General features: G+C 64.3%; 55 protein-coding genes (1 of these 55 only partly in view). 19 read left to right on the top strand and 36 right to left on the bottom strand.

Annotated elements, in window-relative coordinates:
* Nucleotides 1–391: 391 nt before the first annotated feature.
* The 8 genes from A3E1_RS0112250 to A3E1_RS0112285 all read right to left on the bottom strand — a co-directional run bounded on the left by A3E1_RS0112250 (nucleotide 392) and on the right by A3E1_RS0112285 (nucleotide 6942).
* Complete coding sequence (locus A3E1_RS0112250) at nucleotides 392–841, bottom strand: group II truncated hemoglobin (RefSeq protein ID WP_020521058.1); 450 nt, start codon at nucleotides 839–841, stop codon at nucleotides 392–394.
* 65 nt (nucleotides 842–906) lie between these two features.
* Nucleotides 907–1926, bottom strand: a complete 1020-nt coding sequence (locus A3E1_RS0112255) for a fibronectin type III domain-containing protein (RefSeq protein ID WP_083929472.1) — start codon at nucleotides 1924–1926, stop codon at nucleotides 907–909.
* 32 nt (nucleotides 1927–1958) lie between these two features.
* Nucleotides 1959–3098, bottom strand: coding sequence for a toll/interleukin-1 receptor domain-containing protein (locus A3E1_RS0112260; RefSeq protein WP_020521060.1), 1140 nt, complete (start codon nucleotides 3096–3098; stop codon nucleotides 1959–1961).
* Between the two features lie 63 nt (nucleotides 3099–3161).
* Entirely contained in the window at nucleotides 3162–3932 is a 771-nt protein-coding gene (locus A3E1_RS0112265) for an ABC transporter ATP-binding protein (RefSeq protein WP_020521061.1), read from the bottom strand.
* Nucleotides 3933–3938: 6 nt separating this feature from the next.
* Nucleotides 3939–4919: an ABC transporter substrate-binding protein gene (locus A3E1_RS0112270; protein ID WP_083929473.1), complete on the bottom strand. Its 981-nt coding sequence runs from the start codon at nucleotides 4917–4919 to the stop codon at nucleotides 3939–3941.
* A gap of 11 nt (nucleotides 4920–4930) precedes the next feature.
* Entirely contained in the window at nucleotides 4931–5710 is a 780-nt protein-coding gene (locus A3E1_RS0112275) for an ABC transporter permease (protein ID WP_020521063.1), read from the bottom strand.
* Between the two features lie 103 nt (nucleotides 5711–5813).
* Nucleotides 5814–6605 carry a cupin domain-containing protein gene (locus A3E1_RS0112280; RefSeq protein ID WP_020521064.1) on the bottom strand — a complete coding sequence of 264 codons (792 nt, stop codon included), beginning with the start codon at nucleotides 6603–6605 and terminating at the stop codon, nucleotides 5814–5816.
* Nucleotides 6598–6942 carry a cupin domain-containing protein gene (locus A3E1_RS0112285; RefSeq protein ID WP_020521065.1) on the bottom strand — a complete coding sequence of 115 codons (345 nt, stop codon included), beginning with the start codon at nucleotides 6940–6942 and terminating at the stop codon, nucleotides 6598–6600. The genes A3E1_RS0112280 and A3E1_RS0112285 overlap by 8 nt, the downstream gene beginning before the upstream one ends.
* Before the next feature lie 79 nt (nucleotides 6943–7021).
* On the opposite strand from A3E1_RS0112285, the gene A3E1_RS0112290 reads away from it, so the two are divergent.
* Complete coding sequence (locus A3E1_RS0112290) at nucleotides 7022–8035, top strand: LacI family DNA-binding transcriptional regulator (protein WP_020521066.1); 1014 nt, start codon at nucleotides 7022–7024, stop codon at nucleotides 8033–8035.
* Here the strand turns inward: A3E1_RS0112290 and A3E1_RS0112295 are convergent.
* A complete protein-coding gene (locus A3E1_RS0112295) occupies nucleotides 8032–11448 on the bottom strand; it encodes a ThuA domain-containing protein (protein WP_020521067.1) in 3417 nt (1138 codons plus the stop codon). The genes A3E1_RS0112290 and A3E1_RS0112295 overlap by 4 nt on opposite strands.
* Nucleotides 11449–11597: 149 nt before the next feature.
* Between A3E1_RS0112295 and A3E1_RS0112300 the strand changes: the two genes are divergently transcribed.
* The 3 genes from A3E1_RS0112300 to A3E1_RS0112310 all read left to right on the top strand — a co-directional run bounded on the left by A3E1_RS0112300 (nucleotide 11598) and on the right by A3E1_RS0112310 (nucleotide 17594).
* The gene (locus A3E1_RS0112300; protein WP_020521068.1) at nucleotides 11598–12782 is read left to right on the top strand and encodes a hypothetical protein; all 1185 of its coding nucleotides are present in this window, start codon (nucleotides 11598–11600) and stop codon (nucleotides 12780–12782) included.
* Nucleotides 12783–13655: 873 nt separating this feature from the next.
* On the top strand, nucleotides 13656–15497 hold the full coding sequence (locus tag A3E1_RS0112305; protein WP_020521069.1) for a GTP-binding protein: 1842 nt from the start codon (nucleotides 13656–13658) through the stop codon (nucleotides 15495–15497).
* A gap of 93 nt (nucleotides 15498–15590) precedes the next feature.
* Nucleotides 15591–17594: an FAD-dependent oxidoreductase gene (locus A3E1_RS0112310; protein WP_020521070.1), complete on the top strand. Its 2004-nt coding sequence runs from the start codon at nucleotides 15591–15593 to the stop codon at nucleotides 17592–17594.
* Here the strand turns inward: A3E1_RS0112310 and A3E1_RS0112315 are convergent.
* Together A3E1_RS0112315 and A3E1_RS40000 are read right to left on the bottom strand one after the other, a co-directional pair.
* Nucleotides 17591–18631: a coiled-coil domain-containing protein gene (locus A3E1_RS0112315; RefSeq protein ID WP_051104994.1), complete on the bottom strand. Its 1041-nt coding sequence runs from the start codon at nucleotides 18629–18631 to the stop codon at nucleotides 17591–17593. The genes A3E1_RS0112310 and A3E1_RS0112315 overlap by 4 nt on opposite strands.
* Before the next feature lie 89 nt (nucleotides 18632–18720).
* The gene (locus tag A3E1_RS40000; RefSeq protein WP_020521072.1) at nucleotides 18721–19323 is read right to left on the bottom strand and encodes a SanA/YdcF family protein; all 603 of its coding nucleotides are present in this window, start codon (nucleotides 19321–19323) and stop codon (nucleotides 18721–18723) included.
* 75 nt (nucleotides 19324–19398) lie between these two features.
* Here A3E1_RS40000 and A3E1_RS0112325 point away from each other — a divergent pair, with 75 nt between their 5' ends.
* Nucleotides 19399–20112, top strand: a complete 714-nt coding sequence (locus A3E1_RS0112325; RefSeq protein ID WP_020521073.1) for a Clp protease N-terminal domain-containing protein — start codon at nucleotides 19399–19401, stop codon at nucleotides 20110–20112.
* On the opposite strand, the gene A3E1_RS0112330 is transcribed toward A3E1_RS0112325, so the two are convergent.
* Nucleotides 20066–20824, bottom strand: coding sequence for a DUF3097 family protein (locus A3E1_RS0112330; protein WP_020521074.1), 759 nt, complete (start codon nucleotides 20822–20824; stop codon nucleotides 20066–20068). The genes A3E1_RS0112325 and A3E1_RS0112330 overlap by 47 nt on opposite strands.
* Before the next feature lie 49 nt (nucleotides 20825–20873).
* On the opposite strand from A3E1_RS0112330, the gene A3E1_RS0112335 reads away from it, so the two are divergent.
* Complete coding sequence (locus tag A3E1_RS0112335; RefSeq protein ID WP_020521075.1) at nucleotides 20874–21656, top strand: hypothetical protein; 783 nt, start codon at nucleotides 20874–20876, stop codon at nucleotides 21654–21656.
* A 3-nt stretch (nucleotides 21657–21659) separates the two neighbouring features.
* Here the strand turns inward: A3E1_RS0112335 and A3E1_RS0112340 are convergent, their stop codons facing one another.
* From A3E1_RS0112340 to A3E1_RS40005, 7 genes are all read right to left on the bottom strand, one after another.
* The gene (locus tag A3E1_RS0112340; protein ID WP_020521076.1) at nucleotides 21660–22433 is read right to left on the bottom strand and encodes an HAD-IIA family hydrolase; all 774 of its coding nucleotides are present in this window, start codon (nucleotides 22431–22433) and stop codon (nucleotides 21660–21662) included.
* A complete protein-coding gene (locus A3E1_RS0112345) occupies nucleotides 22430–23464 on the bottom strand; it encodes a ferrochelatase (protein ID WP_020521077.1) in 1035 nt (344 codons plus the stop codon). Before A3E1_RS0112345 ends, A3E1_RS0112340 begins: the two co-directional genes overlap by 4 nt.
* 10 nt (nucleotides 23465–23474) lie before the next feature.
* A complete protein-coding gene (gene fabI, locus A3E1_RS0112350; RefSeq protein WP_020521078.1) occupies nucleotides 23475–24239 on the bottom strand; it encodes an enoyl-ACP reductase FabI in 765 nt (254 codons plus the stop codon).
* A 25-nt stretch (nucleotides 24240–24264) separates the two neighbouring features.
* The gene (fabG, locus tag A3E1_RS0112355; protein ID WP_020521079.1) at nucleotides 24265–24978 is read right to left on the bottom strand and encodes a 3-oxoacyl-ACP reductase FabG; all 714 of its coding nucleotides are present in this window, start codon (nucleotides 24976–24978) and stop codon (nucleotides 24265–24267) included.
* A 584-nt stretch (nucleotides 24979–25562) separates the two neighbouring features.
* On the bottom strand, nucleotides 25563–26498 hold the full coding sequence (locus tag A3E1_RS0112365) for a VWA domain-containing protein (RefSeq protein WP_026208353.1): 936 nt from the start codon (nucleotides 26496–26498) through the stop codon (nucleotides 25563–25565).
* Nucleotides 26495–27346 carry a DUF58 domain-containing protein gene (locus tag A3E1_RS0112370; protein ID WP_020521081.1) on the bottom strand — a complete coding sequence of 284 codons (852 nt, stop codon included), beginning with the start codon at nucleotides 27344–27346 and terminating at the stop codon, nucleotides 26495–26497. The genes A3E1_RS0112365 and A3E1_RS0112370 overlap by 4 nt, the downstream gene beginning before the upstream one ends.
* Nucleotides 27343–28347: an AAA family ATPase gene (locus tag A3E1_RS40005; protein WP_040390797.1), complete on the bottom strand. Its 1005-nt coding sequence runs from the start codon at nucleotides 28345–28347 to the stop codon at nucleotides 27343–27345. Before A3E1_RS40005 ends, A3E1_RS0112370 begins: the two co-directional genes overlap by 4 nt.
* A 272-nt stretch (nucleotides 28348–28619) precedes the next feature.
* Between A3E1_RS40005 and A3E1_RS0112380 the strand changes: the two genes are divergently transcribed.
* The 5 genes from A3E1_RS0112380 (at nucleotide 28620) to A3E1_RS0112400 (ending at nucleotide 32293) form a co-directional block, all read left to right on the top strand.
* On the top strand, nucleotides 28620–28805 hold the full coding sequence (locus A3E1_RS0112380; RefSeq protein WP_020521083.1) for a hypothetical protein: 186 nt from the start codon (nucleotides 28620–28622) through the stop codon (nucleotides 28803–28805).
* A gap of 18 nt (nucleotides 28806–28823) precedes the next feature.
* Entirely contained in the window at nucleotides 28824–29327 is a 504-nt protein-coding gene (locus tag A3E1_RS0112385; protein WP_020521084.1) for a PH domain-containing protein, read from the top strand.
* Entirely contained in the window at nucleotides 29324–30919 is a 1596-nt protein-coding gene (locus A3E1_RS0112390; protein ID WP_020521085.1) for a PH domain-containing protein, read from the top strand. Before A3E1_RS0112385 ends, A3E1_RS0112390 begins: the two co-directional genes overlap by 4 nt.
* Nucleotides 30920–31127: 208 nt before the next feature.
* Complete coding sequence (locus A3E1_RS0112395; protein ID WP_020521086.1) at nucleotides 31128–31508, top strand: thioesterase family protein; 381 nt, start codon at nucleotides 31128–31130, stop codon at nucleotides 31506–31508.
* Nucleotides 31505–32293, top strand: a complete 789-nt coding sequence (locus A3E1_RS0112400) for an MBL fold metallo-hydrolase (protein WP_020521087.1) — start codon at nucleotides 31505–31507, stop codon at nucleotides 32291–32293. Before A3E1_RS0112395 ends, A3E1_RS0112400 begins: the two co-directional genes overlap by 4 nt.
* On the opposite strand, the gene asnB is transcribed toward A3E1_RS0112400, so the two are convergent.
* Nucleotides 32250–34193 carry an asparagine synthase (glutamine-hydrolyzing) gene (gene asnB, locus A3E1_RS0112405; protein ID WP_020521088.1) on the bottom strand — a complete coding sequence of 648 codons (1944 nt, stop codon included), beginning with the start codon at nucleotides 34191–34193 and terminating at the stop codon, nucleotides 32250–32252. The genes A3E1_RS0112400 and asnB overlap by 44 nt on opposite strands.
* Before the next feature lie 60 nt (nucleotides 34194–34253).
* Between asnB and A3E1_RS0112410 the strand changes: the two genes are divergently transcribed.
* Complete coding sequence (locus tag A3E1_RS0112410) at nucleotides 34254–35714, top strand: aminopeptidase P family protein (RefSeq protein WP_020521089.1); 1461 nt, start codon at nucleotides 34254–34256, stop codon at nucleotides 35712–35714.
* A 116-nt stretch (nucleotides 35715–35830) separates the two neighbouring features.
* Here A3E1_RS0112410 and A3E1_RS40010 read toward each other — a convergent pair whose 3' ends face one another.
* From A3E1_RS40010 to A3E1_RS46045, 4 genes are all read right to left on the bottom strand, one after another.
* Nucleotides 35831–36697 (bottom strand): LLM class F420-dependent oxidoreductase, encoded by an 867-nt coding sequence (locus A3E1_RS40010; RefSeq protein WP_040390811.1) that lies wholly within the window; start codon nucleotides 36695–36697, stop codon nucleotides 35831–35833.
* Between the two features lie 415 nt (nucleotides 36698–37112).
* Nucleotides 37113–37469: a hypothetical protein gene (locus A3E1_RS46040; protein WP_157631481.1), complete on the bottom strand. Its 357-nt coding sequence runs from the start codon at nucleotides 37467–37469 to the stop codon at nucleotides 37113–37115.
* Nucleotides 37470–37566: 97 nt separating this feature from the next.
* Nucleotides 37567–38526: a pirin family protein gene (locus A3E1_RS0112420; protein WP_020521091.1), complete on the bottom strand. Its 960-nt coding sequence runs from the start codon at nucleotides 38524–38526 to the stop codon at nucleotides 37567–37569.
* A 22-nt stretch (nucleotides 38527–38548) separates the two neighbouring features.
* A complete protein-coding gene (locus tag A3E1_RS46045) occupies nucleotides 38549–38899 on the bottom strand; it encodes a VOC family protein (protein WP_020521092.1) in 351 nt (116 codons plus the stop codon).
* An 85-nt stretch (nucleotides 38900–38984) separates the two neighbouring features.
* Between A3E1_RS46045 and acnA the strand changes: the two genes are divergently transcribed.
* Entirely contained in the window at nucleotides 38985–41693 is a 2709-nt protein-coding gene (acnA, locus tag A3E1_RS0112430; RefSeq protein ID WP_020521093.1) for an aconitate hydratase AcnA, read from the top strand.
* A gap of 48 nt (nucleotides 41694–41741) precedes the next feature.
* On the opposite strand, the gene A3E1_RS0112435 is transcribed toward acnA, so the two are convergent.
* The 4 genes from A3E1_RS0112435 to A3E1_RS0112450 all read right to left on the bottom strand — a co-directional run bounded on the left by A3E1_RS0112435 (nucleotide 41742) and on the right by A3E1_RS0112450 (nucleotide 45197).
* Nucleotides 41742–42173, bottom strand: a complete 432-nt coding sequence (locus A3E1_RS0112435; protein ID WP_020521094.1) for a hypothetical protein — start codon at nucleotides 42171–42173, stop codon at nucleotides 41742–41744.
* A gap of 4 nt (nucleotides 42174–42177) precedes the next feature.
* Complete coding sequence (locus tag A3E1_RS0112440) at nucleotides 42178–43080, bottom strand: serine protein kinase RIO (protein ID WP_020521095.1); 903 nt, start codon at nucleotides 43078–43080, stop codon at nucleotides 42178–42180.
* Between the two features lie 134 nt (nucleotides 43081–43214).
* Complete coding sequence (locus A3E1_RS0112445; RefSeq protein WP_020521096.1) at nucleotides 43215–43880, bottom strand: HAD family hydrolase; 666 nt, start codon at nucleotides 43878–43880, stop codon at nucleotides 43215–43217.
* A gap of 63 nt (nucleotides 43881–43943) precedes the next feature.
* Complete coding sequence (locus tag A3E1_RS0112450) at nucleotides 43944–45197, bottom strand: DUF2637 domain-containing protein (RefSeq protein ID WP_020521097.1); 1254 nt, start codon at nucleotides 45195–45197, stop codon at nucleotides 43944–43946.
* A 218-nt stretch (nucleotides 45198–45415) separates the two neighbouring features.
* Between A3E1_RS0112450 and A3E1_RS0112455 the strand changes: the two genes are divergently transcribed.
* From A3E1_RS0112455 to A3E1_RS0112475, 4 genes are all read left to right on the top strand, one after another.
* The gene (locus A3E1_RS0112455) at nucleotides 45416–45988 is read left to right on the top strand and encodes a TetR/AcrR family transcriptional regulator (protein WP_020521098.1); all 573 of its coding nucleotides are present in this window, start codon (nucleotides 45416–45418) and stop codon (nucleotides 45986–45988) included.
* Between the two features lie 135 nt (nucleotides 45989–46123).
* Nucleotides 46124–47020 carry a TIGR04222 domain-containing membrane protein gene (locus A3E1_RS0112465; RefSeq protein ID WP_020521100.1) on the top strand — a complete coding sequence of 299 codons (897 nt, stop codon included), beginning with the start codon at nucleotides 46124–46126 and terminating at the stop codon, nucleotides 47018–47020.
* On the top strand, nucleotides 47017–47832 hold the full coding sequence (locus A3E1_RS0112470) for a DUF692 domain-containing protein (RefSeq protein ID WP_020521101.1): 816 nt from the start codon (nucleotides 47017–47019) through the stop codon (nucleotides 47830–47832). The genes A3E1_RS0112465 and A3E1_RS0112470 overlap by 4 nt, the downstream gene beginning before the upstream one ends.
* Nucleotides 47829–48269, top strand: coding sequence for a hypothetical protein (locus tag A3E1_RS0112475; RefSeq protein WP_020521102.1), 441 nt, complete (start codon nucleotides 47829–47831; stop codon nucleotides 48267–48269). Before A3E1_RS0112470 ends, A3E1_RS0112475 begins: the two co-directional genes overlap by 4 nt.
* Here the strand turns inward: A3E1_RS0112475 and A3E1_RS47070 are convergent.
* Genes A3E1_RS47070 through A3E1_RS0112500 form a run of 5 tightly spaced genes read right to left on the bottom strand, consistent with a single transcriptional unit; the run spans nucleotide 48258 to nucleotide 52042 of the window.
* Entirely contained in the window at nucleotides 48258–48422 is a 165-nt protein-coding gene (locus tag A3E1_RS47070; protein ID WP_020521103.1) for a hypothetical protein, read from the bottom strand. The two genes, A3E1_RS0112475 and A3E1_RS47070, sit on opposite strands and share 12 nt — an antisense overlap.
* 29 nt (nucleotides 48423–48451) lie before the next feature.
* Entirely contained in the window at nucleotides 48452–50530 is a 2079-nt protein-coding gene (locus A3E1_RS0112485) for a SpoIIE family protein phosphatase (RefSeq protein ID WP_020521104.1), read from the bottom strand.
* On the bottom strand, nucleotides 50517–51230 hold the full coding sequence (locus A3E1_RS0112490) for a metallophosphoesterase family protein (RefSeq protein WP_020521105.1): 714 nt from the start codon (nucleotides 51228–51230) through the stop codon (nucleotides 50517–50519). Before A3E1_RS0112490 ends, A3E1_RS0112485 begins: the two co-directional genes overlap by 14 nt.
* Nucleotides 51227–51475, bottom strand: coding sequence for a BON domain-containing protein (locus A3E1_RS0112495; protein WP_020521106.1), 249 nt, complete (start codon nucleotides 51473–51475; stop codon nucleotides 51227–51229). Before A3E1_RS0112495 ends, A3E1_RS0112490 begins: the two co-directional genes overlap by 4 nt.
* Nucleotides 51476–52042 (bottom strand): nucleotidyltransferase, encoded by a 567-nt coding sequence (locus A3E1_RS0112500; protein WP_020521107.1) that lies wholly within the window; start codon nucleotides 52040–52042, stop codon nucleotides 51476–51478. It abuts the gene before it with no gap.
* A gap of 62 nt (nucleotides 52043–52104) precedes the next feature.
* On the opposite strand from A3E1_RS0112500, the gene A3E1_RS0112505 reads away from it, so the two are divergent.
* Entirely contained in the window at nucleotides 52105–52431 is a 327-nt protein-coding gene (locus A3E1_RS0112505; protein ID WP_020521108.1) for a hypothetical protein, read from the top strand.
* A 9-nt stretch (nucleotides 52432–52440) separates the two neighbouring features.
* Nucleotides 52441–53196, top strand: a complete 756-nt coding sequence (locus A3E1_RS0112510; protein WP_020521109.1) for an SDR family oxidoreductase — start codon at nucleotides 52441–52443, stop codon at nucleotides 53194–53196.
* 3 nt (nucleotides 53197–53199) lie between these two features.
* Here A3E1_RS0112510 and A3E1_RS0112515 read toward each other — a convergent pair whose 3' ends face one another.
* From A3E1_RS0112515 to A3E1_RS0112525, 3 genes are all read right to left on the bottom strand, one after another.
* A complete protein-coding gene (locus tag A3E1_RS0112515; RefSeq protein ID WP_020521110.1) occupies nucleotides 53200–53697 on the bottom strand; it encodes a hypothetical protein in 498 nt (165 codons plus the stop codon).
* 111 nt (nucleotides 53698–53808) lie between these two features.
* A complete protein-coding gene (locus A3E1_RS40015) occupies nucleotides 53809–55680 on the bottom strand; it encodes an ABC transporter ATP-binding protein (protein WP_245571162.1) in 1872 nt (623 codons plus the stop codon).
* Between the two features lie 84 nt (nucleotides 55681–55764).
* Nucleotides 55765–56367, bottom strand: the 3' portion of a protein-coding gene (locus A3E1_RS0112525) for an enoyl-CoA hydratase/isomerase family protein (RefSeq protein ID WP_020521112.1). Its footprint extends 147 nt past the window's final position; only the last 603 of its 750 coding nucleotides appear in the window; its start codon lies beyond the right edge, outside the window — the gene reads right to left on this strand; its stop codon occupies nucleotides 55765–55767.

Consider the following 56367-nt stretch of genomic DNA (forward strand, 5'->3'; position numbering starts at 1 on the left):
CCTGCGACGCCGGGATCATCCCGTCCATCCTGGACACCAACAGCGTCCCACTCGACCTCGGCCGCGAACGCCGCCTCATCACCGGCCCACTACGCCGCGCCCTCACCCTGCGCGACAAAGGATGCGCCTTCCCCGGCTGCGACCGCCCACCCAAATGGTGCCACGCACACCACATCAACCACTGGATCGACGGCGGNNNNACNANCCTAAACAACAGCGTCCTCATCTGCGGCTTCCACCACCGACTCCTACACCACAACGAATGGCACGTCACCATCACCAACAACGGCCACCCCGAATTCACCCCACCGGCATGGCCCGACCCCAGCCAAACCCCACAACGCAACCTCTACCACCGAAGAACGTGATCATTGCCTCGCGCGCACCACGGTTATGCGGTCTGGAGTCCGTCCCACGACCAGTGTGGAATAGCTAGCCTGTCTGGAACGTCATCTTCGGAATCGGGATAACGCCCCATGGTTTCCGTTGTGGCCCAAGCGAAGTAGTCGTAGAGCACCTGCCGCAGCGGTTCCTGCGTTAGCCCGACATCCTCCAATGCCTGCTCAAAGCAGTTGATCGCCCTCTGATCCATGTCGTCGTCCTGCCCGTTGCCGCTGTGCATCCGGACGACCGAGGTCTCATCTCCGTACTTGGCTGTGTATTCAGCGGGTCCACCGAGCGCCTCTGCCAGATATGCCGCGAGCCGTTCAGTGTGCTCCGGATCAAACCCTTGGCTGAACGCGTGACTGACCACCGGATCGTCCATCACTCGTTCATGCCATGCCTCCGCCAGGCGAGTCAAACCGTCCTTGCCGCCCGCCGCTTCATACACGCTCTTCATTGCCTCAGCATGCCAGATGCCCGGCTGGGCTGTGAGTTCAGCCCAGCCGGGCGCGCGGCAGACTACTAGACGCAGCTAGTTGTCCAGCTGTTGACGATGGTGAACGAATTGCTTGGGGCGCTTGCGTTGCCTGCGGGGTCTACGGCCACGAGAGTGACGACGTTGACACCGGGGACTTCGGTGTAGGCGATGGCGTTGAAGCCGCCGGTGAACACCTCGTTGATGACTCCGTTGACGCGCACTTCGTACTCGATGGAGTTTTGCGGGGTGTTGCTGTCGGTCGATGGGGTCCACCACAGCCAGATTTCTTCGGGGCAAGCCCCGGTGCCGCCGTCGTGCAGGCGGGTGATCACGGGCGTGGTGGGGCCGGCTGTGTCGGAGGACGCGTCGGTGGTGACGGTGACCGTGTTGCTGAGGGCGGATATGTTGCCGCCGCCGTCTATGGCACGGACCGCGATGGTGTAGGTCGTAGCTGGATCGAGCTGGCGAACCCACACCTTGTGCGGTGACGTTATCGGGAGTCCCTGCGGTCGGGTGTCGTCCACGTTGGGGTTCACGACGCCGTTGACAAGGACCTCGTAACGCAAGGGGCCGAAGTCATCGGTGGAGTTGACCCAGGTGATGAGCACCTTTGAGGCGGTGACACCGTCTACGGGAAAGCCGTGGAGGCTGTCCGTTAAGGCGAGGTTGGCGGGCGCGCCTGGGGCCACGACGTCGGGTTGTGTCGTGACGTTGAGGATGTTGCTGGGCAACGACCAGTTCATGCCGTCCCACGCCTGAACGCGGAAGGCGTACGTGGTGCCCGGGTGCAGGTTGTTGTAGGTGGCGGTGGTGCCCGGGTGATTCACGTAGATCACTGACAGTCCGGGTGCCCAGACGCCATAGAACACGACCTGACGGTTGTCTGTGGACGTGTTCCACGCGAGGCTCACGCTTGTCTGCGTCACGTTGGTGGTGCGCAGATTACCAGGGATGGTCGGTGGCTGCGTGTCACGCGGCGGTACCGGCGGTTTCGCCACTGCCTGGCTAGCCGAAACCAGTACTAATAGGGTCGCCGCAGCAACGACTTTGACGGAGAGAGGCATGTTCTACGGCACGCACATCGAGCACTGTCGGTTCACGACGGCAGCGCGTTAACTTCATGTTCGATTCGGTCTAGCTCGGCTAGCGCTTCTGACGCGTCGGGCAGTGCGACGTGAGTGTTGATGAGCACGTCCACGAGAGCCGAGACGAAGACGCCCGCGAGACGGTCTCCGTGTCTGGCATTGAGACTGTCCAAAGTGGCCAGGATCTGAGCAAGGATCCGGGCACGCCTGGGCCATCCGGTGGAGGGCGGCAGCCGATACTCCTCGGCTAAGGCCGCGGCTTTCGTGACGAAGGAACGAGGAAACAAAGGCATTGCCTTCGTGATCTCGCGGTTTACGGCACTGCCCAGGCCGTGTGCGACCTGTTCTGCGGCCTCCTCCGACGGCGAGGGTAGATAGAGCGAAAGCCAACGGGACGCCAGTGGCCGCAGGTAATTCGTTTCCCATTGCCGCACATCGTCGTCATATGCCATCAGCACACCGGCTCGTGTGCCGGTTACCAGGTTCAGGTCGCCGGCAACCCATTGGTGCAGCATCTCCGGAGCCTCGCGGAGATAGGCGGTGATTTCCTGGCGCGCCTCGTCCTCGGCCAGGCTCAACTGCGCTTGCCATGCGAGCTGCGGTTCAGCGGGGCGAGCAAGGCTGGACGCCCGCAAGCGCGAGACGATCTCACGCAAACGTGCCGCGCCGGCTGTGCCAGCGGCTAGGGCCTCCAGGGCTTCGACGTTGCCCAGGTCGCGGGCGGCTTCCTCAATCCGGGCCATGAGGCGGCGCAGCTCAGATCCGGGGCTGGCAGGTGTGGCCAGGCGCAGGCGCAGGCTTGTCACGAACTTGGCCGAGGGTAGGCCGCCGCCGGTCACGTCTTCATAGTCCAGGTCGTGCACGATGATCGGCCGCCGGCAGGGAGCAAGCAGCAGCGGGAGGATCGGCTTGGCGAGTTCGTCGGCGAAACTGATTTCGCGCCGAACCCATTTCGATCCGGCAGAGGCTGGCGTGAGCACAGGCACGAACGCGGAGCACTGTGAAATCTGAGTTTCCAGGACTTCGGCGAAGCGATCGCCGGTGGCGATGGCATCGTCAACCCATACGACCAAGTCATGGCCGCGCAGGAACAGCACCAGCTCTCTGACGTAGTCCGCGTCCTGGCGGCTGTAGCTGATGAAGACGCTCACGCCAGCACTCTACTTTGGACGAAATATCCGCCGCCGGCCAAAGAGCCAGCGGCGGAACACCACCTAATGACTCGCGTTTGAGCCCAGCAAAGATCGAATCTCACTGGCCAGCTGATCAAAGTGTGGGTCGGACATGATCTGCGCGTAGTGCCGTTCCTTGGGCAGATTCACGTCGAAGGTGCGGATGATGCGGCCTGGGCGCGGGCTCATCACCTCTACCCGCGTGCCGAGGAAGACGGCCTCGGCGATCGAGTGGGTAACGAGCATGATCGTGGTGCCGGTTTCGCGCCAGATGCGGTTGAGTTCTTCGTTCAGGCCTTCACGCGTTAGGGCGTCGAGGGCACCGAACGGTTCGTCCATCAGCAACACCCGTGGCGAGTGCAGCAGCGCACGGCACAACGCCACGCGTTGCTGCATGCCACCGGAAAGCTCGTGGGGCAAAGCGTCTTCGAAGCCGGTGAGTCCCGTGAGCTCGATCAGATCACGGGCGCGGCGTGTGGCCGCGGCACGATCCATCTTGCGGATTTCGGCTTGCAGCATGATGTTTTTCAGCACGCCGCGCCATTCGAGCAGCGCGGCGCGCTGAAAGACGAACCCGATTTCCTTCTGCGGGCCAGAAACCGCTTGGCCCATCAGGGAAACCGTGCCGCTGGTCGGTTTGACCAGGCCCGCGACGATCTTCAGTAGCGTGGACTTGCCACAGCCAGACGGGCCAACGATCGTGACGAGTTCACCGGGCTCAACGGAAATGGTGACATCAGTGACCGCCACGACCGCCGACCGCTTGGACTGAAACCGGACGACCAGGTCATTGACCTCAACGGCAGTGCTCATGCTTGGTTACCCTTTACCCGCGTAGCTGCTGTCCCAGTATTTCGCTGGCGCACCAGCGTCTTTCAGCTCGGCGTACTGCGACATCAAACCGATGGTTTCCGTCCACTTGGCTTCGGTGTTCACGCCAGGGCTGCCTTGCAATAGTGGTACGGCGAGCGTGAGTTGCTTGACGAGCACGTTCTTCGGCGGCTCTTGCTCGGCCAAGGCGACCATCGCGTCAGCGGCGGCGTCGATGTTCTTGGACGCCTCTGCCCACGACTTCTGTGTGGCCCGGACGAATGCCTTCACCATCTCGGGGTCCTTCGCCAGCGTGGCGTCGTTGACCACGAGACCGGTGCCGAGCATGTTCATGCCGTGGTCGGCGAAAAGCAGGTAACTGACCTTCTTGCCGGTCGTGTTCTCGATCGTTGGTGCCTGGTCGTGGAAGAAGCCCATGATGGCGTCCACTTTGCCTTCGGTGAGCGCGGCGATCTTTCCGGCCGCGTCCACGTTCACGACCCGGACGTCGCTTGGCTGCATGCCATTGGCTTTCAGCCAGGCGGGGAATGTCGCGTACATAGCGTCTCCCGGAGTACCCCCAACGGTTTTGCCTTTGAGGTCTTCGGGTTTGGTGATGCCTTTGTCGGCAAGGAACTCGATAGAAGCCGGGCCCTTCTGCAGGAACACGCCCAGGCTCTTGACCTTCATGCCTGACGCGATGCCTTTGAGCAGAGGCGGCGTGTCGGCCCAGCCGAAGTCGGTTTGGCTCTGTGCCACAGCTTGGATCGTCTTGCCCGACCCACCGCCGGGCTGAATCTTCAGGTCGATTCCCTCGTCTGAGAAGAAACCCTTCTGCAGCCCGTAGTAAAACGGGGCATGCTCACCATAGGGCACCCAGTTGAGGGTCAGCGTAACGCTCTTCTTTTCGCCTGGCGCGGTTGGTTCGGCGGTGTCACCGCAAGCGGCGAGCGACCCCAATACCAAGGCGAGAGCTAGTATCCGTCGCACATTCACTCCATTTAGGACGTCGTGAGAGGAACCCCGGAACGCCTGCTGGCATGCCAGGGAATGAGCAGTGCCTCGGCCACCTCCACGAGGATGAACAAGACGATGCCAATCGCCGACATAAGAAATAGGTCCGCGAAAAGCATTGGTGCATCGAGGTTTCCGTTGGCGACCAGAAGGACGTAACCGAGTCCTTCGGTGGCGCCGACGAATTCACCCACGACCGCGCCGACTACGGCGAGGGTGACCGCGACCTTGAGCCCAGCCATCAGATGTGGCAAGGCATTCGGGAAGCGAATTTTGCGGAAGGTTTGCCAGGGGCTGGCTCCCATCGTTGACGACAGGTCCAGCAGCTCCGGATCGGTTGACCGCAGCCCCGCGACACCTGAGATGACGACGGGGAAGAAAGCGATCAGCACGGCCAGAATGATTTTTGGCGTGAGCCCGAATCCGAACCACACGATCAGCAGCGGTGCGATCGCTATCTTCGGAATCACCTGAGCGAAAAGCACAATCGGGTAAAGCGCCTTCTCCATCGTGCGGGAGTAGGCGATGAGCACCGCTGTGCCGAGCCCGATGAGCCCCGCGAGGACGAAACCGACGACGGTTTCCCACAGCGTGACCAGACTATTGCGCATCAGGAAATCCCATTGCCCGGTCATGGTTTCCCAGACCTGGGAAGGCGTGGGGACGAGATAGTTGGGCACGTATTCCTGGGCGGCGACGAACCACCACCCCGCGAACACGATGGCCAGCACCAGGACGGGCCGCCACCAAGCCTCAAGTTTCTTCATTGGACAATCACCGCGTTGATCCTCCAGAACGTACTGAACGTGAGATCGACCGAGGCAAGCGCTTTCCCGGCACAGTAGGGCGTGCTGACTGCCATGACAAGACCTAATTGGAAACAGACAGGAAACGATCTATCAAGTACGTGTTCAGAAGGCCACACATGCCGCGGCGATTCGTCTCCGTAGGCTCTAGCAGCTCAAACACGTCAGCTTCGGAAAGATGTGGTGCCCGGCCAGCAGCAAGGTCGTCTATGTGGCTTCCCGTCGCCCGAGCAGCCCGAAGCGCGCCCTGCTGCCAACGATCACGCCACACGTCGATCTGTGGGGCGACCAGTTTCACCGCGGCCGCGTGGAACTGGCGCAGCGGTGCGAAGTCACCGTCCACTGCGGAATCACGCAAGCGCTCGAAACCCTGCACGGCTAATTCCCGGCGCACCAACGCTGGCGCGAGATAGTCATCGAGCGGGCACGCTCCCACAGCAGAACCCGTGCCTGGCAACTGATCGCGCTCGGCCTGCCCCTCCGGGCCCGGCCAGCGCCCAAGCGTGGCCGGAGGCAGGGCAGCTGCCTTGGCGTAAGCTTCGGTTGTGGCCAAGTGCTCCGGTGGGAAGGTCAGCACAGCGTCACCGGCTTCGGGTAGGCCGCTGTTTTGCATGAGCACGACCAGTTTCAGCTCGCCCTCGTTGACGAGGCGGTGGATCGTGCCCGGTGGGAACCACACCACTGCTCCGGTTTGGAGCGGCGTTTCCTGGTACCCCCTGAGAGTTAGGGTTTGCACCATGCCAGAGCCGGAGATGACCACATAGGCCTCGGTGCACGCCAGATGCATATGCGGCGAACCACTTGCGGGATAGACGGTCAGGTGTGACAGGCCAACGCCGCCCGGAAGATCACTCATCGAAATACTCGTCTGCGTCGTTAGCTGCCGGAACACAAATGATCAGCGCCTCCAGCTCGCCGATCGCGCGGTGGCGGCAACCCGGCTTGATGAGGAACGCCGACTTGGGTTTAGCGGGGTGCCGCACACCATCGAGCTCGATTTCACCCTCACCGGCGAGGATGACATAGATCTCGGTCGTAACTTTGTGATAGTGCGTCACCGCTTTGTCCACATGCAGCAGATGCACACTGGCTACGCCGCCGGATTCTTCGACGAAGGCGCGCCTGGTCACCCCGCATGAGCATCGCTTGGGCTCGATCTGTTCGAGCTGGGTGACGGCAGAGAGGCCGGTCATTTTCGGTGCCCTCCAAGATGGACGGAAAGGGCTTTCCCTTAGATACTCAGACGCTAGCAGCGATGAAGGGGAGGGCACCATGGCAACGCTTGCCGATGTCGCTAAGAAGGCGCGGGTGTCCCCAGCGACCGCGTCGCGCATCATCAGTGGCAGCAATAAGCGTGTGACCGATCAGCTGCGGGCACGCGTGCTCGCGGCGGTCGAGGAGCTGCAATATGTGCCTAACGCCAACGCACAATCGCTGGCGCGCATGCAGCGCAGCGCGATCGGCGTGATCGTGCATGACGTGTCTGACCCCTACTTCGCCGAAATAACCCGTGGACTGCAACGGATCGCGACCGAGAACGGGCGTTTGGTCATCATCTGCAACAGTTATCGCGACCCTGAGCGGGAGCTTGAATATGTCGAGCTGCTCCGGGCACACCAAGCTGCGGCCATCATCCTGGCCGGATCGGGTTATCACGACAACCAGTTCGCCAAGTCGCTGAGCCAGAAACTGGACGTTTACGAGCGCTCCGGCGGCCGGGTGACCGTGATCGGCCGCCATCAGCACGCCACCGACGCCGTCATGCCCGCCAACGAATCCGGCGGCTACCTGGCCGCGTCAGAGCTGTTTCGCCTGGGGCACAAGCACGTCGGTGTGATCGCCGGACCGAAGGCGCTGACGACCACCACAGACCGGCTAGCGGGCCTTCGCCGCGCGGCGAAGGACTCTGGGCGCCGTCTGATGAGGACGGTCTACGCCGAGTTCGACCGCGACAGCGGCGCCGAGGCTGCTGCTGAGTTGATGGACAGTTATCCCAACCTCACCGCCATCGCGGCGCTCAATGACTCGATGGCCATCGGTGCCATGGCATTGCTGCGCCAGCGCGGGATCAGCGTCCCGCAACGAGTCAGTGTCATCGGCTTTGATGACATGCCCATCGCCCGCGACGTCACACCCGCACTGACAACGATTCGTTTGCCCCTGTCCGACATCGGGGCGACGGCCATGAAGCTCGCCCTGGAGAGCGGTCAGCGTGACCGTCCACCGCGGATCGTCGAAATCAGTTGTGAGGTGGTGCGGCGCGAAAGCACCGCACCACCCGCTTAAGTGACCGTCACGGTAACGTTCACCGATTGGGTAGCTCCTGCGCTATCGGTGACCGTCAACCGTGCTGTGTAGGTTCCCTTGCGGGGATAGGAATGCGACGTCGTCAGACTGTGCACGACAGCGGTGTTATCACCGAAGTTCCATTCCTGGTCCACGATCGTGCGCCCCGGTGGCGCGGTGACCGTGCCGGTGAAGTTCACCGTCAACGGCGCCACTCCGGTGACCGGAGTTCCCGAAGCGCTAAGCACCGCACCACTTTCCGCCTTGACCCCACGCCCGTTGAAGCGCAGCCAGTCAAGAGACAAGATATCGGGGGTACCAGTATGGCCTGCCTTGACGAAAACGAGATACAGGGTGAAGGTTCCGCCCGGGTTCGTGAGACTCACCGTCGGTGAGATGACGTTGTCCCATCCGCCCGTCACCGGGATTGTCGCCTTGCCCAGCAACGTGCCCGTCGGTGATCCGGCCCTGAACTCGATGTCGCCGCCCGTTCCGCCGGACGTGACGCCAACGGTCACGGTTGGAATGTTGGACAGGTTGACCGGGCCGTAGTTTATCCAGTCTCCGTTGTCCACTTCGCCAATGCGCTTGCCCGCCTGGGCGGTGGGCCGCGTGAGCACCGTGATCCCGCTGGAACCGTCATAGTGTTCGGCTTCTTTGCTCTTGGTCTGCAGTTCGATCTGCACAGAACCAATCAGCGGGGGTACGCCTCCCGTCGCGCCCGCGTCCGTATATTGCGCACTGATCAGGGTGTAGAGGTTCTGCCCCGGCCCGTGTCCGTCTCCGGCGTTGGCGTCGGTGAGCAAAGTCCCGCTGCAGCCGGTGTAGTTGTCCATCGGATGCGCGTGACTGTCGTGGCCGAGCAACGTCTGCACGACCACCCGTGAGCAATCGATCGTGGTGTCTTCAGGATCCGTGACCGTGACCGTGTAAGGAATCTGGTCACCGAAATCGAAGAATCCACCGTTCGGGATGTTGAGCGTCACCGCCGGCCGGGTGTTGCCGACCGTGATATCCCGCGTGGTGACGGCACTGCCGACGCTGTTCGACACGTTGAGCCGGGCCGTGAATCGCCCGCGGGTGGAATAGGTGTAGGACGGGTTCGCCGCGGTCGAGTCAACGGTTCCGTTGCCGTCGAAGTCCCACGCATAGCTAACACCCGGAGTCGTGCCAGCGCTGGAGAAATTGACCGTCAGCGGAGACGGCCCGTTATCGCGGCTGACCGTCATCGCGGCCACGGGTGGCACGCCGTTGGCGACGTAATCGATGCGATAGATGCCCGCCCCATCGTTGGTGCCGCCGCGTCCACTGCCCGTCCCGGCGCCAAAGTCGATGGCATAGAGCGAACCGTCCGGGCCGAACTCGGCTTCGATGGGCTGAATCCACGACATGCCCGCGAGAATGCCGTTGATGGACTGCAGTGAGCCGACAGTCGTCGCACCGAAGCGCGGATCGTTGAACGTCTGCGCCGTCTTGTGAATCGACAGCGTCTTCCACCACTTGCGGGTCAGTTCGTAGACGATCCACTTGCCTTCATAGTATTCAGGGAACTTCGACAGACGGGTGTTAGCCGGGTCGTAGTCGTAGACCGGGCCACTCATTGGCCCTCCCCCGCCGGTGCCCAGCTCGGGGAACTGAGTTGAAGCCGAATAGGCATACCAGACAAGAGCCGAGCGTGCTGCCGGCAGAGTCGTGAGACCGGTGTTGTTGGGCGAGTTGTTCACCGGTGCCGCGCAGTTGAACTTCGGGCCCGACGTCGAGGTCGCGAAGTTGTAGTCATTGAACGCGATGTTGTTGCCAATGCAATAGGGCCAGCCATAGTTGCCCGCGCTGGTGATGCGGTTGAACTCGACCGTGCCTTCCGGGCCACGGTTCGGGTTGGCTGCCGTGGCATCAGGGCCGTAGTCAGCAACTAGAAGCGCGTTGGTGATGGGGTCGACACTGATGCGGAACGGATTGCGCATGCCCATGGCGTAGATTTCGGGGCGGGTCTTCGCCGTGCCAGGAGCGAAAAGGTTTCCCGAAGGGACGCTATAGGTGCCATCGGTGTTCGGGCGGATCCGCAACACCTTGCCGCGCAGGTCGTTGGTGTTGCCAGCCGTCATCTGAGCGTCAAAGGCCCTGCGCCCGGCCCGCTCGTCGATCGGCGTGAAACCGCTGGACTCAAAGGGATCGGTGTTGTCACCAATCGCCGCGTAGAGATTGCCGGCCTTGTCCATGGTGAGCGATCCGCCCATGTGCGAATTCGCCCTGGCTTCGCCACGCAACGTCGGGATGGCCAGCAGCCGCTTCTCAGAACTCAGCGCGATAGTCGAACCCGACACGGTGAAACGTGACAGGTTCAGTTGATTTAACGTCTTGTCCGACCAAAGCAGATAGAGCCAGTTATTGGTCGCGAAGTTGTTGTCGAGCGTCAAGCCGAGCAACCCGTCGGACTGACTCGTTTGCTCTGGGGTGTAAGCGAAATCGATGAGTGTCGTGACCGCGAGTGTCGTCTGGTTGATGACTTTGACCGCTCCCGTGCGCTGAATGTAGAACACGCGGCGGTCCGGAGCGACGGCCAGTTCGAACGGGTCAGCCAAGTCCTGCGACACGAGTGGCACCCGCTGGAAGTTGCCTGTTTTCGTTGCGCTGCAATCACCCGCGACGGCTCCTGCCGCCCACTCGATACCGTAACGCAGGTGCTCCAGGAAGAACGGCTCGCTGAACGACGAACTGCTGTGCCCACCCGCGGTGAACCAGGAGCGGCCGCCGTCATACTTCTGGCACCACGAGTACGCGTGGTCAACGCCCTCGTCCAAGCCGTTGATGCCATCGCGCACTTTGATCTGCGCGAGTGTGTGCACGCGCCCGGTCGGGTTGGTTTTCCAGTTGTACCATTCTTCACTGCGCTCCCACAGCTCAGGAAGGTTGCGGGTGGACGGGTGCGCCCGGTCGAGCACCTTGATGCGGCCCGGGAACACGCCGCCCGTCGAGGAGAAGTCGGGGTGGAAGTCGAAAATCGTGCCAACCAGGCCGTCGTACCAGGCCCAGTCCCGTTCGCTGGCCGACGCCGCGTGCAGGCCCGCCCAGCCTCCCCCGCCGCGGATGAAGTTCTGCAGCGCGACCCGTTGCGAGGCGTTGAGCAGATCGCCGCTCGTGGGCAGAGAGTTGGTGTTGTTGAAGACCAGCACGTCGAAACGCGCCAGGTTGGCGTCAGTGAACGCGCCAGCGTCCACAGTGGCCTCGACCTCGAAGTTGTTCGCGGCACCCATTTGCTGGATCGCCGCGATGCCGGCCGGGATCGAGTCGTGATAGAAGTTGGTGACCTTGGAAAAGACCAGCACCCGGAACCGTGGTGCCGCCTGGGCGGGAACCGCCGTCGTTACGGAGACGAACACCACCGCGGCGAGGGCAAGCAGAAGCCGTTTCATGCTTCACTCCTCAGTGAGCGTGAGTTGAGAAAGCGCTTTCCGTTCGCCGACTGGAAGCATGATAGATAGATCAATCTAGCCTTGTCAATGATCGACGTAATGCTATGGTCCACTTTGGAAAGCGTTTGCCCACTCCCCGGGAGGATGCCGTGCGCTGGACCTCTGCCGCAGGCGCCTGGCTCGGCCTCGGTGCCGCGCCCGCTGCCCTGATCCTTGGCGCAGCCATGGCACACCGCCACGGCGGAGCGATCCCGCTCCTCGCTGTCGCTGGCGGCACCGCCCTAATGGCTTTGCTCCTGTTTGGACAGGGTTCGCTCGGCCTACGCGCCCCGCACGGCGAGGACGCCGCCCTTACCGAGCTCGCTCCGCGCTACTTGCCGCCTTGGGTGGTGGCTCCGCTGGGCGCCATCCTCTCCGTCGCGATGATCGGCTGGAACGGCTTCAACGTCGGACTCGGAGGCGCGTCCCTAGCCAAAGTCAGCGGACTGCCCGGACCGTTCGCCGCCCTAACGCTCGCCGCGGTCGTCCTCGCCGCCTCGTTCCTCCCGCCAAAGTGGAACAACCGGATCGCCGTCGCCACCACACTTGCGGCGCTGGCACTGGTCGCCATCTGCGTGCTTCAGCTACCGCCGCCGGCATCGCCTGTATCGCGTTCAGTTTCCTGGCTTTCAGCCGGTGACGTCGTGGCGATGGGCGGTTACATCTCCGTGTTCGCGTTGCGTGCGCCTGACTTTAGCCGTGGGCTATCGTCGCGCTTGGATCTGGCCAAATGCGTTGCGCTGCTTGTCCTTCCGGCCGCTGTCGTCATCGCCGCCGGGGCGGGCGTGTGGCTGCGTACCGGCTCGACTGACGTCGTTTCGGCTCTCGCCGGAGTCGCCTTATACGGCAACGTTTTCGTGACGGCTGCCGTGTTCGCACCCGCGTTGACGACAACGTTTTCCGGCGCGCTCGCTCTGCGGTCCGTGTGGCCACAGTTGTCTACTCGCGCTGGCATGCTGATCGTTGCCGTGCCCGGTGCGGTGCTCGCCGCTTTCCGCTTCGACCGTGCCTTGATCCAGTGGCTGACCCTGCTCGCGGCCACCTTGCCACCGCTGATCATCCCGATGGCTGTAGAGGGCTGGCGACGCCGCCGGGGCCACCCGCACCGCAAGATTCCCATGTGGACCTGGCTGCCCGCCGGCCTTCTCGCGACAGCACTTACCCTCGCTGGCTCCCCGTCTGGACCCATGCTCGGGATCGCCACCGCCGCCCTGGCAACCCTCGCGTGGCAAACCGCCCACCGCGCCCCAGCCCGTCCCCAACCGGGCCCGGCGCCCACACCCACTCCCCGTTAACCCCCGCCACCCCGCCATCCCCCCTGCCGCCCCGCTCGCTTCCTCGCCGCTCGCGCTTGACCCTCGTCGCGCCGCCTGACCGCCACTCGCGCGGCTCGTGCCGCTCCTCATCGGTGCACGCGTCCTCGCCACTTACTGCCGCATCCAATGCGCTAAAGGCCGGGTGAATTCGGCTGTGAATCTTGAGGCGTGATCCACAGCCCGATTCAGGTGATCGAATGGCCTGTTGATCACCCTTTTCGGGACGTGGATCACGCCTCAAGATCGGGAAACCCGCGATCACCCATTCGCGGAACTATCGGTGCAAGACCGCCTACGCAACGAAGCTGCTGCGTCAGGAAGGCCGAAGAGTCCGATCACGACACCCTCCACCAAGTCTTGATCGACATCCAAAAGCGTGATCCACAGCCCGGCAGACGTGATCAACAGGCCATTTGATCACGTCCCAAGGGATGTGGATCACAAGTAAGGCGGCCGAAGGGAGCAGGCGGGGCGGCGGAAGGAAAGGGGGCGCAAGGGAGCGGGCAGGCGACGGAAGGTGCCAGGAAGCGCGCAACGAAGGAAGCGTGCAGGGCCGGGTAGCAAAGGGCGAGTGGGAAGGGCCGGGTAAGCGGCGAAGCAGGCGAGGCACGGAGGGGGCGGGCGGCGAAGCGGCGGGGTGGGGTGGTCATCGGAAGCGGGAAAGGCGCGGAAGGGCAGAACGGGAGGGAGGTGGGAGGGAGAGCGGATGAGTGGGTGGTAAATGGGTTGCGGATGGCTGGGCTTCCTGGTCTGCTCACCGAGGACTGTCCACAGATGCGAGGAGAACACCGATGCGCCAAGCGTTCATGTCACCACGGAAGGGTATTGACTCCTATTCAAAGGACATGACGTTTGGAACGCACGCTCAATCTGGGGATTTTGGCGCATGTCGACGCAGGTAAGACGAGCCTGACGGAACGGCTGCTCTTCAACGCCGGCGTTATCCGGGAGATCGGTAGCGTCGATGCTGGCAACACCCAGACCGATTCTCTTGCGCTGGAACGACAGCGTGGCATCACGATCAAGGCTGCCGTCGCCACGTTTCACATCAAGGACACGACAGTCAACCTGATCGATACCCCCGGGCACCCGGACTTTATCGCCGAGGTGGAGCGGGTCCTCACCGTGCTCGATGGCGCGGTGCTTGTCATTTCGGCGGTTGAAGGAGTTCAGGCCCAGACACGCATTCTGATGCGCACGCTGAAAAGGCTGAACATCCCCACGCTTATCTTCATCAATAAGATCGACCGCGCTGGAGCGGACGTCAGCGGGACGCTCAAAGCCATCAAAGAACGCCTCACGCCCGACGTCGCCACCACGCAAAACCAGGAAGAACTCCTCAACGTATTGTCCTATCACGACGATCAGCTAACGAAAAACTACCTCAGCGGACAGCCGCTAGACATCAGCCAAAGCCTTGCCACGCTGACGAAGCAAGCGAGAATCCATCCCGTATACACCGGTTCAGCGATCACGGGCGAAGGTATCACCGAGCTCGAAGAAGCCATCGCTACGTTGCTGCCAGCCGAAGCAGGCGATCCAGGCGCACCAGCCCAAGGCACCGTGTTCAAAGTGGAGCGGGGCCAAAATGGCGAAAAGATCGCCTACGTCAGGATGTTCGCAGGCACGATCAGGGTCAGGGACCGGCTTGGTGACTTCGGCAAGGTGACCCGCATGAGTCCGGATGGTCTCAGCGCGGGGCAGATCGGAAAGCTCTGGGGCCTAAGCGGAATCAGGATCGGCGACTCGATCGGGATGCCCAAAGCTCAACAGCGGCACCATTTCGCCCCGCCAACGCTCGAAACGGTCATCCAGGCCAGCGACAGCAATGCGTTGCACACGGCCATGACACAGCTCGCTGAGCAGGACCCGCTGATCAATCTGCGCCAGGACGGCGACCAGCTGTCCGTCTCGCTTTACGGCGAGGTCCAGAAGGAGGTCATTCAAGCGACTCTTGCTTGCGACTTCGGCGTCGACGTGACATTCCGCGAAACCACCACCATTTGCCAAGAACATTTGGTGGGTACTGGCGAAGCACTCGAACTGATCTACAAGGACCCGAATCCGTTCCTCGCCACGGTTGGGCTGCGCGTCGAGCCTTCCAAGAAGCACCACGGCATCCACGTGAAGCTGGACGTCCCAGTAGAGCACATGCCGCTGTTCCTCTTCCGCACCACCGACGAGTTCCGGCTGGCGCTTGAGGAGACGGTCCGCGAGACACTAGCGCAGGGGCTTTACGGCTGGCAGGTCAGCGATTGCCTGGTAACCCTCACTCACAGCGGTTATCAGTCACCGGGAACCACACCCGGCGACTACCGCAAACTGGTTCCGCTGGTATTGATGGCGGCCCTGCGGCAGGCCGGCACCACGGTCGGTGAGCCGGTGCACCACTTCCGGCTCGACGGCCCGTCGGACTTGCTGGGCCCTGCGTTGCGTGCACTGGCCCAGCTAAACGCCGTGCCGCAGACGCCGGTGCTCACCAAGACAACCTACGTCGTCGAAGGTGAGATCTCCGCCGGGCTGATACACCAGCTCCAGCAACGGGTGCCAGGCCTGACGCGTGGCGAAGGAGTCCTGGAGAGCCAGTTCAGCCGCTATCGGAAAGTGCACGGAACGCCACCGGTGCGGGCCAGAACGGATCACAATCCGCTCAACCGCAAGGAATATCTCATGCACCTATCGAGAAGGTCGTGACGGTCTTGACAGCGGTGAATGTTTGGGCCAAGGTCTGATAACTGGCAGCGGCGGCGCGCGCCACCCCAAGCCCCATCCACGAAGGGCCGCCCGATGTCGCACGCACTTTCCCGCCGCCAAGTCATCAAACTCGGTGGTGCCACACTCGTTCTCGCTGGTGCTCCGGCAGCCGCGTTCGCCGCGGCCATCGTCCAGGCCGACATTGTCGTTTATGGAGCGACGTCGGCCGGGATCGTGGCCGCGGTCCAGGCTCGCCGGATGGGCCGCACCGCGGTCGTCATCGAGCCAGGCAGTCACGTGGGCGGCCTGACGACGGGTGGCCTTGGCGCCACCGACAGCGGCACGAAGGAGTCGATCGGCGGGATCGCCGGTGAGTTCTATCGCCGGGTGCACGCGAAGTATGCCGGAACCCCGGTCACGCCAACGTCTCCCGGCCGGTTCACCTTCGAGCCACATGTCGCCCGGGCTGTCTTTGATGATTTGATCGCCGAGGCCGCAGTACCCCTCTATTTTGGAATGCGCCTCAGTCAGGTGCTGCGCAACGGGCAGACCATCACCGAGATTGTCACGGAAAATGGCCAGGTTTTCCGCGCGCCCATGTTCATCGACGCCAGCTATGAAGGCGATTTGATGGACCGGGCGGGGGTCAGCTGGACCGCTGGCCGGGAAAGCAATGCGGCCTATGGCGAAACCATCAACGGCGTGCAGCTGCGCGACAAGCATCAGTTCACGCTGCCGGTGTCGCCTTATCGGGTGGCCGGTGACCCGGCATCGGGTCTGCTGCCCGGGATTTCGGCGACGGTCGCTCCCAACGGCACCGCCGACAGCCGCATCCAGGCCTACAACTTCCGGATGTGCCTGACCCAGGCGACCAGCAAGATCCCGTTCCCGCAGCCAAGTGGCTACAACGCGGCCGACTATGAACTTCTGTTGCGCTACATCCAAGCCGGCTACAACGGACCGTTTTTCACGACTCACAGCGTGGGCGGCGGAAAGACCGACTCTAACAACAACGGCGCCTTCTCGACCGACCACATTGGAGCGAATTACTCCTATCCCACGGCCAGTTATGCCACCCGTGACGTGATCGCCGCCGAGCACCGCCGCTATCAGCAGGGCCTGATGTGGTTCCTGGCCAACGACTCCCGGCTTCCGGCCACGATTCGCGCGAACACGGCGTCGTGGGGCCTGGCCGCTGACGAATTCACCTCCACCGGCGGCTGGCCACCGCAGCTGTACATCCGCGAAGCACGGCGCATGGTGTCGGCCTACGTGATGGCCGAACGCGATTGCCGCGGCACGGTCAAAGCCGCCGATCCGGTTGGCCTGGCTAGCTACACGATGGATTCGCATAACTGTCAGCGTGTGGTGGTCAACGGGCTGGTCAAGAATGAAGGCGACGTGCAGATCGGTGTGCCGGGGCCCTATCCGATCAGTTACCGGTCGATCGTTCCGTCGGGCAACCAGTGCACGAATCTTCTTGTGCCCGTTTGCCTTTCGGCCAGTCACATCGCCTACGGCTCGATCCGGATGGAGCCGGTGTTCATGATCCTGGCGCAGTCAGCGGCCACCGCCGCGATTCTTGCAACCGCCCAGGGGGTACCAGTCCAGCAGCTCAGCTATGCCACGCTTGCCGCGCGCTTGCGTCAAGACGGGCAGATTTTGCAGTGGCCGCCAGTGAATCCGGGCGAGGTCATCCTCGACAACGCCGCGGCAGCCGGCGTTACCCGGGCCGGCACCTGGATGCGCAGCACCTCGATCGCCGGCTTCTACGGCCCCGACTATGAGCACGACAACAACACGGCCAAAGGTGTTAACCGGCTGCGGTTCACGCCTTCACTGCCCGCCGCTGGAAGCTACACCGTTTACTTGCGGTGGACAGCACACGCCAACCGGGCAACCAATGTTCCGGTCGACATCGTTCACAGTGGGGGCATCACGAACCGTACCGTCAATCAGCAGAGCAATGGCGGTCAGTGGGTTTCCGTTGGCACCTATACGTTCACGGGCGGGACAGCGGGCAGCGTGTTAGTCCGCACCGAGAACACCAACGGTTTCGTGGTCGCCGACGCGGTCAGATTCGTTCCCAGTCCTTAGTAGACAGACAAGTGCACGTGGTTGGTGTGGTCGCCGGCCGGCGCGTCGCCACAGTTGGACCCGGCCGAGTTGTAGCGGTGCCAGCCCGTGCTCACTTGCCAGATCTGGCAGTACCAAACGACATACATCACGCCCAGGGCCTTGGCGTTCTTCACGTAGAAGGCAGCGAGCCGGTCGCCGTAGTTCTTGTTGTCCCCACCGGCCGATCTGTTCTCGAAACCGCCTGGGAACGCGGCGAAGTCACAGGCACGGCCCTTCGGGTGCTCGTATTTGTCACCGGGGCGGTAACACGAGACGTACCAGCCGAATCCGGCTCGCTTGGCTTCGCTAAGTGAGTGCAGCGTGCGTGGAGTGATGCACCCCGAAGTCGTTGGATCGTCCAGTGAACACGACTCACTCGGCCAGCTGCCATCGGAGTTGCGTGGCGCGGCCGCCGCGATGGGCACGCCAGACATGTCGACCTGGCTGCGCGTCGTGCTGGCCGCCGCGAGCGCCTTCTCGGCCGCCTGCTTGCGCTTGGCCATCTCGTCGCGTGCGGCTCGCTGCGTGGTCACCTCCGCGTCGATGCCCGCTTTAGCTTCTGCCGCACGGGCTTTGGCGTTGGCGAGATCGTCGAGTTTCGCCAGGTCAGAGCGGCTCACCTTGTCGAGTGCCTGCGCTCTGCCGAGGAAGTCTTCGGTGCTGGTCGCCTGCAGCAGCATGCTGACGGGCGTGATGCGCCCCGTTCGGTAGGCCTCAGCCGCGTAGGACGCGACCCGGCCCTTAACCCGCACGATGTCGGTCTCCGCGGTGGCCAGCTGCTTTTCGAGGTCAGCCTGCTTGGCGACGGAAACTTCGAGGTCGGCTTCGGCTTTGATGAAACCTTCGGCCGCTGCCGCAAGGTTGGCTCGCAAGGTGGTGAAGTTAGGGGTGCCACCTTCGTTGGGGTTGGGCTCGGCCACAGCCGGGCCCGTCACCGCCACGAGTGCGGCGGTGATCGCGATCAGAGTCACAACCGGCGTGTACCACCGGCGCCGGGGGAACGCCGTAGCTCTCACGCTGGCCGACGCTACCCCACGTTTCCACGAGCCTCCACCTGTGCGGAGCCCAAAACCGCCGTGATCACGTCCTTAACCAGGCACAACACTCAGCTAAACAACACTTCGAAGACGGCTTTCGGTGCAGCGAACCAGTCACGCACCGTGTTGCGGGTCTGGCGGGCCGCGGTGCATTCGTGACAGGTGGCGAAGACACCTTTGGCGTCAAGGCCGGCGGACCGGCAGAGGGCGAGCGCACGGTAGAGGTGAAACGGTTGCGTGACAAGCAATACGTCGTGCAAACCGAACTTGTCCCGGGCTCGGGTGCAGGTCTGGAAGCTGTCCAATCCCGACGGATCAACCAGGATGGCTTCACGCGGAACTCCACGGTCGGCCAAGTAGCCCGACATGGTGGCCGTCTCGTTGCCGGAGGCTCCGTTCGCGTCACCGGAGACGAGGATGCGTGGTGCCTTACCGTCGCGGAAAAGCCGCAACGCGACCTCGAGACGGTTGCGCAACACGGGATACGGATACCGCACACCCGGGCTGACCTGCGTTCCGAACACCACGATGACGTCGGCTTTCGGCGCGTCAGCCGCCTCGAATGTGTGCCCGGCCGAGACGATCCGCGTCCACAGGACGCTCGCGGCCACGATCGCCAGCATGATCGCCGCCGCGACATAACCGGTTCTCCGCACGGTCCGCCAGCGCATGACCGCAGGCTAGCCAACCGGAGCCGGAAAAACTGACCGTCAACCCCGGGTTGACGATGGCGGAATCGTCAACCTATGGTTGACGCCATGACACTCGATGAACTTATCCAAGAGGTCAAGCGGCGTCATCCCGACGGAGATCCGCTCGCCTATCTCTCCGACGCGGTGCAAGTTGCCGAACACCTCGGGGATCTGGCCGATCACCTCGTCGGGCACTTCGTTGACCAGGCAAGGCGGTCCGGTGCGTCGTGGACGGTCATCGGGCAGAGCATGGGCGTCACCAAGCAGGCCGCACAGAAGCGGTTTGTGGCGGGCGAGACGAACCTGGAGCGCTTTACCGACCGGGCCAAGGTCGTCGTGCTCAAAGCCCAGAACGAAGCACGCAACCTCGGGCACGAAGAGGTCACCAGTTTGCACTTGCTCACGGGACTGATGGCGGAGTGGGAAGGCCTTGCGGGACAAGCGATCGAGGCCACGGGGGTCACCAAGAAGACAGTGAGCGACGCGGTATCGGCTTCACTGCCACAAAGTGGCGAACCCAAGCTCTATCACCTGCCATACAGCAACGGGCTGAAGAAAGTCTACGAGCTGACCGTCCGGGAAGCGTTGCGTCTTGGGCACAATTATGTTGGCACGGAACACATCTTGCTCGCGCTGCTGGAGGCGTCAGAGGAGCAGGGAGCGATCATCCTGACGCATCTCGGCGTCACCAAACAAGCTATTGAGGACTGGACAACGCAGGCTATTGAGGCGATGCGGCAAAGTCGATCAGCCGCTCCACCGAGTTGACCAGCGGCGTTTCCACATCGTGGTAACTGTCCACTCGCGACAGCAACCGCGGCCAGAACTCACGGGGATCTGCGACACCAAGGGCCGCGCAGATCCCCTCTTTCCACGGGCGGCCACGCGGGATCACCGGCCATTCCCGCAATCCGAGACGAGCCGGCTTGACAGCCTGCCAAACGTCAACATAGGGGTGGCCCGCGATGAGCACATGCTCACTATCCACTGTGGACGCCAGGCGTGCTTCTTTGGTCCCCGCCACCAGATGGTCGAGCAAAATGCCAAGCCGGCGATCAGGCCCAGGATCGAAAGCCAGCACCGCTTCGCGCAGCTCGTCAGCACCGTGCAAGGGTTGCACCACAATGGCTTCGGCCCGCAGGTCGTGTCCCCAAATCTTCTCGATCAGCTCGGCGTCGTGAATTCCCTCGACCCAGATTCGGCTGGCTTTCGCGACCTGCGCACGCGATGACGGCGCGGCGATCGATCCGGAAGCAGTGCGCTGCAACTGGCGGGTAACAACAGGTTTAACGAGCGTAACGACTTGCCCGTCAAGCAAGAACGCGGCTGGTGTTAAGGGAAAGTGGCGAAGCTTGCCGAACCTGTCTTCCAACGTTACGGCACCTTGCTCGAAACCCGCTACCGCACCGCAGAATCCGCTTTCCGCGCACTCCACGACAAGGCCCATTTCGGCTTCTATCACGGGAATCTTGTAACGCATCGCCGTAGGATAGGCGACAAGTGGTTGCGCGGCACGTACTCTTGCTGGCATGTCCCCCACAGCGCACGCGGTGACCCTGACCGCGCGCAGGTCGGCCCGGCTGGTGAGCTGGGCAAGGGCTTGGCGCGCCGGGCAGGTGTCGTTCGACGAAGCTGTCGACGCGCTAACCGCTGCCGAGCCGGAACAGCATGTCGAAGGCCTTCCCGGCACCTGGCGCGAGACCGAATTGCGGAAAGCCCTGCCCAGCCTGGCCAAACTCCACCCCGACGAGATCCGTCTCGTGCTGCCCGTGCCAGGCGATCCGCGTGGTCTTCCCGGCCCCGGCCCGTTCACCGAACGGGCCCTCCTGTCCGGTGAAGCCGTCGTCGCCAGCCGCCTGGGCTTCGTCCCAGAAGAGCGTGTGCACACGTCTGGATCGGGCGACACGTTCACGACTGTCCAATGGCATGCGTTCGAGCTGCCACAGGCGCCTCACGGCGTACCCCCGGCGGTGAATGAAGCCGACGGTGCTCTCAGCCTGGCACTGGCTGAAGCCACCGCGGCCCTGGTTCGCCTTGATGTGGCGCAGTGGCGGCCTGAGCTGGCCGGGGCGCTGCAAGCGATCCGCAAGCCCACGGCGGAAAGCGATCTGCCCGCTGGATTCGCGCCCCGGGCCCGCCGGCTTTACGCGCGGGCGTGCGTGCTTGACCGCGTGCTGTCGCTGGCCAATCAGGCCGCGCCCGGCGGAGCGCTCAACACACTGGAGATGCGCCAGCGTGAAGAAGCCCTCCGTCCACTCGCGACGGCGTGCCGTGAGGCGATCGTCGCGGCCTGCAACTCGCCGCTCGAATAACGGCTAGACCTCGTCGAGAAGATCCGCCACCGACGAGATCACCCGGGACGGGCGATAGGGGAAGCGTTCCACGTCGGCCTTGGTCGCGATTCCGGTGAGCACCAAGATGGTGTGCAGGCCCGCTTCCAGTCCACACAGGACATCCGTGTCCATGCGGTCGCCGATCATGGCCGCGGTGCGCGAGTGCGCGCCGATGCGGTCCAGCGCCGAGCGCATCATCATCGGATTGGGCTTGCCAACAAAATACGGTTCGATGCCCGTGGCCTTGGTAATCATCGCCGCGACAGAGCCGGCCGCAGGCAGCAGACCCTCGTTTGATGGGCCGGTCACGTCAGGGTTCGTGCAGATGAAACGGGCTCCCTTGGAGATGAGCCGGATCGCCGTCGTGATCGCTTCGAAGCTGTAGTTGCGGGTCTCCCCCAGCACGACATAGTCAGGATCGAAGTCCGTCATGATGTAGCCAGCGCCGTGCAATGCCGTGGTCAGGCCGGCTTCACCAATGACGTAAGCACTTCCGCCGGGGCGCTGATCGGCCAGGAACTGCGCGGTCGCGAGCGCCGAGGTCCAGATCGCTGTTTCCGGCAGGTCAAAGCCGATCCGCGTCAGTCGCGCGTGCAAGTCGCGCGGTGTGTAGATCGAGTTGTTCGTCAGGACCAGAAACGGTTTGCCGGTCGCCCGCAGCCGGTTGATGAACTCGGGCGCGCCAGGAACCGGCACTCCCTCGTGCATGAGCACACCGTCCATATCGGTCAGCCATGCTTCGATTTGCCTGGTCATTGCGCGACCACTCCTCTGCGAGCCGGCGCCGGGCAGCATTGGCTGGCGCAAAAATCCCAATGATCGAGGGTACCCAGCTGACGCCGCCCCGCATCAGTCGGCTGGACCCGTTCCTGCACCAGCTCGCGCACCATCGTGACGAACCTCGCATCCGTGCCTGGAGTCTTCGCCCGCGCGAACCCCATGCCCAGCTGGCGGGCCGTCGCCGCGGCTTCCTCGTCGAGATCCCAAATGACTTCCAGGTGGTCGGACACGAACCCGATCGGGCACACCACCACCTGCGCGACACCTTCCTTGGCCAGCTGGTTCAAGTGGTCGTTGATGTCGGGCTCCAGCCACGGCGTGCCCGGGGCGCCCGAGCGGCTCTGCCACACCAGATCCCAGTCCACATGCGACATCGCCCTGCTCGCGACCAGCCCCGCGGTTTCGGTCAGCTGCCGGGAGTAGCGGTGGTTGTGGTCCGGTCCGCTCGAGGAGTCCATGGATTGCGGAATGGAGTGTGCCGTGAACACGAGCCGGGTGGGGGCGTCGGGGTCCAGGGTGCGGAAAGCCGTGCGAACAGCGTCAGCGAACGGCTCCACAAAGCCCGGGTGATCGTGGAAGTGCCGCAGTTTGTGCACGACCGGGGCACCTTCGCCGACGGCCCGCCGCGCACGGTCGAGGTCTTCCCAATACTGCCGGCACGAGGAGTACGAGCCATACGCGCTCGTGGCGAACGCCAGTGCCCGCTGCACACCGTGATCACGCATCTGCGCCAGGGTGTCTTCCACCATCGGCTTCCAGTTGCGGTTGCCCCAGTAGACGGGCAGCTCCAGGCCGTGGGCGACGAAGTCGGCGCGAATGGCCGTGACCAGCTCACGACACTGCTGGTTGATGGGTGACACCCCGCCGAAGCGCATGTAATGCTCGGCCACTTCGGCCAGCCGCTCCGGCGGGACACCTCGTCCTCTGGTCACGTTCCGCAAGAACGGGAGCACCTCATCGGGGTGCTCCGGCCCGCCAAAAGAAAGCAGCAGGAACGCGTCATACATAGTTGCCAGACTACGCACCTACGGCGTGGTAGCCCCCGTCGACGTGAATGATCTCGCCGGTCGTCGCCGGGAACCAGGACGACAGCAGGGCGACTACGGCTTTAGCGGTCGGCTCAGTGTCCGTGAGCGCCCAGCCGAGCGGGGCGCGTTCCACCCACGACTCCTCGAACTTCTCGAAACCGGGGATCGACTTGGCTGCCATGGTGCGCAGCGGGCCGGCCGAAACGAGGTTGCTGCGAATGCCCTTGGGGCCCAGGTAACGAGCGAGATAGCGCGACGTCGACTCGAGGCCCGCCTTCGCCACACCCATCCAGTCATAAACAGGCCAGGCGATGCTCGCGTCGAAAGTCAGCCCGACGATCGAGCCGCCCTTCTCCATGAGCGGCAGCGTGGCCATGGCCAGCGCCTTGTAGGAGTAGGTCGACGCCTGAACCGCCTTCGAAACGTCCTCCCACGGTGCGTCAAGGAAACCGCCGCCGAGCACGGACTGCGGCCCGAACGCGATCGCGTGCACGACACCGTCAAGCGAGTCGAACCCGACACCGCGCACCCGGTCGGCCAGCGAGCCAAGCTGCTCGGGGTTCGTGGCGTCGAGTTCGAGGACAGCGGCTTCCTGCGGCAGGCGCTTGGCGATCCGTTCCACTAACGACATTCGCGGGAAGCCGGTCAGCACGACCTTCGCGCCTTGCTCCTGCGCGAGCTTCGCGACGTTGAACGCGATCGACTGCTCTGTGATCACGCCTGTGACCAGGACGCTCTTACCTTCTAACAGCACTTTTTCTCCTGTAAGCGTTCGGTTTTCAGTGACCCATGCCCAAGCCGCCATCGACGGGAATTACCGCGCCGCTGATGTAGGCGCTGGCGTCACTGGCCAGCCACGTCACCGCGGCGGCCACTTCGTCGGTCGTGGCCATGCGGCCAGCCGGAATGCTCTTGAGGATCTCGGCCTTGCGGTCGTCCGACAGGACATGCGTCATATCGGTCTGGATGAATCCGGGAGCGACCACGTTGGCGGTGATGTTGCGGGACCCCAGCTCCCGCGTGATCGACCGCGCTATCCCGACGAGGCCGGCCTTGCTCGCCGCGTAGTTGACCTGTCCTGCCCCGCCAGACAGGCCCACCACGGACGAAATGAAGATCATGCGACCCCACTTCGCCCGCAGCATCTTGGAACTCGCCCGCTTGGCGCACCTGAAGGCGCCGGTGAGGTTCGTGTCCAGTACGCGGGTGAATTGGTCTTCTGACATGCGCAGCAGCAAGGTGTCGTCGGTGATCCCGGCATTGGCCACGAGCACCTCGACCGGGCCCAGCTCATTTTCGACCGTGGTGAACGCGGCATCGACCGCCGCGCTATCCGTGATGTCACAGGTGACCCCGAAGACCTCCGGGGCCGCGCTCTGATCGAAGGTGCCGCGATGGGTGATCGCCACCCGGTCGCCCTGCTTGACGAAGGCCTGGGCGATAGCCAGGCCGATGCCCCTGTTGCCACCGGTCACGAGCACGGTACGGGCCACTTTTAAGCTCCTGTCGCGTTCCGTCATGGGATACCCGCTCACCCTATGACTCCCGCCGGCCGCCGCACGCCACCGCCCTTTACCGAAAACCGCCTAAAGAAGTTGTAGAGGTCCTACAAGCCGGCGCCACCTTGGTAACCGGGCGTAGTTGTGGATATGCCCGAACAGGCGAAGTGGACACTAGAGTCCGGTAAGGTAACATCCAACAGGTTTCAGCCAACCCGGCCCAAGGAGGTGAGTCGCTATGCGAGATAGCGATCCTCCTAGTCATGGCCGGGCATCTAGTCCGCTGCGCTGAGTAACCGTTTCTTGGCGACAGCCGCCTGGTCGTGACTTCAAGTGTGCGAAGTCGGTGCGTCTTCTTCTGACACGCGCCACCCTGCCTATTTCCGCCCGTAGCGGCGGTGTCTGACAGAACGCCACTGGAGTGTGTGCCATGAACCGTTACGTTGCCCCCTTGGGCTTCACCCTCGCGGCCACCTGGGTCGTCGCGATCTTCATGCTCGTCAGCACGCGCTGAGGAGCCAGCTATGCCTTCACATAGACAGCGAACCGTTTGATCCACATCCACTAGCCGGTGTGGATCAAACGATTCGTGGGGTCCAAAGCAGACTGAACACGCCGGATAGCAACGTCAGCAGCAGTGCCGCCGCCGCGAACCAGGCTGTCAGCTCGACTGGCACAAGGCGCTTGCCCAGTGACGATCCCATGTCTTTGTAGACCTGCTTGAGTTCATCAGCGGTCGCCGCCTCGTAGAAGAACCCGCCCGTCGTCTCGGCCAGTCCGGCGAGGGCCATCCGGTCCACCGGCACCCGCTGCATCTGCCCGGCGATGTCGACCACTCCCTCATCCGTCCCAAAGGCGACGGTCGACACCGGCACGCCGGCCTCCGACGCGGCCGCCGCCGCTTCCTCAACCTCACGGCCATAGGTGCGGTATCCGTCTGACAGCAACAGAATCCGTGCTGGCACACCGTCTTCCACGGCTCTGATCGCGTCGAGTGACGTGAACACCGCTTCCCCGGTCGCGGTCGCCTCCTGGAGCTCCAGCGTGTCGAGGGCGTCCAGCACCGCCTGCCGGTCCGACCCGGGCGACACCAAGACCTGAGCAGTCCGTGCGAAGGTCACCAGACCGAGGTTGTACTTGGCGGGCAGCTCAGCGACAAACTGTTTAGCCGCCAGCTGCGCCGCCTCGATGCGGCTCGGCGCGACGTCAGCCGCCTGCATCGACAGTGACACGTCGATAGCGAGCACGACGGTCGCCTGCTCCAGCTGCCGTTCCATGTCCACAGCGGGCTTGGCGAGACTGAACACGAGCGAGACGAGCCCGGTCAGGAACACTCCCGCGGCAAGGTAACGCCGCCAGCCAATTCCCTTTGGTACCAAGCTTTTCAGCAGCTCCACATTGGAGAAACGGACCGCTGTCTTGAGTCTGGTCCGCTGACGCCACGCATAGCCTGCGGCCAGTCCCGCGACGGGCACCAGCGCGGCCAGCCACTGCGGCTCAAGAAATCGCATCATCTTTGCCTCCGCCGGTGCCGTTGCGCGGCAACGAATTTCACCATGCTGGCCAGCCAGTCCCCATCCGTGCCAAGCCTCAGGTGCCGTGCGCCCGACCCCCGAATACGTTCCGCGATAGCCGCTCGCTGCGCGCGGGCAGCCACGGCATAACGCTCACGCAACGAGGGGGTCGTCTGGACACAATGGACGCTCCCCGTCTCGGGATCGACAAGTTCCAGCACCCCAACGTCAGGCAGGTCTAGCTCACGCGGGTCGGTCAGCTCGATCGCGAGCACGTCGTGGCGGGCCGATAGCTTGCGCAGCGGGCGTTCCCAGTCCTGGTCAAGAAAGTCCGAGATGACAACGGCAAGACCGCGCCTGCGCGGCGGGCGGTTCAGCGCGTCCACGAGAACCGCCAGCTCCGGAAACGGTCCGTCATAACCCGCGGCCGTCTTCAAGATGCGCAACGATGCACCGCGCCCTCCCCTGGCCGGAACGCACGACGAACCGATCACGGCGCCCACCCTGTTCCCGCCACGGATCGTCAGTTGCGTCATCGCTGACACCGCGATCAGCGCGAGGTCCCGCTTGAGCATCTTCGCGGTGCCAAAAGCCAGACTGGGCGACAGATCCACGGCTAGCCAGGTCTCCAGTTCCCGGTCGGCGACGGTCAGGCGCACATGTGGCACGGTCGTGCGTGCCGTGACCGGCCAGTCCATCCGGCGCACGTCGTCTCCGGGCACGTAGGCACGCGACTCCCCCGCCTCACTGCCCGGCCCGGGAAGCAACCCGAGGTAGTCCCCTTGCAAGAGTCCGTCAAGCCGCCGGGAAACCTTGAGCTGCAACCGGTTTAGGACTGCGGAAGTCATGATTGCTGGCGGGGAGTGACCGCGGGCAGCGGGACTTCGGCGAGGATGCGTTCGACGATGGCGTCCGGGGCGATGTCGTCGGCGAGCGCGTCGTAGCTCAGGACGAGCCGGTGCCGCAGCACATCGGGCGCGATGTCGAGGACGTCTTGCGGCAGCGCGTAATCGCGGCCGCGCAACAACGCTAGTGCTCTAGTCGCGCGCACGAGACCGAGCGACGCCCGTGGGCTAGCGCCGTATTGGATCAGCGGGGCCACATCGGCCAGGCCGTTTTCCGCCGGCTCCCGTGTCGCCAGCACCACCCGCACCGCGTAGTCGACGAGAGCGTTGTGCACGAACACGTTGTCGGCGCGTTGCTGCAGCGCCGCGAGCTCGGGCGAAGTCAGGACCGGGGTGGCGCGCGGTGCCGAACTTCCCATCCGGTATACGATTTCTCGTTCTTCACTGCTTGTTGGGTACCCAACGAGCACTTTCAAAAGAAAGCGATCGCGCTGGGCTTCCGGCAAGGGATAGACGCCCTCCTGCTCGATCGGGTTCTGGGTCGCCATCACCAGGAACGGGTCGGGCAGCGGGTGGGTGCGCCCACCGAGCGATACCTGCCGCTCGGCCATCACCTCAAGCAGCGCCGACTGCACTTTCGCCGGGGCGCGGTTGATCTCATCGGCGAGCAGGAAGTTGACGAAGACCGGGCCGAGCTCGACATCAAATTGACCATCCCTGTACAGACGCGTTCCGACGATGTCCGACGGCACGAGATCGGGCGTGAACTGGATGCGGGCGAACGATCCCCCCGAAACCTCAGCGACCGTTTGCACGGCAAGGGTTTTCGCGACTCCCGGCACACCTTCCAAAAGGCAGTGCCCTCTGGCGAGCAGCGCGGTGAACATCCGCTCCACCAACCGGTCCTGGCCGACGATGACCTTCTTCGTCTCGAAGATCGCCTTTTCGAGCACTGTCGCGTCAGCCGCCGGTGCGGGCAGGGGGTTTTCCGCGAGAGTGGTCATCAAGTCCTCCAGAACGTCCTCCACAGCGGACAGTTGATAACCAGCCTCGCATAGTACGTCCTGAAATGAGGCGATTCGCTCCAGTCGCTACTCTCAGAAATGGATCAGTTACACAAAATCAGCCAAACGGAGGGGCTCACCCCCCTTTCGTTTCCGGCGGACCCGTGGTTAATATTTCCGCGTTGCCGGGCGGCTTCCCCCGTGGCCGCCCGGCACGCCACACCTTTACCGAGCCGGCCGGCTCGGTTTTTTGTTGCCCTAGGCTGACCGTCGTGGATCCGATCTGTTCGAGCAAGGGCTGCCGCAACGACGCGACCTGGGAACTGCACTGGAACAACCCCAAGCTGCACACCCCGGAGCGGCGCAAGATCTGGCTGGCCTGCGACGAGCACCGCGCGAGCCTTTCAGCATTTCTTGAGGCGCGGGGGTTCCTGCGCGAGACGGTCGCGCGGACCTGATCCTCTACAGTCGAGGTTGTGGATTCACCTTCGCTCAGCGCGCTCGACCCGTGGCCACAAACCGTCCAATGGCGGCCTGTCTCCTCCCGGCTTATCGCCTCTGAGCTGACCCAGCGAGCAATTTGGCTCGTGATCCTGCTCGGGGTGGCATTAACGACCTGGTTGATCTGGGAATCGTGGTGGTCACTAGCGGCCGGTGCCGCGGTTCTGGTACTCAACATCATCGGCGCTGTCGTCGATGTGCGGGCGGTCCGCGCCTACGGCTACGCCGAACGCGAGCGTGACCTGCTCGTCCGCCACGGCCGGATGATCAGGCGGCTGTCCATCGTTCCTTACGCCCGCATGCAGTTCGTCGACGTGACAGCTGGACCGCTTGAGCGGGCCTTCGGCATCGCCACGGTCCGCCTGCACACCGCCGCGGCCGCCAGCGACGCCACGATCCCGGGCCTGGAACCAGCCGAGGCGACCCGCTTGCGTGACCGCCTCGCCGCCCTAGGCGACGACATCGGCGAGGGCCTATGACCACCGAACCCCCGCCGGCACCGGGCACCCCGTCGGCTGAGGACGCCCCACCCACCTCCAGCACGCAGCCGCCAAACGCGGGAAGCCCGTCAGCTCCGGGCACCCCGTCAGCCTCCGGCACAAGCCCAGCGACGGCGACCGGCGCGCGGCTACCGGCTTCCAGCGAACAGCCGTCCACTTCGGAGCCAGCGGCCTTCAGCCCGCCGTCCTCGGCAAGTGGCGCAACTGCGGCTGGTGCGGTTCCGGGAACGCTTGCCACGCAAGGTCCGGGCGGCACTGGGCCTGGCGGGGAGGTGCCGGCGAATGGGGCGGGCCGGCAACGGCTGCACCCGATCAGCCCTGTCCTCAAAGGACTCCGGCTGCTGATCCTGGCTGTCGTCGCCATGTCGTGGCGCACGCTGGAACAGCTCGACTTTGGCCGCTGGCTGCTGCTCGTGGCCGGGTTGATGGTCGTGCTGCTGGCCTACTCGGCTGTGGCGTGGCGCTTCACGGGATATGAGGTCGCGCGGCGCGAGTTGCGGATCTACGAAGGCGTGCTGTCGCGGCGCGTGCGCACGGTGCCGTTGGAGCGATTGCAGGCGATCGAAGTCGTGCAGCCGTTTCAGGCCAAGCCATTCGGGCTCGCTGAGCTGAAACTGGACGTCGCGGGGACGCAGAAGGCCGAGGCGCCCTTGGCTTACCTTCCGCTGGCGCAAGCCCGGGCGCTAAGAGCGCAGCTGCTAGCCCTGTCCGCCGGGGCCGGCGGCGCCACGCAGGCTCCAGAGGAGCCGGCGGCCGAGCCGGTGCTTCGCGTGGACAACAACGATGTCGTGATCAGCCAGCTGCTGACGCCTCCGGTGCTGCTCACGCCGATCGCGGTGCTCTACATCGTCGGCCAGCTGGTCTTCAACGAGGACTTCAGCTTCTTCTCCATCGCCTCGATGATCACTGCGGCCGCGGCCACTATCTTCACGCCGATCATGCGGACGCTGAACTTCTGGGACTTCCGCCTCGGGCGTACGCCTGACGGCAAGTTGCGTATCAAGCATGGCCTGCTCACGACACGGAGCCAGACGGTACCCATTCGCCGCATTCAATCGGTCACGGTGACCTGGCCGTTCCTGTGGCGCCTCAAGGGCTGGCTGCGCGTGACGATGGCGGTCGCTGGGCAGAGTTCGTCCGCTGAAGAAGGCCGCAAAGCCGAAACGGACCGCCTGCTGCCCGTCGCCACGCTGGCTCAAGCGCACGAGATCGTTCCGCTAGCGGTGCCTGGCGCCGACCCTTCGAACCTTCCTTTCACGACGGTGGTGCCCCGCGCCAAGTGGATCGCCCCGTTCCGCTCCCGCGTCCTGGCCGCTGGCCTGACCGAGCACGTGTTCGGCAGTGTCGACGGCCGGGTGACCCGCACCCTGACGATGGTTCCCTACGAACGCATCCAGAGCATCCGCATCACGCAGGGACCTCTGCAACGGCGGCTTGGCCTGGCGACCGTGCACGCCGATGTCGCGGGCGGAACCCCGGTCAGTGCTCCACACCGGACGCTCGAACAGGCCTATGCCTGGGTCGACGAACTCGAACGCCGCACCTTCACCGCTCGTTCGGCGGCAAGCTAGAGCGGCTCCGGTCCAGCCAGGCAGGAAGAGGTTGGACCGGAGCCGCGGCTACCCCCGAGCGCCTGCGTATCCCCCGTGGTGCGGGCGGTCGGATAGGCTGGCCGGCTGGCAGAGCCGTATTACGAATGTCGCGGCACAAGCCCTGTTCGGCAAGGCATCCGGACAACCTCGAACACTTCCGAACAGCCGCTCCATTAGGCTGAATGGCATGACTTCACCGCTCGCCCCGGGCCTGACCGCCACCGTCGCGCTAGCCGTGACCAGCGCCGACACCGCGATCGAGCTAGGCTCAGGCGACGTTCCCGTGCTGGCGACACCACGCGTGGTCGCGCTCACCGAGGAGGCGACGGTCGCCGCCATCGCTCCCGCGTTGCAGGATGGCCAGACGAGCGTCGGGACGCGCGTCGAGCTGGACCACAAAGCGGCGACCCCGGTCGGGCGCACCGTCCTGGCGACCGCGACCCTGACCGAAGCCGACGGCCGCAAGCTGACCTTCGAGGTCAGTCTCACCGACGGTGAAACCCTTGCCGCCCAAGGTGTCGTGCACAGGGTCGTCGTCGACCGGCAGAAGTTCCTGGACCGGCTATGACCGCCTTCAGCGAGATCGCCGATGGGGTGTACGTGCTCGCGCACCCGCAGTTCAACATCAATGTCACTCTGATCACGGGCACGGAAGCGGCACTGCTCGTGGACACACTGTCCACTCCGGAACAAGCGGCCGATCTGCTGGCCGAAGTCCGCGACATCACGTCGGCTCCGCTTTCCGTTGTCAATACGCACTTTCACTTCGACCACACCTTTGGCAACGCGACCATGCCTGCCACGGCGATCTGGGGACACCCATCCTGCGCCACCGAGTTGACCGATCGTGGTGAGCACTGGCGGCTCAAGTGGGAGGCCGAATACGGCATCGATCTCGGAGGCGTCGTGATCCGCCCGCCGGATCGGCTCGTGCGCACGGCACAGGTGCTGGATTTGGGCGGCCGCGACGTGACGCTCAGCTATCACGGGCGTGGCCACACAGCGGGCGACCTGGTCGTCCGCACGGGCAACGTGCTCATCACCGGCGACCTCACGGAGCAGGACGCCCCACCGTCTTTTGAGGACGCCTACCCGCTGGACTGGCCGGACACTCTCGCCGCGCTGCTTTCCTTCTGCACCAACGAGACCGTCGTCGTGCCCGGCCACGGTTCCGTGAGCGATAGGGAGTTCGTCAAGCGACAGCACGACGACCTGACCCGGCTCGACTGGCTCATCCGCGAAGGGCACGCCGACGGCGCCCCGGTTGCCCGGATCGCCGCCGCCGCGCCGTTCGCTTCGGAGATCGCTGTTAGGCGAGGGTTTGCTCAGCTGGACGGTTCACTGGCGGTTTAGTGAGCAAGGCTGAGGCGTTGCGGGTGATGCCTGGGTCGAGCGTCTTCGTGACGAAGATCGCGTGCCACACGCAAAACACCAGCACGGTCCAGATCTTGCGGGAGTTGTCGGCACGGCCAGCCTTGTGATCGCGCAGCAACTCGTCCACATAGGACAGATCGAGCAGGTCACCGGCACCCGAGTTGTGCAGGATGTCGCGTGCCCACTGGTACATCTCCCCCGCCAGCCACACCCGCGTCGGCACCGGGAACCCGAGTTTGGGCCGGTTCACGATCGCTGGCGGAACGACCTGTGCCATCGCCTGGCGCATCGCCCACTTGGTCGTGCGTGAACCCGGCGGCACCTTCAGCGCCTGCGGCAGTTTCGACGCCACCGCCCACACCTCACGGTCGAGGAACGGCACGCGCAGTTCAAGCGAGTGCGCCATCGACATGCGGTCGGCCTTGACGAGAATGTCCCCGCGCAGCCACGTGCTCATGTCGACGTATTGCATCTTCGTCACGTCATCGAGACCGTCAGCCGCGGCCTCGGCGTAGTAGGGGCGGGTGATGTCGGTGTAGCGCGCTCCACCGGAGTTGCGCTTGAGCAGACGGCGGATCTCGTCATCGGCGGCGAAGATGCGCGCGTTGCCGCTGAACCGCTCCTCGATCGGGGTGGTTCCCCGTTCCAGGAACGACTTACCTCGTACACCCTGGGGAATGGCTTTTGAAACGGCTCTTAAACCCCGCTGCATCGGGCTCGGCAGTCGCGTGAGCATGGCCAGGGACAACGGCTCGCGGTAGATCAGATAGCCACCGAAGAACTCGTCGGCGCCTTCGCCACTGAGCACCACCGTCACGTGCTCTGCCGCCGTCTTGGCGACGTAATAGAGCGGAACCAGCGAGGGGTCCGCGACCGGATCGTCAAGGTGCCAGACGATGCGGGGCAGGGCTTCCATCATGTCGTACGCGTTGATTTTCGTCGGGATCGTCGTGACGCCCAGGTGGCGGGCTGATTCCTGCGCGATATCGATCTCGGAGTAACCGTCCACATCGAACCCGACCGTGAACGTCAGGATGTCCGGGTTGAACTCACGGGCCAGCGCGACAACGGAAGTTGAGTCGATCCCGCTGGACAGGAAAGCACCGACGGGCACGTCAGAGCGCATGTGCATCTTGACGCTCTCGCGCAGTGTTTCCTTGATCTCGTGGAAGATCCGCTGGTGGTCTTCCATCGGGGTCGGGTGGAAGATCGGCCGGAAGTAGCGCCGGATCGCCATCGTGCCACCGGGTTCCCAGGTGAGGGACTCACCGGCGCCGATGCGCTTGATTCCACTGTGGAGGGTCGCCGGTTCCGGAACGTATTGGAACGTCAGCAGGTGCGACAGCTGCACCGGGTCGATTTCGCCGTCGCAGAAAGGCAGCAGTGCCTTCTTCTCGCTGGCGAGGAACAGACCGTCAGCAGTCTGCAGGTAGTGCATGGGCTTGATACCGAAGTGATCCCGCGCCCCGAAAGCCCTCCGCTGCTGCCGGTCCCAGATCACGAACGCGAACATGCCCCGCAGGCGATCCAGAACGGCCTCGCCCCAGTGGTGGAATCCGGCGACAACAACCTCACCGTCGCCGTTGGTAGCGAACTCCGCGCCGAAGTCGCGGATCAACTCCTCTCTTAATTCGAGATAGTTGTATATTTCGCCATTAAACGTGAGCAGGTATCTGTCCAGGTAAGGCAAGGGTTCCTTGGATAAATCGACGTCAATGATCGACAGCCGCTTGTGCGCGAAGACGACATCCTCATCGACAACTTGGACCCCGGTGTCATCCGGACCCCGATGATGCAGCTGCTCAAGGGCTTCCGCAATCCTCGCCGGAAAGCCGCCAACCGTCCCAGTACTACTGAAAAACGCTAAGATGCCGCACACTGGCCCATCCTCCCACAAATAACGCCGCAGTAAGCTCTTTCTTAAAACGGTGGAGGAGTCATGGCGGTTGCAAGTCAGCCGGGACAAAATTCCGGCAGTGAGGGAACTGAGTCACACGACCCGGCCTACCCGGCCAAGTTCCTAGAGTTCATGCGCACTGGGTGGCGCGATACCGAGCTTGCGGTAACGCTCGCACCCGAGGCGTCCAACTACGCTCAGCGGCGGGCCGCGGTGGCTGCCGCGTTCCCGGGCGAAACCCTGATCATCCCGAGTGGTCATGAAATGGTGCGGGCCAACGACACCGCCTTTCCTTTCCGCCCGGGCAGCGACTTCGTCTACCTGACCGGCGAGCACGAACCCGAAAGTGTGCTGGTCCTGCGCCCCGGCGGCGCGGCCACGCTCTACATGCGGCCGCGCTCCCCGCGTGACACTGACGAGTTCTTCAAGGACCGGGTCTACGGCGAGCTGTGGATCGGCCGCCGGCACACGCTCAAGGAGAAATCTGCTGAGCTGGGCATCGAGTGCGCGCACCTCGACGAGCTGTGGGCCATCCTCGATGACCTTGCCCCAGCTAGGGCCCGGGTCCTGCGTGGCTTCGACAAGCGCGTCGACCAGGCGGTCCGCCAGGTCACGGCGGAGCGCGATGACGAACTGGCCGCGGTGATCTCGGAACTCAAGCTCGTCAAGGACGCGTGGGAAATCGCCCAGCTCCAGGACGCGATTGACGCCACGGTGCGCGGCTTCGAGGACGTCGCGCGAATCCTGCCCGCCGACCGGGCTGTTTCAGAACGGCTCGTCGAAGGCATCTTCGGTTTGCGCGCACGGCACGACGGCAATGGCGTGGGCTACAGCTCCATCGTTGGCGCCGGATCGCACGCGGCCATCCTGCACTGGATCCGCAACGACGGCCAGATCACCCCGGGCGACCTGCTCCTGGCCGACATGGGCGTTGAGGGACGCAATCTCTACACCGCCGACGTCACCCGCACCCTGCCGGTTTCCGGCCGTTTCACCAAAGCTCAGCGCGATATTTATGACATCGTGTACGCCTCGCAGGAGGCCGGAATGGACTACATCAAACCGGGCGTCAAGTTCCTTGATGTGCACCAGGTTTGCATGCGTGTCCTGGCCGAAGGCCTGCACGGCCTTGGCATCCTGCCGGTCAGCGTGGACGAAGCCATGGAGAAGGACTCCGTCCTTTACCGGCGGTGGACCTTGCACGGCTTCGGGCACATGCTCGGCATCGATGTTCACGACTGCGCTGGCGCCCGCCCGGAGAAATACCGCGACGGCACCCTCGAAGAGGGCTATGTCCTGACCAACGAGCCCGGGCTCTACTTCCAGCCCGAGGATGAACTGGTCCCGGCGGAGCTGCGCGGCGTCGGCGTTCGCATCGAGGACGACGTCCTTGTGACCGCTGACGGCTGCAAGATCCTGTCAGACGGCTTGCCCCGTAAGGCAGACGATGTCGAGACCTGGCTTGGCACTCAGCGTTCGCTCGGTCTCCGCTTGCCCGGCTGACCGTTAGCGCCAAAGGCCCGCGCCCGGTTCGCCCGGTGCGGGCCTTTGCGTCTTCCGCTTTGCGCGCAGCGTTAACTGCTTCGCGGGACGCCTTTGCTCTGCTTACATAGAGGCACTCAGCTGATCTCGCGGGTCGGCAGGCCGATGAGGTGAGCGACCTCCGCGAGAGCGGCGATGTGGGAGTCCACACCCACCGCTCCAAAGCCCATGGTGTTGACCGTGACGTGAGTGGCACCGGCGAGGCCCCAATTCGTGACCGCCTCCGCGGCCGCTTCGGCGCCCCGGGTCACGCCCACGCGGCCTTCCATGCCAAGGGTTTTAGGATCACGGCCAGCTGCTTCGAGCACCTCTTTGGCGTGACTGAGCTTGGGCCCCGGCTGATAGGGCGGGAACCATCCGTCGGCGATTTTGGCGATGCGTTTGAGAGCCGGTTCGGAACCTCCGCCAATCCACACCGGAATCGGGCGCTGCACCGGAAGCGGCGCCAGTCCCGCACCGGTCACCTGTTCGTATCGTCCCGTGAACGTGACAGTCCGCTGCGTCCAGAGCTGGCGCATCAACTCGACTTGCTCCGTCAGGCGCCTGCCGCGGTTGGTGAAATCCTTGCCCAGCGCGTCATATTCCACCTTGTTCCAGCCGAGCCCCACGCCGAGCCGGAAGTTCCCGCCCGTGAGAATGTCGACTTGCGCGGCTTGCTTGGCCAGCAGGGCTGTCTGCCGCTGCGGTGCCACGATCACGCTCGTGACCAGCTCCAGTCCCGTGATCGCGGCCAAGTATCCAAACAGGACAAACGGTTCGTGGAACGTGCTGTCCACGTCATAGGGCCCGTCCCAGCCGGGATGATGCTCTGGATCAGCGCCGAGCACGTGATCGTAGGCGAGGATGTGCTGGTAGCCCAGCTCCTCAGCAGCCGCCGCGTAGGCGCGGATGACCACGGGATCGGCGCCGATTTCCGTCTGCGGGAACACCACTCCAACCTGCACACGCCCACGGTACTGGCCGGGCAGCGCCCCGGGTTGGACGGTGTTGACTTGGTGTTGATCCACATCCCTATCCGTGATCCACATCCGCTGGGACGTGATCGAAAGGCGATTTGATCACGTCGGGCGGGATGTGGATCACTTGGAGTCCAATGTGGACACCGGCCGGCGGGCAGCGCCCGGCGGGCGGACACCGGCGGGCAGCGGGCAGCGCCCGGCGGGCGGGCGGGCGGGCAGCGCCCGGCGGGCGGACGGACGGACACCGGCGGGCGGACGGACGGACACCGGCGGGCGGACGGACGGACACCGGCGGGCGGGCGGACACCGGCGGACAGTGCCCGGCCGCCTAGCGCCAGAGCATAGGAGACGGGGCTAACCGGTGCCGCGACAGCAGGTTAGCCCCGAGATGGAGGAACGATCAGCCGCCAGGAGGAAGGGGCGGGAGTGGTAGTTCCGGCAACCCGGGGACCGGGAGGCCAGGAACAGGCAGGCTGGGCACGGGCAAGCCGGGCACCGGAAGACTGGGGACGACCGGCGGCAGGCTGGGCACGCCGGGCAGTCCAGGAACACCTGGCAGCCCCGGCACACCAGGGAGTTCAGGCAGGCCCGGAACCCCTGGCACGCCAGGCAATCCGGGAACTCCAGGCAGTCCGGGAACCCCTGGTGCGCCTGGAACACCTGGCAGCTCAGGCAGCGGCAAGCCGCCGAAGATTAGGTCAAGCACTGTTCCGAGCAGGTCACCGACAAGGCCTAGTAAGCCACCGAGCAGGTCCACGGAACTCACCTCCGGGAAGGGGTCGCGGGGGATTGCGACACTATCCCGATGCTATGAGTCTTAAGTCCGTTTTGTCCATGCCCTGATAAGTGAACGATCAGAGAACGTCGTGCCCCGGGTGCGGTTCTGCTGGGATAACACCCAGCCGGCCGGCCTGGAAGTCCTCGTAAGCCTGCACAAGTTCCGCGCGCGTGTTCATGACGAACGGGCCATAGGCCATGACGGGCTCACGGATCGGCTGACCGCCCAGGATGAGCACGTCAATCGGCTCCTTCGCCGACGCCTGAACCGTGATCACGTCACCGGTGCCGAACATGGCTAGCTGTCCCAGCCGGACGTCCACCTTGCGTGGCCCCACGGTGCCGCTGCCGGCGAGCGTGTAAACGAGAGCGTTGAAGCCGGGGTTCCAAGGCAGCCGCAACTGCGCACCGGGCGACAAAGTCGCGTGCACCAAGGCGATTGGCGTGTGTGTAACGCCCGGACCTTCAAAGCCCGCAACGTCACCGGCGATCACGCGCAACAGTGCCCCACCGTCCGGAGAGGACAGTAGCGAGACCTGGCCCGCCCGGATGTCCTGGTAGCGCGGGTCGGTCATCTTCAGGCGAGCGGGCAGGTTCACCCAGATCTGGAAGCCATGGAAGAGCCCGCCCGACATGACCAGCTCCTCCGGCGGAGCCTCGATGTGCAGCAGGCCGCTGCCAGCGGTCATCCATTGCGTGTCGCCGTTGGTGATCAGCCCACCGCCGCCATTGGAGTCCTGATGACGGAAAGTCCCGTCGATCAGGTAGGTCACGGTTTCGAACCCACGGTGCGGGTGCCATGGCGTGCCCTTGGGCTCGCCCGGCGCGTAGTCAACTTCGCCCATCTGGTCCATGTGAATGAACGGGTCCAGATCACGCAGGTCCACCCCGGCGAACGCCCGCCGGACAGGGAAACCTTCGCCCTCGAAACCCGTGGGTGCGGTCGTCACGGACGTGACGGCGCGATCACGCGCGGCCTCCCCTGGCTCAGGCAGACGCGGCAGGATCAGCGGGTTGTCCACGGTTACTGCTGGCATACGGCCTACTATAGTTGAAGATTCAACATTCCACAAACTCTATGCGGTTGCCATGGCAATCATTCGTGTGAAACCGGCGCATACCGATCTCGTCATTTGCCCAAACTACTGGATATCCAGCGGTTTCCAGGCGGGAAGCCAGGGAATCCAAGTCGGGACGGCCCAGGGCGGGATGAGCCTTGCGAGCCGGGCGGAAGTCTTCCTCGACGCCTAGGTGCAGCTCACTTCCGTACTCATCGGTGAACCAGCACCCGCCACGAACGGCAAGGACGGGCGGCTTGGGTTTTTCCGTCATTCCGAGAACACCGACGTAGAACTCGCGAAGTGCATCCTCGGTCCCGGCCGGGCAGGCAATCTGTACGTGGTGCAACATGTGGGAAGTCTGTCATGCAGGTTGCGATTTTAACAAGACGGACGTACGGTTTAGAAAAATCGGGCAACAGCGTTAGGAGTAGGCCGTGGCGAGCCTCGACACCTTCGGTGCCAAGAGCCAGCTCAGCGTCGGTGACGCGAGTTACGAGATCTTTGAGGTCTCCAAAGTGGAGGGGCACGACCGGCTCCCCTTCAGCTTGAAGATCCTGCTGGAAAACCTTTTGCGCACCGAGGACGGTGCGAACATTACGGCTGATCACATTCGCGCCCTCGGATCGTGGGATCCCAAGGCGGAGCCAAGCGTTGAGATTCAGTTCACGCCGGCCCGTGTGCTCATGCAGGACTTCACCGGTGTGCCTTGCGTCGTTGACCTGGCCACCATGCGTGAAGCCGTGCGGGACCTGGGCGGAGATCCGTCCAAAGTGAACCCGCTCGCGCCTGCTGAGCTCGTGATCGACCACTCCGTGATCGCGGACGTGTTCGGCCGCCCCGACGCCTTCGAGCGCAACGTTGAGATCGAATACGGCCGCAACCAGGAGCGCTATCAGTTCCTGCGCTGGGGTCAGACCGCCTTCAACGAGTTCAAGGTCGTGCCGCCGGGCACCGGCATCGTGCACCAGGTCAACATCGAGCACCTCGCTCGCGTGATCATGCCGCGCGACGGCCAGGCCTACCCCGACACGGTCGTGGGAACGGACTCGCACACCACCATGGTCAATGGCTTGGGCGTACTCGGCTGGGGTGTCGGTGGCATCGAGGCCGAAGCCGCGATGCTCGGACAGCCCGTCAGCATGCTGATCCCCAAAGTGGTCGGCTTCAAGCTGCACGGCGAACTGCCCCCCGGCGCGACCGCGACCGACCTCGTGCTGACCATCACCGAGCAGTTGCGTAAGCACGGTGTGGTGGGCAAGTTCGTCGAGTTCTACGGCACGGGTGTCCCCAGCGTCGCCCTGGCAAACCGGGCCACGATCGGCAACATGAGCCCTGAGTTCGGCTCGACTTGCGCGATCTTCCCGATCGACCAGGAAACCATCACCTACCTCAAGCTCACGGGACGTAGTGAAGCGCAGCTAGCCCTGGTCGAGGCTTACGCCAAGCAGCAGGGCCTGTGGCATGACCCGTCGGTGGAAGCGTCCTATTCGGAATACCTCGAGCTGGACCTGTCCACGGTGGTGCCGAGCATCGCCGGGCCTAAGCGCCCACAAGACCGGGTTTCGCTGACCGATGCCAAGACCGCCTTCCGCGCCTCGCTCCCTGACTACGTCAAGGACGATGGCGTGGACGAGTCTGGGCTGGAAAGCTTCCCCGCCTCGGACTCACCAACGCACACGGAGATGCGGGCGACCAACCCGACCCCGGTCACCGCGCCGGATGGGACGGTTTACCACCTCGATCACGGTGCCGTGGTGATCGCCTCGATCACGAGCTGCACCAACACTTCCAACCCGCAGGTCATGATCGGTGCGGCCCTGCTCGCCAAGAAGGCCGTCGAACGCGGCCTGACCGCGAAGCCGTGGGTCAAGACGACACTCGCCCCAGGGTCCAAAGTGGTCACCGATTACTACGCGCGGGCCGGGCTCACGCCGTACCTCGAAAAATTGGGTTTCCATCTTGTCGGTTATGGCTGCGTGACCTGCATCGGAAACTCGGGCCCGCTCAACGACGAGATCAGTACCGCGATCAACCAGAACGACCTCGCGGTGGTGTCTGTCCTGAGTGGAAACCGCAACTTCGAAGGCCGCATTCAGCCTGACGTCAAGATGAACTACCTGGCGTCGCCCCCGCTGGTCGTCGCCTACGCGATCGCCGGCACGATGGACCTCGACCTGACCCGTGAACCGCTGGGCGTTGACCCGAACGGCAACGCGGTCTACCTCGGCGACATCTGGCCGACGCCGCAGGAGATCCAGGAAACCATCAACGGTGCGGTGAACGCCGAAATGTTCGCCAAGGGCTACGTTGACGTGTTCGCGGGCGACGACCGGTGGAAGAACCTGTCGACGCCGACCGGCAACACGTTCGCGTGGGATACCTCGTCGACATATGTGCGCAAGCCCCCGTACTTCGAGGGCATGGCCCCGCAACCGGCACCGGTCACCGACATTCACGTCGCGCGGGTGCTGGCCAAGCTTGGTGACTCGGTCACGACCGACCACATCTCGCCGGCTGGCTCGATCAAGGCGGACTCCCCCGCTGGGCGTTACCTCACCGATCACGGCATCGACCGCAAGGACTTCAACTCCTACGGTTCCCGCCGGGGTAACCACGAGGTGATGATCCGCGGCACCTTCGCCAACATCCGGCTGCGCAATCAGCTGGTGCCGGGGGTGGAAGGCGGCTTCACGCGCAACCACCTCACCGGGGCGCAAGAGTCCATTTACGACGCTTCACAGGCCTACCAAGCCGCAGGGGTACCACTGGTGATCCTCGCTGGCAAGGAATACGGCTCTGGTTCGTCACGGGACTGGGCCGCCAAGGGAACGGCATTGCTTGGTGTGAAGGCCGTCATCGCCGAGTCCTACGAACGGATCCACCGCTCTAACCTGATCGGCATGGGCGTGCTGCCGCTGCAATACCCGGCTGGGCAGACCGCCGATTCGCTTGGCCTGACTGGCTCGGAGACGTTTGAGATCACCGGCGTCACCGCGCTCAACGATGGCCAGACGCCACGCACGGTGCGGGTCAAGGCCGACAACGTGGAGTTCGACGCGGTTGTGCGCATCGACACTCCCGGTGAGGCTGACTACTACCGCCACGGCGGCATCCTGCACTACGTGCTGCGCAAGATGGTCTAATTACGACAGTAGGACGAGGGGGCTGGTTATCCGGCCCCCTCTTTCGTCTTAGTCCAGCATCCACTCACGCACGAGCGCACCGAACGGGGTCATCTGCACAGCGACGACGGCACCCATCATGACGGTGCTCACGAGCAGCATCCGGTGCATGCGGCCCGACTTCGCCTGCGCGATCAGCAAAGGAATCGCGGCGAGAAGCAACAGGGCGCCCGGCAACAGTCCGAAAAGGACAGTCAGCAACACCGGCAGGTGAAGAATCTGGCCCGCACCATCGCCTAGAGGCAGAACGTCCTTGGGGTCGCGCATGTCGCCGCCACTAGCGAAGGGCCAGAAGCCAAGGCCGCCATAGTCAGCGGCCGCCAGAAGCAACAGGACGAGGGCCCAGAGATAGATGCCCCAGAGCAGCGTCTGCAAGACGGTCAGGACCCGCGCCATGGACGCGGTATCGGTCCTGACCGCCAGCGAAGTGGCCTCAGTCATGGGGTTACCGTACCCCAGCCTCCGCCAGTAGTTCTGCCGTGATCGATGCCTCGTCGAGGCCTTCGATGCCCCGCGCGGCGAACCACGTCACAACGTTGTGCACGTCCCGCTCGAGGAACCGCTTGCCCTGTGGATTCGCCACAAGGTCAACGATTTGCGGCAGGTCGATAATCATCAGCCGTCCCTCGTGGACGAGGATGTTGTAGGGCGACAGGTCGCCGTGGGTGTAGCCAGCCCGTGCCATGACGGTCAGCGCTAGCAACATTTGTTCCCACAGGTCGTGCAGCTCAGCATCCGTCCCGCGAACGTTGGCCAGGCGCGGCGCGGCCGTGCCGTCGGGTGTGCCGAGGTATTCCATAAGGACTTCCGTGCCCAGGATTTGCACCGGGTACGGAACGAACGGCTTGACGCCGAGCTGCTCGCAGATGTTCCACAAATGGCACAGGGCACCAAATTCGGCGACCGCCCACTGCCCCGCGATGGCTTCCTTGCCAAACGCGCTGCGGCTTGCCATCGCCCGGTTGACGCGGGATTCCTTGACCCGCCGGCCTTCCAGGTAACCAGAGTCGCGGTGGAACATGCGGTGATCGTGGCTGCGATACCGCTTCGCCACGAGCATGCAGCTGCGATTTGTCCCCGGAATCGCGCGGGTAACCAAGCAGGCGTCGGCTTCTTTGCCGGTTTTCAGCACGCCATGCTCAGTGTCGACCGCGGCAAGATCGGTGACGAGCCACTCCGGGTAAGGCACCGGACCGCGCTCGGTTGGGCTGGATAGATCCCATGTGGACCAACGGTCGCCGTGTTCAGGCTTATCCGGTGTCTCGTCCCACTCGGGATCTTCAGAGAAGTATTTTTCGTAGGTTGTGTCTAGATCGTCGTCATCGAAACGACGGGATTGCTTACGCAACTTTGGGCTCCATTGAGAGAAGAAAGAAGAAGATTCGAGACCGGGGTGCAGCGCACAACAACGACAGTCATCACAGGAATCAGCTCCTTCCTCTTCGCCAGAGCGAACACAACGCTGGTTAGCCTAACAAACGATCAGCGCATGCGGTACTGCGGATCCGCGGCGAGAACCTCGGCGACCGCTTGGATCGCGCCGTCTGCCACGCGAGTTGGCCCAAAACGTGGCTCAACCCACCTTCTGCCCCGGTGGATCCACACGCTCGGGATGCCGATCGTCGTGGCCCCACCGATATCGGCTTCCGGGCCATCGCCGATCATCCATGCACCGCGCAGCCGCATGCGCACCCGCTCCGCCGCGATCTCGAATATCCGCGGGTTCGGCTTGCGGCAGTCAACCTCTTGCGAGATCACCCAGTCGGCCACGAACCGGTCCAGGCCGGTGTGGCGGATCTTCGCCTCCTGCTGGCGGGTTTCACCGTTGGTAACGATCACGGGAACCCAGCCAGCGTCGGCGGCGATCCGCAGCGCGGCACCGACCATGGGATCGAACTTCGTGCTCGCGATCTGCCCTTCGTGTAACTCGTCAACAATGTCGACTACAGAGGTGCGTAGCCGGTACCTCTCCTTGATCGCATCGGCCAGATCCCAGCGGGAAGTCATGCCATCGGCATCGGCATCCACCAGCCAGTCCAAGTCATAGGCCGGTGCACCGAGATCTGCGAGGAACAGGGCACCCCAGGCCCGGAACGCGGCGTCCCGGTCCACGAGGGTGTTATCTAGGTCCAGCAGCAACAGGGGCACGCGGGCACGATACGTGACTCAAGACACGCTGGTGAAGCCCCCACCGGCCCAGAACATGAAACTTCACATGAGATCAGCGTCCATTCCCACGATGTCTCTGCTGCGAGCAGCCTTGATCTGGTCCCGGGCCCATTGATCCGAGGGCCTGAAGCCGAATTGCTGATGCGCCCAGTCGCGAACTTGACCCGGCATGACCGGTTCGCCCATGGCGAGCGCCTCGGCGATCATCCGCTGTGTTTCGTCGCGCCGGTTGTCCCACAGCGGGTGTTTTCCCATCGGCTCACGGCCGTTCTGGAGCGGGAAAATCGACTCGAGTTCGGCGCGCTGCACCGGATCGAGCACCGGCTGCGAGCCCGTGGGCGTGCGCAGGGCGTCGGCGTGGTTCTGATCCGGGTCGCGCAGCGCCGGAGGCTGAGCGTGCTGCGGTGATTGCTGCTGTGGCACGGAAGGGTAAGGCCGGTGCGCGACCTCGGGACGCCGGCCAGCGGTGGCCTTGGCGCGCCTGACTTCCGCTTTCGCGTGCACCTCAACGAGTTTGGCCTGCTGCTCCTCGCGGACGCGCAGCGCACCGTCGAGACGGCGCTGGCGCTTGGCGTCACGGACCGCTTCGAGATGGTCGAGTGCGTTGCGAACGCTCGGCCTGATGCCCTCGTCTGGCGGGTGCACGATCCACGCACGCCGCGCGGCGAAGGTCGACATGGGTGCGTAAACCCAGCGCTGGCCAAAACGCGGGTAACGCGTCTTGAGCGCGACTTCGTCGTCGTAACCGGCCATGAACTGATCGAGCAGCTCGTGGAACATCGCCATGCCAGCCATGGAAAGGAACGCCAAGTAGGCACCGGCCCAAATCGAATACTCGTCGCGGCCGTGCACGAAGTTGAGCACCGCCGACATCGTCGCGGCGGCGAACACGATCTTGTAGGCGCGGCCAGGGTGCCTGCCGCGCTTGACGGCCACGAAGGCCCAAGCTCCAAAAGAGACGCTGATGCCGTCGAGGCTCAGCGGAACAAGCATGTTAGTCCAGTGATTCCAGCCCATCACATCCTTGGCGAAGCCGGTGAGGCCGATGAAGGACACGCCCATAACGGCGAGCCACACCAGCAAGGACGGGATCAGGGCAGCAAGGAAAAGGGCGGTGTCTTTGACTTTCTCCTTGCGGCTGGCGAAAGCCTCGGGATGTGCCAAGCGGTGCCCACGGCGTTTGCCCGCCGCACGGGCCAGCGGCACGCCGATCACCAGGGAGACGCTCAAGATGGCCACCACTAGCACCATCACCCAGGTCGGTACGTTGGTCGCTGTCAAATCGGACAGGTCCACTGTGCATCCTTCCTATACGTGACGCCGAGGGATTCTTCCATGCGCGGATGACATTGCGCGCGCGGCCACACGTACACGTGTGCCATCCCGTGTTTGTGCCGGTCACGGTGTGCATTCACTCGCTGGCCTAGGCCGGCCTCGTCGACCTGGCACACCGCGTCGGGTCCATTCCGTACGTACGGATTGCACAGCCTCCCCTGACCTGGGAAGATCAGCACGTGCCCAGGGTCAGCCAGGATCAGCTCGACGCCCGCCGCCAGGAGATCCTTGCCGCGGCCAGAGCCTGCTTCGCGCAATACGGCTACGAGGGCGCCACTGTCCGCCGTCTCGAAGAGGCCACCGGCCTGTCCCGTGGGGCGATCTTTCACCACTTCCGTGACAAAGAGTCACTGTTCCTCGCGGTCGCCGAGGACGACGCGGTCGAGATGACGGCCACGGTCGCCGAGCACGGCCTGGTGCAAGTGATGCGCGATCTGCTGGCTAGGGCGTCTGATCCGGACTCGGCGGGCTGGCTTGGTACCCAATTGGAAGTCGCCCGGAGATTGCGCACCGACCCAGATTTCGCCCAGCGATGGGCCGCACACGACGCGGCCATTTCTGGCGCGACCCAGCAACGGCTGCAGCGGCAGTCGAGCGCCGGAACCTTGCGCGATGATGTCCCGCTTGAAGTGCTGACCCATTTCCTTGAGCTGGCCTACGACGGCCTGGTCAAGCGGCTGGCCATGGGCGGCGACGCGGGCGAGCTCGGCCCGGTGCTCGACCTCATCGAGGAGACGGTCCGGCGCCGCTAGCGCGTCTCCGTTACCCTGCCGGGCATGGGATCCGTCAAACCCTGGCACTTGATTTTGCTGATGTGCCTGTGCGTTTCCGTCACCGCGATGATCGCCGCCGTGATGGTCGTCGTCATGCGGAAGAAATGAGGCGTCATGCCAGACACCTGGGGCATTTCTGGGCCGCTATTCCTGGCGTTCTATATCACCACCGTCGTGGTGGTGCTGCTGTTCACGCTTAGCCACCGGCGGCGGATCTTCAAAGGTGACAAGCCTGGCGCCCAGACCGATCTGCCACCAGCCCAGCTCGGCTTCCTGCGCGACGGCCCGGTGCGGGCGATCCAGACCTCTCTGACCTGGCTGCGCCGAAACGAGGCGATCTCGATTGGCGAACTCGGCCGGTTCAGCCGCCGCGGTGGCGCCCCGGTAGGTGCGTCCGATGTGGACAGTGCGGTCCTGATGGCCGTGGGCTCAGACCGGACTGTCATACAGATCCAGCGCGATACCGGCGTGCGCGCGGCGCTGGAGCGTGTGCAACGCGACCTCGAAAACCGCGGGCTGCTGCTGACCCAAGACGACCGTGAGTCAGCCCGCAAGGGCGTCTGGGTCTTGTTGCTGCTGCTCGGCTTGGGCACCTGGCGCTTCATCGCCGGCGTCAGCAACGACAAACCGGTGCTCTACCTTTTCCTGACGCTGACGGCACTGGCTGTCATCACCATCGTCATGCTGGCGCACCGGCCCCGGCTGACCCGCGCGGGACACGAGCTTATCGCGGCGAAAACCCGGGAATTTGAGCACTTGAAGCCCTCCTACCGGCCGTCGTGGAACACCTACGATCCAGCGATGACCGCTGTGGCCGTGGGGCTGTTTGGCACCGCGCTGCTGTGGGAGGCCGATCCCCTGCTGGCCGCGCACACCGCCGCGATCAACCAGCGTGCCGTGGCCGCGAGTTCGAGCACCACGGGATGCAGCGTGGGCGGAGATTCCGGCGGCAGCGGTGGCGGAGACGGTGGCGGCGGCGGAGGGTGCGGCGGCGGAGGCTGCGGCGGATGAGCAGCCCGCTGGCAGGACGGGGCACCGGCATCGGCTGGCGGCCCGAAATCGCTGGCGTTGCCGCGGATCTGCCCGGCCTGCGGTTCACCGAGGTGATCGCGGAATCGCTGCATAGCGGTGTGCCGCCGGCTCTTTCGGCGCTTGCGGAGCGTGGGGTCGCGGTCGTGCCGCACGGCGTGAAACTGTCGCTGGGCGGCACCGATGAGCCCGATCCGGGACGCGTCAGCCACTTGGCCTGGTGTGCCGAGGTTCTCGGCGCTCCGCTGATCAGTGAGCACATCGCTTTCGTGCGAGCGGGCGGGCTAGAGGCGGGGCATCTGCTGCCTGTCCCCCGCACACGGGAGCAGGCTGATGTGATCGTCCGCAATGTCTTGCGTGTCAAGGAATCCGTGTCCGTGCCGATCGCCCTTGAGCCGATCGCGGCCCTGTTCAGCTGGCCCGGCGATGAGCTGACCGAGGCAGAGTTCCTCACCGACATTCTCGACCGTACGGGTGCTTGGCTGTTGCTCGACGTGGCCAACTGCTACGCCAACGCCCTCAACCGCGGCGAAGATCCACTGTCCAGTGTGGAGCGACTGCCGCTGGAGCGGATCGCCTACATGCACGTGGCGGGTGGGCGGAGCGCGGATGGCTATTACCACGACACGCATACCGATCCTGTCCCGCGCGAAGTGCTTGACCTGCTTAAGGCGATCCCTGGTGCACCGCCGGCCCTGCTGGAGCGCGACGGAGCCTACCCGGCCGCCGAGGTACTGAAGTCCGAATTGGACGCCATCTCACACGCCTGCGGCCACCCCGTGATCACCTCATGACGCTCGCGGAACGGCAGGCCGCTCTCGTACGAGCCCTTGTGACGGGCGCGGAGATCCCGCCCGGCTTCGCAGCACCCGCGTTAACGGCCACCAGAAGCGCGCTGATGCGCAAACGCGGCGCGGAGGTGGCCCAGGTGTGGCCGCGTCTAGCGGAAAGCCACAACGGACGATGGCTGGAGGCATTCGGCGCGTGGGCCGGTCAACGGGCGCCACTGGGTTCGTTGCGCGACGGGTGGGACTTCGCCCGCGACCATCCGCCACAGACCGCGCAAGCACGCCTCGAACTCGCGTTACGCGAGGCCACGTTCGCCTACGACGGGACAACCGCACCACGGCGGCGAAAGCTGCCAGTGGTGCGGCTAGTCCGAGCGCACCGCCGTCTCGCAGCCGTCATTCAAGCCGGCGGGCGCTGCAGGGTGATTGGCTCAGTGTTCTGACCCGGAAAACGGCTGCGGCGGCTCGGTCGTCTCTCTGGGATCGTGCTCGGCACCGCCCTTGCTGGTGTCCTCCCGGCGGCGGGCGCGGTCGCGCTCGGCTATCTCCTGCAGGTGCCTGGTTGCTTCCTCGGCTGCCTCGTCGCGTTTGGTCATGATTCGGGCATACCCACGCGCGGAACAGGTCAAACGGCTTGCGCCGTGAGGATGCACGCCTCGCTGTCGGCCGCCGCCATAAACCGCTCCACGAGGGCGCCCGGGCCGCCGTCAAGCGCATGGCGCTGCATCTCCTTCAGCAACGGGCCCATCGGGTTGCGCTGCGAGCGATAGCCAGATGCGATGCCATCGGTGAATAGGATCAGCAAATCACCTGGTACCCAATCGAGCTCTTCTGATTCGAAATCAGACTCGGTCAGGCCGAGCAGAACACCCCGGGGCGGGGTGAGCTGGTTGGCCTTGCCACTGCGCACGAGCACCGGGGCGAGGTGACCGGCCTGGGCCCACGTGAGCGTGCCGCGATCGGGCGAGAACCGCGCGATAACCATGCTCGCCATCGGCGCCTTCGGATCGAGCAGCAGTTCCGTGTTGAGGGCGGCCAGGATCTCGGCTGGCTCGGCACCATCGCGGGCCATGACACGCGCTGGGTACATCAAGCGCGTCATCGTCGCCGCAGCCATGAGCCCGCTGCCGATGATGTCGCCGACGCACATCAGCACACTGCCGTCGGGATCGGCGATCGCGTCGAGGAAATCCGCTTGCACGCGTTCATGTTCCGGCGGCACCCAGTGCACCCCGCGCACATGCAAGCCGGGCACCTCCAAGTCCAAAGTGGACGCTGGGTACCACATCTCGCGCATCTGGCGGGTCAGCTCACGCTCGGTCGCGACCCGCAAGCGCTGCCCGGCAAGCGCCGCTTCGGTGCGCCGCAACGTTTCCTCGGCGACCTTCTCCTCGGTGATGTCGGTGGCGACCGCCTGGATGAGGTGAACCTCGCCCGAATCAATGGCTTTCGACTCGGCGAGCATGCGCAGCCAGTGCAGCGTGCCGTCGGCGTGCGTTAGCTGAAGCACCACATCGGCTGTCCCCGCGACGGAACGCAATTGCCGCAACTCTTCGCTGTCAACGGGCAGGCGATCCCACGCCGACGGGCCTTCGCCCAGATCACGGCCAAACAAGCGGTAGAACCCGGGAGACCAGCTGATTTCACCCGACGCCAGGTCCCACTCGGCGAAGCCAAGGCTGCCAAGGACTTCCATGCGCGCGACGTATTCGTTTTGCCGTTGCGCCGCATCGAGATGCTGCTGCGACACGAGCAGGTGATCGGCGACCCGGAAAGCCCTGCGCCGCAACAGCAGCCGCCGCGGGCGGCCCCGGAATAGCACCGTCTCATAGGAAGCGGGCCGCTCGAAGGCGACACCCTTCTCGTATGCCTCGACGTATCCGTCGAACACCCCGTTGCTGGCCAGATGTGGCTCCAGATCGAGCAGTCGCGCACCGGTCAAGTCGGCTAGCGACCGTCCAAACAGGGTGGTCACTTCCTTCGTGGCGTAGTCGACCGTGAAATCCGTGATCTGGCCATTGTCATCGCGTACCGGCGAAAGCAGTTTGCCTTGCCCATAAACCGTGCCGAGGACCTCTCGCATCCACTGCAACTGATCCCAGGCGATCGCTGGCGGACACCACATCCGGCTGGCAATGCCGCCCACCGCACCGGCGAGCGCGCTCACGGCGGCCTGCTCATCGTCGGCCAAGGGTCCCGAAAACGATAGCTGCAGCAGGATCCGGCCGTTAGCGGTCTCCAGTGGATAGACCAACGGGTCAGGACCGGGGTTACCCGCGGACGCGACGAGGCGCTGCTCCGTGTCATAGACGGCCATGACGGCCACGCCATCGGCGCCCGCTTCAACCAGTCCGTCCTGCCACAGCGTGGCGGCCAGTTCGGGAAGGGAGACGGTCGATGCCGCGCTGCTGACGGCACGCTGCAGGTGCCGGGCGAAACCAGGTGGCGTGCCGCGTCCGCGACGGGGCGGCGCCGGCATTTTGAGCCCGGCGACGATGTCGGCGGCGAGATCGGCGACCGCCACGTTGCGTTTCTGCGACTCCAGCGACATCCGCTTGAACGCCTGCTCCGGGTCGATCTCGTGCTCGCGTGCCAGGATGCCTTTGGCTTGTTCGATGAGCCCTCTGCTGCGCAGCGCGCGCCGCAGGCCCGCTACTTCCTCTTCCAGCTTGCGAACCCGGGCGACCCAATCAGCATTCGACATTGAACACACTGTATGCCTGTTTGATGACCGGGTGAGCGACATTGCGGACCCTTACGCCGCCAGGCGTCATGCCGCGTTCCGTGCCCGCGTGAGCGTGCCCGTGAATGGCCAGCGTGGCGGGGGCCGCGTCGATCGCCTCACCGAGCAGGTAGGAGCCGAGGAACGGGTAGATCTCCGGTGGTTCACCCGCGAGAGTGTCCGGCACGGGTGCGTAATGCGTGAGCGCTATGCGGATGTCCGTGTCGAGCCCGGTCAGCGCCTCGCAGAGGGCGTCGGCGCTCGCTTCGGTCGTGCGCACGAAGGCTTTCATCTCACTCTCGCCGAAAGCACTCGCACACCGGCCCGCGAAACCGCCGCCAAATCCCTTGACGCCAGCTATCCCGGCCCGCCCGCCCGGGGTATCCACCACGATCGACGCTCCCTCTAGTACCGAAATCTCGCCTTCGGTCAAAGTCTGCACTACGGCATCGGCCTCGTCGCTGTGGTGGTCGTGGTTGCCCAGCACAGCGATGACGGGAACGCCGATCCCGCTAAATTCCTTCACCACACACCGGGCTTCGGCCACGGTGCCGTGCCGGGTCAGGTCGCCCGCGAGCAACAGGAAATCGGCCCGGCCAGGTAGCTCCTGCAGCGCAGGGCGGTAACGGCCTAGCAGGTCGGCGTCCATGTGAACATCCCCAACCGCGGCTACCCGGATCATCGCAATTCCTCCGCATCCGATGGTGGCGTTGCCCGCACCACCGTAATGTCGTTCTGCACCTTGGCGTTCGGGAAGTGGGCGCTGACTCTGCTGGCGACTTTGTCGCGCCGTTCCTCGTTTTCCACGTGTCCCCGCAGGACGACGACACCGTCGCGGCGGACGATGTCAATTCCCTGCTCCGATAGGTCTTCGGCGAGTTCGCGCTGCGCGGAAGCCTCAGCGTACTCGTCGTGGTCGAGTTTCATCTAAGCCTCCACTTTGGACAGCACTTGCAGCTCTTCTAGCAGGACGAAAAACGCTTTGGCGTAAGGGGACTGACTGGTCTCCGCGCGCACCCGGCCCCAGTCGATCTGCTCGCGCAGGGAACGGGCCACCGGCAGCGCCTTGGAGAAGTCGCAGTGATGCTGGCTGAACGCGAGCAGCTTATGGATCATCAGCGTGGTCGCCGACAGGACCGGCAGGCGGATGGCGTTGACCTGGAGGATCTCGGAGTCACGCAGGATTTCCTCGGTCACGGGGCGGTCGACCGGCCGGAAGATCAAGTCGACGAGCCTGCCCTCATCGTAGACCTTGACGAGCCAGTCCTCGGGCGGATGCTCAGGGGTGAAGCCCTGCTCACTGAGCAGTTCAAGGGCACGTTCGGCGTCTTCGTGGCGGATGAGGAAATCGACATCATGTTCGCTCGAAGTACCTCCGCGCGCATACACGGCGAAACTTCCCGCCAGAACGAAGGGGATTTGGTTTTGCTTCAGCACGCTCGTCACGCGCTTCATCGTCAGCAGCAGGTCATCGCGCACATCGGTGTTCGACATCCCTTTGTCCTACCCCGCTGGAAGCCGTTTAAAGCGCCCGACCAGCGGGAAGTAGCGAGGTTATGCCACAGAAAGCCTGGAACGCTAAGCGAGAGCGACAATACGAGCACATCAAGGAAGGTGTGCTGGAGCGCGGCGAGTCTGAGGATGTCGCCGAAGAGATCGCCGCACGCACGGTGAACAAGGAGCGTGCCCGCGCTGGTGAGGCGAAGGAGTCCAGCCGTCTGTCCAAAGAGGACATCTCCTCGTCGCGCCGTGGTGGCCTGCGCTCGCACAAGGGCGCGCAGGGCCGCACCCGCGATCAGCTATACGAAGAGGCCAAGGACCGCAACATCAAGGGCCGCTCGTCGATGACCAAGGCGGAATTGCAGCGCGCCGTCGACAAATAAGATCGGTGCATGGATCTCGGACTGAGTGGCAAGACGTATGTGCTGACCGGAGCGTCCCGTGGGCTGGGGTTCGCGACGGCGCAATGCCTGGTCGCCGACGGGGCACGGGTGGTGATTTCCGCGCGTGACCAGGCGCGGGTGGACGCGGCGGTAGACGCCCTAGGTTCTGCCGCGGTCGGCTTGGCCGCCGATCTCCGAGACCCAGCCACGGCAGCTCGCCTCGCGGAGGCGGCGCACGACACGTTTGGCCGTCTCGACGGTGCATTGCTTTCCGTTGGCGGCCCGCCCCGCACCACCGCCGCGGGCGCCACTGACGAGCAGTGGCGCGACGCGTTCGAGACCGTCTTCCTTGGAGCGATCCGCGCGGCCCGCACCATCGCCGCCCAGCTGCCTTATGGCGGGGCGATCGCCCTGGTCTTGTCATCTTCTGCCAAGGAACCCGTCAAGGGACTCGGCCTATCCAACGGCCTGCGGCCCGGGCTGGCGGGTGCCGCTAAAGACATGGCTGACGAGCTGGGCCCACGCGGCATCCGGGTGCTGAGCCTGCTGCCGCACCGCATCCTGACCGACCGCAACATCGAGCTGTTCGCGGCGACGGGAGACGCGGCCAAGGCCCGTGCGGAGGCCGAAGCGAGCATCCCCTTAGGACGGCTCGGCGACCCGGCCGAGTTTGGCCGGGTCGCCGCGTTTGCCTTGTCACCGGCGGCTAGCTACCTGACCGGGATCAGCATCCCGGTCGACGGCGGCGCGCTGCGCGGCTGGTAGAGGCTATTTGTCTTCGATGCCGCAGGCCTGCTTGGCCTTCTCAGACGGGTCAGAGCTGTCGTTGATGATCGTCTGGTAGACAGCCTGCGCCTTGGTCGGGTCAGTGCCAGCGGCCTTGATGTCGGCGTTGAGCTTCTTGAAAGCGGTCAGCTCGGCGTCGAGTGCCGTCTTGACCGTCGCGTCACCAGCGTCGGCCACGATCGGGCCGAGCTTGGTTTCATATTCGGCGAACACAGGCGCCGCGGCCACGATGAGCGCCGGGGCCTTGCTCGGGTCGGCTGAAGCAGCCATCAGCTGCGGGGCGAAAGCCATCGCCTTCGCTTCGAATTCGGTCTGCAATGCCTTGTACGCGTCGCAGGTGGTCTTCTTGTCGGCCAAGGTCTTGGTCTGGGCGGCCGACGGGCTCGTGCTCGCGCCCGGCGTTTCCTGAACCGGGTCGGCGCAAGCCGAAACAACCGAAAGCGCCAGGCCGAGAGTGGCCACGGCGAGAATGCGTCGCATCGAGGGATCCTTCGCTTCAATCGAGGGTTTGAAGTACTCGGGCAGCTTAAACAAGCTCTATGACGTATTTCCCCCGAAGGTGGCTCAGGCCACCGTCATGATGCCGACACGTTACCGATTTGCCATCGAAGGGGAATCAGTGATGGCGAACTGAGTCTTGTAAAGGTCCGCATACAGTCCGCCGGCCTCGAGCAGTTGCTCATGCGTTCCACGCTGGACGATCGTCCCTCCATCCAGGACAAGGATCTGGTCAGCGGCACGGACCGTGGACAGGCGGTGCGCGATCACGAGCGCGGTCCGCCCGGTCAGTGCCGAGGTCAATGCTTGCTGAACGGCTGCTTCGCTTTCTGAGTCAAGGTGTGCGGTCGCCTCATCCAAGATGACAATCGATGGCGCTTTCAGCAGCAGGCGCGCGATCGCGATGCGCTGCTTCTCCCCACCGGAGAAGCGGTAACCGCGCTCGCCCACGACAGTGTCCAAACCGTCCGGCAGGGCACGGATCACGTGGTCGATCTGTGCCCCGCGCAGTGCCTCCCACAGCTCGTCATCGGAAGCGTCAGGCTTGGCATAGCGCAGGTTCTCCGCGATGGTCTCGTGGAACAAGTGCGCGTCCTGAGTCACCACGCCAATGGTGTCGCGCAAACTCGCCAGCGTCGCCTCGCGCACATCGATGCCACCAACGGTCACGGAACCAGACGTCACGTCGTAGATCCGGCTCACCAGCATCGAGGTGGTCGACTTGCCCGCACCCGATGGCCCAACCAAGGCGACAAGCTGGCCCGGCTCGACCTTGAACGTGACGCCGCGCAGCACGGGCTCGGTGACGGTGCGGTCGAGGGTCGCGACATCTTCAAGCGACGCAAGGGAAATCTCCGACGCGGCCGGATAACGGAAGTGGACGTCCTGGAACTCCACAGTGGACGCCCCCTTCGGGATGCTCACCGCGTCTGGACGCTCCGCGATCGCGGGAGCCAGATCGAGCACCTCGAACACCCGGTCAAACGACACGAGGGCGCCCATGACGTCGATGCGCACATTGGACAGTGCCGTGATCGGACCGTAGAGCGAGGTCAGCAGCATCGCCAGCGCCACCACATCACCGGCGTCAAGCGAGCCGGACACGGCATACCAGCCGCCCAGGCCATAAACCAGAGCCTGCGCCAGCGCGGCGACAAGCATCATGGCCGCGAAGAAGACACGGGAATACATCGCTGACTGAACACCGATGTCACGCACACGGGCGGCCCGCTTAGAGAACCTGCCCGACTCCTCGGACGGATAGCCGAACAGTTTGACCAGTAGCGCCCCGGCGACCCCGAAGCGTTCCGTCATCGTCGCGTTCATCTTGGCGTTCAGCTCATAGGACTCCTTCGTGATCGCGGCCAGCTGATGCCCGATGCGCCGCGCGGGAAGGATGAACAATGGCAGCAGGGTCAGCGACAGCAACGTGATCTGCCACGACAGGGTCAGCATCACCGCGGCTGTCAGCACGAGCCGCACGATGTTGCTGACCACTCCGGACAGCGTCGAAGTGAACGCCCGCTGGGCGCCAAGCACGTCGTTGTTGAGCCGGCTCACCAGCGCGCCGGTCTGCGTGCGCGTGAAGAACTGCACCGGCATCCGCTGCACGTGGTCATAGACCTGGGTCCGCAGATCGAAGATGAGACCTTCGCCGATGCGTGCGGAGAACCAACGCTCGACCAGGGACAGCCCGGCACTCACCACGGCCAGCCCGGCGATGAACAGTGCCAGCCGGACAACCATCGCTCCCGCGTCAGCGCCGCCGCGGGTAATGGTCCGCACGACGTCACCGGCGAGCACTGGCGTGACCACGCCGATGATGGCCGACGCCACGATGACGGCCAGGAAGTAGGTGATTTCGCGGCGGTAGGGCTTGGCGAACGCCAGGATCCTGAGCGCGGTCGCCCGGCCGATTTTGCGGTTCTCAACACTTTGGCCACGACGCATGGAGCGCATAAGCATCTCCATGCCACCGCCGGGTCCCCCAGGAAAAGTCACGGTCCAAACCTAGCGCCGCGCTGTGACAACGCCGCTAGGACTTTGGTCCTACTCCCCAAGACCCGCTAGGTCGCGGATGCGGCGCACCTGCGCCTCCCGCTCGAAGCGCTGCTGATCGTCAAAAGAACGTCCCGCGGCACCGGACAGCAGGGCCTTAATCTCCACGACCGCGTCGCGGTTGCCCGCCAGGAGCGCCGCGCACAGGTCGGAGACAGCGCCATCAAGGTCAGCCTGCGGCACTACCAGGTTCACCAGACCGATCCGTTCCGCCTCGGCGGCGTTGACCCGGCGTCCCGTCGCGCACAACTCCAGCGCCCGGCCGTAGCCAACCAGCTCGACAAGGCGCTTGGTTCCAGTCAGGTCGGGCACGAGCCCCAGCGTCACCTCAGCCATCGAAAATGACACATCTTCTGCGGCGACGCGGAAATCGCACGCGAGCGACAACTGGAATCCAGCGCCGATCGCATGTCCTTGCACCGCAGCGATAGTCAGCAGATCGGGACGGCGCAACCAGGAGAAACCGGATTGATATGTGCCGATAAGGTCGGCCGCTTCAGCCGGGCTGAGTCCCGCTATTTGGGCAAGCGATTCGCCCATCGTCGATCTGTCGAGGCCTGCGGAAAACGAACTACCTGCGCCTTTAAGCACCAC

The sequence above is a fragment of the Catelliglobosispora koreensis DSM 44566 genome, assembly GCF_000379685.1.
Lineage (GTDB): Bacteria > Actinomycetota > Actinomycetes > Mycobacteriales > Micromonosporaceae > Catelliglobosispora > Catelliglobosispora koreensis.

What these genes read in the sequence shown, in the direction of transcription:
- A3E1_RS0112250 (WP_020521058.1), bottom strand. Translation starts at nt 841, where the DNA reads ATGAAGAGCGTGTATGAAGCGGCGGGCGGCAAGGACGGTTTGACTCGC.
- A3E1_RS0112255 (WP_083929472.1), bottom strand. Translation starts at nt 1,926, where the DNA reads ATGCCTCTCTCCGTCAAAGTCGTTGCTGCGGCGACCCTATTAGTACTG.
- A3E1_RS0112265 (WP_020521061.1), bottom strand. Translation starts at nt 3,932, where the DNA reads ATGAGCACTGCCGTTGAGGTCAATGACCTGGTCGTCCGGTTTCAGTCC.
- A3E1_RS0112275 (WP_020521063.1), bottom strand. Translation starts at nt 5,710, where the DNA reads ATGAAGAAACTTGAGGCTTGGTGGCGGCCCGTCCTGGTGCTGGCCATC.
- A3E1_RS0112280 (WP_020521064.1), bottom strand. Translation starts at nt 6,605, where the DNA reads ATGAGTGATCTTCCGGGCGGCGTTGGCCTGTCACACCTGACCGTCTAT.
- A3E1_RS0112285 (WP_020521065.1), bottom strand. Translation starts at nt 6,942, where the DNA reads ATGACCGGCCTCTCTGCCGTCACCCAGCTCGAACAGATCGAGCCCAAG.
- A3E1_RS0112290 (WP_020521066.1), top strand. Translation starts at nt 7,022, where the DNA reads ATGGCAACGCTTGCCGATGTCGCTAAGAAGGCGCGGGTGTCCCCAGCG.
- A3E1_RS0112295 (WP_020521067.1), bottom strand. Translation starts at nt 11,448, where the DNA reads ATGAAACGGCTTCTGCTTGCCCTCGCCGCGGTGGTGTTCGTCTCCGTA.
- A3E1_RS0112310 (WP_020521070.1), top strand. Translation starts at nt 15,591, where the DNA reads ATGTCGCACGCACTTTCCCGCCGCCAAGTCATCAAACTCGGTGGTGCC.
- A3E1_RS40000 (WP_020521072.1), bottom strand. Translation starts at nt 19,323, where the DNA reads ATGCGCTGGCGGACCGTGCGGAGAACCGGTTATGTCGCGGCGGCGATC.
- A3E1_RS0112325 (WP_020521073.1), top strand. Translation starts at nt 19,399, where the DNA reads ATGGTTGACGCCATGACACTCGATGAACTTATCCAAGAGGTCAAGCGG.
- A3E1_RS0112330 (WP_020521074.1), bottom strand. Translation starts at nt 20,824, where the DNA reads ATGCGTTACAAGATTCCCGTGATAGAAGCCGAAATGGGCCTTGTCGTG.
- A3E1_RS0112335 (WP_020521075.1), top strand. Translation starts at nt 20,874, where the DNA reads ATGTCCCCCACAGCGCACGCGGTGACCCTGACCGCGCGCAGGTCGGCC.
- A3E1_RS0112340 (WP_020521076.1), bottom strand. Translation starts at nt 22,433, where the DNA reads ATGACCAGGCAAATCGAAGCATGGCTGACCGATATGGACGGTGTGCTC.
- A3E1_RS0112345 (WP_020521077.1), bottom strand. Translation starts at nt 23,464, where the DNA reads ATGTATGACGCGTTCCTGCTGCTTTCTTTTGGCGGGCCGGAGCACCCC.
- A3E1_RS0112365 (WP_026208353.1), bottom strand. Translation starts at nt 26,498, where the DNA reads ATGATGCGATTTCTTGAGCCGCAGTGGCTGGCCGCGCTGGTGCCCGTC.
- A3E1_RS0112370 (WP_020521081.1), bottom strand. Translation starts at nt 27,346, where the DNA reads ATGACTTCCGCAGTCCTAAACCGGTTGCAGCTCAAGGTTTCCCGGCGG.
- A3E1_RS40005 (WP_040390797.1), bottom strand. Translation starts at nt 28,347, where the DNA reads ATGACCACTCTCGCGGAAAACCCCCTGCCCGCACCGGCGGCTGACGCG.
- A3E1_RS0112390 (WP_020521085.1), top strand. Translation starts at nt 29,324, where the DNA reads ATGACCACCGAACCCCCGCCGGCACCGGGCACCCCGTCGGCTGAGGAC.
- A3E1_RS0112395 (WP_020521086.1), top strand. Translation starts at nt 31,128, where the DNA reads ATGACTTCACCGCTCGCCCCGGGCCTGACCGCCACCGTCGCGCTAGCC.
- A3E1_RS0112400 (WP_020521087.1), top strand. Translation starts at nt 31,505, where the DNA reads ATGACCGCCTTCAGCGAGATCGCCGATGGGGTGTACGTGCTCGCGCAC.
- A3E1_RS0112410 (WP_020521089.1), top strand. Translation starts at nt 34,254, where the DNA reads ATGGCGGTTGCAAGTCAGCCGGGACAAAATTCCGGCAGTGAGGGAACT.
- A3E1_RS0112420 (WP_020521091.1), bottom strand. Translation starts at nt 38,526, where the DNA reads ATGCCAGCAGTAACCGTGGACAACCCGCTGATCCTGCCGCGTCTGCCT.
- A3E1_RS46045 (WP_020521092.1), bottom strand. Translation starts at nt 38,899, where the DNA reads ATGTTGCACCACGTACAGATTGCCTGCCCGGCCGGGACCGAGGATGCA.
- A3E1_RS0112435 (WP_020521094.1), bottom strand. Translation starts at nt 42,173, where the DNA reads ATGACTGAGGCCACTTCGCTGGCGGTCAGGACCGATACCGCGTCCATG.
- A3E1_RS0112465 (WP_020521100.1), top strand. Translation starts at nt 46,124, where the DNA reads ATGCCAGACACCTGGGGCATTTCTGGGCCGCTATTCCTGGCGTTCTAT.
- A3E1_RS0112470 (WP_020521101.1), top strand. Translation starts at nt 47,017, where the DNA reads ATGAGCAGCCCGCTGGCAGGACGGGGCACCGGCATCGGCTGGCGGCCC.
- A3E1_RS0112475 (WP_020521102.1), top strand. Translation starts at nt 47,829, where the DNA reads ATGACGCTCGCGGAACGGCAGGCCGCTCTCGTACGAGCCCTTGTGACG.
- A3E1_RS47070 (WP_020521103.1), bottom strand. Translation starts at nt 48,422, where the DNA reads ATGACCAAACGCGACGAGGCAGCCGAGGAAGCAACCAGGCACCTGCAG.
- A3E1_RS0112485 (WP_020521104.1), bottom strand. Translation starts at nt 50,530, where the DNA reads ATGTCGAATGCTGATTGGGTCGCCCGGGTTCGCAAGCTGGAAGAGGAA.
- A3E1_RS0112490 (WP_020521105.1), bottom strand. Translation starts at nt 51,230, where the DNA reads ATGATCCGGGTAGCCGCGGTTGGGGATGTTCACATGGACGCCGACCTG.
- A3E1_RS0112495 (WP_020521106.1), bottom strand. Translation starts at nt 51,475, where the DNA reads ATGAAACTCGACCACGACGAGTACGCTGAGGCTTCCGCGCAGCGCGAA.
- A3E1_RS0112500 (WP_020521107.1), bottom strand. Translation starts at nt 52,042, where the DNA reads ATGTCGAACACCGATGTGCGCGATGACCTGCTGCTGACGATGAAGCGC.
- A3E1_RS0112505 (WP_020521108.1), top strand. Translation starts at nt 52,105, where the DNA reads ATGCCACAGAAAGCCTGGAACGCTAAGCGAGAGCGACAATACGAGCAC.
- A3E1_RS0112510 (WP_020521109.1), top strand. Translation starts at nt 52,441, where the DNA reads ATGGATCTCGGACTGAGTGGCAAGACGTATGTGCTGACCGGAGCGTCC.
- A3E1_RS0112515 (WP_020521110.1), bottom strand. Translation starts at nt 53,697, where the DNA reads ATGCGACGCATTCTCGCCGTGGCCACTCTCGGCCTGGCGCTTTCGGTT.
- A3E1_RS40015 (WP_245571162.1), bottom strand. Translation starts at nt 55,680, where the DNA reads ATGCTTATGCGCTCCATGCGTCGTGGCCAAAGTGTTGAGAACCGCAAA.